Here is a 53,644-nt window from a genome sequence, read left to right as displayed (position 1 = left end):
GCGTTCAAGAGGAACAGGGTGGAAACGCCGGACATGGCTTTGCGCAGTGAATCGACATCGAGAAAGTCGCCTTGCACGACCGATACGCCTGCCGGGAAGCTGGCTTTCGACGGATCGCGGACGAGGGCACGGACGTCGGCGCCGCGCTTGACGAGGTGTTCTACGACTTGGCGGCCAACATTGCCTGTGGCGCCGGTAACGAGGATGGTCATGGAATTTCTCCTGTTGGGTTGCTTGACAGGCCCAATATGTGTGGCTCACAAACAGTCAAACAGGCCGAAATTTTAGACGCACCGTCTCACTGGTGGAACACTCATGGATCTTCTGGCGCTCACCGATTTTAACCTCGTTGCCCGCCATGGTGGTTTCGGCAAAGCGGCAAGGGCCACCGGCCGGCCCAAGGCAACGCTGTCGCGGCGCGTTGGAGACTTGGAGAGCAGCCTTGATCTGCGCCTGTTTGAACGGGGTGCGCGTGACCTGAAGCTGACCGAAGAAGGACGGGCGCTCTTCGAGCGGACGGCGGCGTTGCTTGCCGAACTGGACGAAACGGCCGCGGCGATCGCCTCGGGCGGTCAAAGACCCAAGGGGAGACTGCGGATCAGCGCACCCATGCTTTTTTCTCAGACCGCGATGGGGAGGATCGCCGCGGGGTTTGCCCTCGAATATCCGGAGGTGAGGCTTGAGGTGACGACGGAGGACCGGCATGTGGACATGATCGAGGAAGGCTACGATCTGGTCATCCGGGTCAATCCGGATCCCGACGAAAGCCTGGTCGGACGGGCGTTTCTCCGTGACCGCCTGGTCGTTGTGGCGAGCCCCCGCCTTCCGCGCACGACCGGTGGATCCGGCGTTCCTGGCGTGGCGCGCGGCGCAGGCGAACGGCAAATATGGCACGTGAAGACAGAGGATGGCCGGTCGACAATCAAAATCGAGCCGGTCCTCTCCTTGTCGACGCTCATCATGGTCCGGGATGCCGTGCGAGCCGGGGTCGGTGCAGCACGCCTTCCCATTTCGTTGGTGGCCCACGACCTGGCTGACGGCACGCTGGTAAATTGGGGGGATATCGACGGCCCAGAGATCGCTCTATGGACGCTCTACCCATCTCGGCGGCTGCTCAGCCCGCGCGTTTCGGCGTTCCTGGATTTTCTGAAACAGGCCTTCCCAAACGGGACGCCGGAGGAACTGGCCGCCTATATTGGCAGGTGACGCCCCGGCCGCTTTCGCCGGCAAGGGTCCCCTTATTTTTAGGCGGAACGATTTTTCCGCTGGAACAAGTTGGGCTGACGGATATTGTCTTGTCGCCCCGCAAGAGGAGGACGTCGTGAAAGACTTGCGCAGTCTCCTTGCCGAACTGTCATCCACCTGGCTCAAGCGCCGCAAGGCGCAAGCGCCCACGACCGTGAACACGGTCAAGACCGCACCCCGCCCTGCCGTACAAGCGACAAGGCAGTGTGCGGCACACAAGCCCAAACCACCGCCCACCCGCGACGTCGCCTCGAACATGTGAGTGCCCGTCTCGAAATCGGCGCGCCCTCGAAACACGCAGGTTCGGCAGCCGGGGTCTCGGCCATCGGCTCCGGCTGCATGGGCGTTCTTTCTGCTGGACACGGTACAAATCGCCGGCACTCGTAACCACACAAGCAACATCGGTAGCGCTTTGAATTTTTTGTCACAAAACTGTCATAAAACAGTTCACTTCGGAGTACTTTCGGAACACCATGCGGAACTTATTTCGGGGCACTCGATCTCCCCCAACTGAAGAAAATCTATAAGGATTCCGCTGCTGAATGCGAGCACGACGCGAGAACCGTGCGCTTTCCGGGAAGCGAATTAGCTTCCGCAATGGCAAAGTTGAGTTGAAAGTTGTCGTTCCGGCCTGAAGGTCATCGTTCAATGGACGGTCCAACCTGGCCCCGTCAGGTGCGCACGCTCACTAGCCCACAAACCAAGTCAGGCCCAGAAGCAACAACCCGAACGAGACGACGCAGTTCAATATCGTTACCTGCCTAACACCGATCAAAGCCAACGCGCTACCAAGGAGCCCGCCGATCGTCCCCGTGAGGATTAACTCAGTCATGCTGCCTCCGACATGCGAACCATAGCACATTGCCCGTAGCGTGCCCAGCAAACTAGAAGATATGGAGCGAGCGATGAGGATGCGGCGTCGAACATGCGCAGGTCTGCAACGGGTTCGACGCCGGCCATTCGGGACAGTTCAGTGGAACATAATATCTACGGCTGAAATGCGCGGATTAATGTAGCACAACGTCAACGAGTACAGTCCACCAGACATTAGAGAGTTCTAGAGGGCTGCAATTGGTGGGAAGGAGACGATCCGGTTTGTTCAGGATTTTCAAGAAAGCTGACACAGGACGATGATCTTGGCTGTCGCGAAAGTCATTGGCGGAATGCCGAGTTTTGCGTCCGAATTTTGCGACGGAATTTCCCTGACGTTTCAGTGTCGGCGATCTGGTTACAAAATTTAGGAGTTCCGCGACCTTGAGGGAATTTCTGCCGGCTCGGTTTTGACCGCGATAGTGCCGGCAGGGTCTTTCCAAGTTAAGATCGAACACCGAGCGAGATTCGAGCCGAGCCAGTGAATACGATTCCAGAGGTTGTGACGCATAACTACGATCCGGAAGGCGTCTTCCTCTCGAATCTATGCGATTTGCCTCTGGCCGAAGCAGAGCAGATCCTGCAATGCATCCGGGATGCGGGCAAGCGGCCCATTAAGGCAAATTATCTCGGTAGACGGCTCAAAACAGAAGCATGGTTGATCAACGAGAGGCAACAACTCCTAGGGCAAACTCGACGGAATAGACCGATCTACTTCTTTCTCGGTGATTTCGCAGATGGCCAAGACCTCTCTCGGCCATGCTCCATGGTGATGCCGCTTGCCGAGTTTCCTTCAGACGTGCTCACTTTCACCTATCCCGATAGCATGGCCAGCCTGCCTATTGCGACCCATGACGACCATCGGCCTGAGCGGCAACCATACCACGGACAGGTGTTCACGTTGCATCAGATAAAGCGAGTAGTCCAAGATTTCGGAATGCCCGGCGAGCGTTGGAGGACAGATCACCTACGGCGTTATGATCGCTTCATTGAAGTCCAGGTCTGGGACGAAAGACCTATTTTGGAATTCTTGAGTAATGCAGGGACCGCAGCAAACTGTCCGGCCAGGGGGCAAACTGCCCCCACTGGCCGTTAGCTGCCCCTCAGAACACGTTGCGCCCGTCGCTCTTCGGATCACTGTTTACCTGATGAGGTGTATAGAGGTCGGAGCGAGCCGTTCGCATCCACGGCCGCGCAGGATGTTCCGGATCAGTTGATGTCCGCGACGGTAATAGCGGGTGTGCCGTCTGCCGTGTCGAAAAACTCCCTATTAAAACGACAGTTCTGCACCCGACCTCTGCGACAGATATGATCCATGACCTGCAAGGTCTGCTTTCAGAGACGTCACTTCCTGACATGAACGGCCGAGATGGGGTCGCGAGTTGCCGTTTCCGGCTAGAAGCTCGCCCGTTCAATGGACGGGCGAACATGCCGCAGTCGTGCATGGATTAATGTAGCACAACATCGACATGAGCCATCGCCAGGGCGGCCACAGGACCAACGATCAGCCGGGCGATGCGTCCGCCTCCGGCCTCTCACGCCAGATTGATTGGCAGCGATGAAACCTTGAGCCACCAATTGCGTTTACTGCTTCAGCCCAGTTCGAGGTGGTTCCGATGCAAACTGCATGGTTCTCCAGGCCCGTGACGGTGTCCGTCGGTGTCACCGGTTCCATCCATCATCTGTCCAATACACAGCAAGCTATTGAATTGCTCACGACACATTGGCGGGACGCCGGCAGCCCGAAACATCAATCGGCGTTGCGTGCCTGCCGACGGGCGACGACCGGCGATATTGCCCCCGACATCGCCAGGGCGGCGCTTGTCGAAGCCGCGCGTGAGGCGCATATCCTGATCGAGTAGGCTGGCCGCCGGCGCCTGTTCTTGACACGGAAACCTGTGCCTTACATATTTTCGATGGCCGCCGCTATCGTTGCCGGCCAGTTCAAAGCATCGTTCAAGCAATTGGAGGAAGTGATGAACGATAGGCGCTTCAACCATCCCGTTTTCGTCAAGGACGATCGTCCAGGAAATCACCTGCCTCGACGACGCCCTCGACTTTCTCGACGAATGGCCGATCCACCGCCGCGGCCCGATCTTCGATACCGCCCGGCGTGCCTGCCATCGTGCTTTTGACGGCTGCTGCCGCGGTCGGTTGCCCGAGAAGCCTTCGCCGCATGGGCAAGATCGGCGCGCATCCTGGAGGATGCGGAGGTTCTGCCCTGGATGACCGGACAGCGGTCCGGGCGCGGCGGTGTACCGGCCTGAGCGGCTGTCCTTACAATACGGCAGGGCTCACCGTTGGCCTGACAAGGGGCCAGCCCTGTGCCGCCGAATGTCCGTGAGAATGGAGCGGGCACCCTGTATAGTCGTGGCTCCACCGGAGGACATCCCAATGACTCTCGAAACACGCAAGCTCGGCAGCCAAGGACTGGAAGTCTCGGCCATCGGCCTCGGCTGCATGGGCATGAGCCAGTCCTACGGCCCGGCCGATGAGGCCGGATCCATCGCCACGCTGCACCGCGCCATCGAACTCGGCTGCACCTTCCTCGACACCGCCGAGGTCTATGGCCCCTACACCAACGAAGCTCTGCTCGGCCGGGCATTGAAGGGCAAGCGCGACCAGGTGACGATCGCCACCAAATTCGGCTTCCGCATCGAAAACGGCAAGCAGGTCGGAACCGACAGCCGGCCCGAGCACATTCGCGAGGTTGTGGAAGCCTCGCTCGTCCGGCTCGCCACCGACCATATCGACCTCCTCTACCAGCACCGCGTCGACCCGGAGGTGCCGATGGAGGACGTCGCGGGCGCCGTGGGCAGACTTGTCGCGCAAGGCAAGGTGCGGTTCTTCGGCCTGTCGGAGGCTGGTGCGGCCAACATCCGCCGGGCGCATGCCGTCCACCCGGTGTCGGCGGTGCAGAGCGAATATTCGCTGTGGGAGCGCAATCTGGAGCCGGAGATCATCCCGCTGCTCAGGCAACTCGGCATCGGCCTGGTGCCGTTCTCGCCGCTCGGCCGCGGTTTTCTCACCGGAGAGGTCAAGCGCGCGGAGGACTATCCCGACGGCGATTACCGCCGCAACGACCCGCGCTACCAGGGCGAAAACTACGACGCCAATGTCGAGGCGGCCGCCAAGGTGCGCGACGTCGCCGCTGCCCGCGGCGTCAAGCCCGGCCAGATCGCACTGGCCTGGCTGCTGGCGAAAGGCAACGGTTTTGGCGTCGACATCGTGCCGATCCCTGGCACCAAGCGGATCAGATATCTGGAAGAGAACGTCGCCGCCGCAGCGATCAAGCTCGACGCCGCCGAGATGGCCGCGCTCGACGAAGCGCTCGCGCCAGGCAAAATCTCCGGCCCGCGCTACACCGAGCGGGGCATGGCGATGGTCGATCGGTAGAGGCGGGCTCTGCTATCCCGCGACCCGGCGCGTATATTCAAATCCGGAGGAGCCCGCCGCTCGCGCGCCGGACCCCCACCCTTTTACCCGGTCACGCATGCGCGTGTGGATGACGGAAGTCCCAGACGGCCCAGCCTGATACGGCAACCACCAGCACGCCGAGAATGACGTGGGTGGCCATCGCGTACCCCATGAAGCCGAGCATCCAGGGCGAAGCGATCAGCCAGAGCCCGAGAACGACACTTACCCATTCCTCCCACTCGGCGAATGCGGCAAGCGTCGCCAGAGCCATGACGCCCAGCACGACGCCAACAACCCAGGCGTTCCATGCGGGAGCGGTTTCAGCAGCGAAGCCGATTATCCAAGGTGAGATGAACAGGCAGATGGCAAGGATCAGATTGAGCCAGTCCTGGCTCTTCTTTCCTTCCATGAGCATATTAGCCATGACAACCTCCATAGATGAAGCTTGACCAAAGCGTTAAATTCGCGTGCGATGCACGCTTAATCATTGATGTAACTACGCTTCACACGGCCTTCAAGGCCTGGCCAGTGACGGCCCCGGCTTGGCGCAGGCCGCCCCCTGTTGCCACTCCGCTCCCGAGGCGGCCGCCAAGGTGCGCGACATCGCCGCTGCCCGGGGCGTCAAGCCCGGCCAGATCGCACTGGCCTGGCTGCTGGCGAAGGGCAACGGTTTTGGCGTCGACATAGTGCCGATACCCGGCACCAAGCGGATCAGATATCTGGAAGAGAACGTCGCCGCCGCATCGCTGAAACTCGACGCCGCCGAAATGGCCGCGCTCGACGAAGCGCTCGCGCCAGGAAAGATCTCCGGCCCGCGCTACACCGAGCGAGACATGGCGATGGTCGATCGGTAGGCATCGCCCAATTGCCTCGGTGACGGTCAGACCCTTGGCATGCCTTTTGGCCGCAATGTCCGCTTCTGGGCGGCAATGCGGAACGCGGCATTGGCTGCCCCATAGCCTCGATAGCCGCGACGCTCGACGATCTCGAAGAAGAAACCTTCGCCGTAGGTCTGGCTGTAGAGCTGGAAATAGTCGCCGCCCTCGTCCCGGTCGAAGAGGATATTTCGATCCCGCAACCGCTTCGTGAATTCCGGCTCGAGCCCGAAGCGCGCTTCGAGATCATCGTAGTAGTTCGGCGAAATCTCCAACCCATCGAAGCCGAGCTCGGTCAGGCGGTCGGCGGTCTGGAAAATATCGCGGCTGGCGAAGGCCAGATGCTGCACGCCCGAGCCGAAGCTCTCAGCAATGAAGTGGCCGGCCAGCGTCCTGCGGTTCTCCGCGCCGTTCAAAGTGAGCCGAAGCGCGCCATCATCGCTCTCCACGACCTGGCTGCGAACGACGCCGGCCGGATCGATCACATCCACCATGGGCAATTTTCTGGTCCTGAAGATCGATGTGTAAAAAAGCAGCCAGGTCAGCATCTCCTCGTAGTTCATCGATTGGGCGAGGTGGTCGATTTCCAGGAGCCCGGCATCCGCGCCGGCGTTGTTGACCGGGTCGAATTCGATTTCCCAGACTTTTGCCAACTCGCTCTTGCCATCGATGAAATAGATCACGCCGCCTCCGACCCCGCGTATCGCCGGTATCGCCAGCTCATCGGGACCATGCCGCTGTTCAAAGAGCTCGGCGCCCAAGGCGCGCGCCCGGGCCACGGTTGCGGCCGCATCGTCGACCTTCAATCCGAACGCATAGGCAGACGTGCCGTGAACGAGGTACGAGGAATGCGCCAGCCCCTCCTTTTCGGTGTTGACGACGATGTTGATGGCGCCCTGCCGAAACAGCACCACATCCTTGTTCTTGTGGCGGCCGGCCAGCGAGAATCCCATGGCCCGCAACAGGTGCACCAACTCGTCGGCCTCGGTCTCATTCGCGGCGAACTCGACGAACTCGATGCCGCCGACCGCGACACGTTCCGGCAGGGCCGGCACGTCGATGGCGATGTCCGGCTCGGCGCGTGCCACCTGGTCCATAAGGTAGACCAGCGACCTGTGGCCATCGATCGCGATCGATCTGGGCGAGCCGCCACGGAACTGGTCGTTGAATATTTCTAGCGACAACGGCCCGTCGTAACCGGTTGCCGCGACCGCTCGCATGAAGTCGACCACCGGCAGGTCACCTTGGCCGGGCATGTTCCGGAAATGGCGGCTCCAGTACAACAGGTCCATGTCGATCAGCGGAGCGTCGGCAAGCTGGACGATAAAGATGCGATCGCCGGGGATGGCGCGGATCGTCTCCAGATCCACCCGTCGGGCCAGGCTATGGAAGGCGTCGAGAATCAGTCCGACGTTGGGATGGTTCGCCCGCCTGACAACCTCCCATGCGTCGCGATGGTCGTTGATATGCCTTCCCCAGGCCAGCGCCTCGTAGCCGACGCGAAGGCCGCGCCGTCCCGCCCGTTCGCCGAGTTGGCGGAAATCGTCGGCGGCACGGTCGATGCCGCCCAGCGCCAGCGGCGAGACGTTGGAACACACCAGCATCAGGTCGGTGCCGAGTTCTTGCATCAGGTCGAACTTGCGCTCCGCCCGGTCGAAGGCGCGCGCACGTTGCTGTTCGGGCATTCCTTCGAAATCGCGGAAAGGCTGGAATAGCGTGACCTCCAGGCCATGATCCCTGATCATCCGCCCGACTTCGGATGGGCTGCCGTCGAAGGCAAGAAAGTCGTTCTCGAATATTTCCACGCCGTCGAAGCCGGCCGCGGCGATGGCCGCGAGCTTCTCGCGAAGATCTCCGCTGATCGACACGGTGGCGATGGAGGTCTTCAAGGTCATGGCACCTTCGATGCCGCCGCAAGCAGGTCTGCGATCGCCCGAACCGCGACAGGATAGCCGCGCGGGCCTAGCCCTGCGATGACCGCCGTCGCGACCTTCGACACGTAGGAATGGTGATAGTGGGCCTCGCGCCTGTGAATGTTAGAGATGTGGAGCTCGACGATCGGGCCGGAAAACATCTTCAGCGCGTCGAGGATCGCGATCGAGGTGAAGGAGAAGCCGGCCGGGTTGATGACGATCCCGGCTGCCTCGTCGATCGCTTCGTGGATCCAGTCGACTATTTGGCCTTCGCTGTTCGACTGATGGAAGCGGACGGGCGTGTCGCCGGCCGCTTCGCGGCAGAAAGCCTCGATCTCAGCCAGCGTCGTCGTGCCGTAGATTTCCGGCTCGCGCTTGCCGAGCCGGTTCAGGTTCGGGCCGTTGATCACGTAGATAGATTTCACCATGACGGCTCCTTTGTCTTCGATCAGCCCTGGTAGCCCAGCAGCCGGGGCAGCCAGAGCACGAACTCCGGAAAAAAAGTGATGAGGGCCAGCGAAGCGATCATCGCCCACAGGAACGGCAGCACGTCGCGGACGATGTCCTTCAGCGGCACCTCGGCGATCCTCGTCATGATGAACAGCAGCAGACCGTATGGCGGCGTCACCAGGCCGAGCATGATGTTGACCACCACCATCACGCCGAAATGCACCATGTCGATGCCGAGTGCGCGCGCCGTCGGGATGAGCACGGGCACGATCACGAGGAGGATCGTGGTGCCTTCGAGCACGCAGCCAAGCAGCAGGAGCAGGATATTGACGAGGACCAGGAAGCCGGTGGGCGACAGATCCCAGCTTGTGAGAATGGCCTTGATCGATACCGGGATGTTCTCGACGGTCACCACATAATTGAAGACCAGGGCGCCGGCGATCAGCATGCCGATCGAGGCCGAGGTGCGCGCGCTGCCCAGCACGGAACGGTAGAGATCGGCGAAGCTGACACTGCGGTAGAGCACGACGGAGATGATCAGGGCATAGGCCGCGGCGACGGCCGCCGCTTCGGTCGGGGTGGTGACGCCGGTGTAGATGCCGCCGAGCAGCACGACCGGCATCATCAGCGAGGGGAAGGCGCGCCAGGCAATGCCCGGAAGTTCGCGCAGCGGTGTCGGCGCCTCGACAGGAAAATTGTTGCGCCGCGCCTGATAGGCGACGATCCCCATTTGCGCCGCGGCCATCAGCAGGCCGGGAATGACGCCGCCGAGGAACAGGTAGCCGATCGAGGCATCGGAGACGAGCGCATAGATGACCATGGGGATCGACGGCGGGATGATCGGCCCGATGACTGCGGTCACGGCCGTCAGCGCCGCCGCGTAGCCCGGCGTGTATTTGCCGTCCTTGGTCATCATCATCTGCATCATCTTGCCGGTGCCTGCGGCATCGGCGATGGCCGATCCCGACATGCCCGCGAAGATGATGCTCTGGACGATGTTGACGTGGGCGAGCCCGCCCCGGAACCGGCCGACCACGGCGTCGCAGAAGCGCAGCAGGCGTTCGGTCATCGAGCCGATGTTCATCAGTTCCGCGGCCAGGATGAAGAGCGGCACGGCGAGGATGATGTAGTTGTTGTACATTCCGTTCAGCAGCTGCTCGGCCGCCGTTCCCATATCGAGCCCTGCCAGCAGCAGATAGAGGATCGAGCCGGCGATCATGGAGTGCCCGATCGGCAGCCCGAGAAAGGCAAGCGCGGTGATCGCGACGACCGAGATCGAGAACGGGCTGGCGAGGTTCATACGCCCGACCCCGCCTTGGTGGGATCGAACTCCTTTGGCGCCTTGCCGAACACGGCCTGCCAGGACAGCCAGAGATAGCGGACAAGGATAGCCACGACGAAGAGGATGTAGATCGAGAACAGCCAGTCGAAGCGGATCTTCAGATAGGCGGTCTTCTCGACCTTCATGAACGTCACATAGTCGAGCACGGCGGGAAACGAAATCGCATAAAGCGCGATCAGCGATGCCGCCGCGACGAGGATCATGATGCGGCGAACACGCGGCGGGGCCGAGGCGTAGAAGAGGTCGAAGCGGATTTCCTCCTCCTCGCGGACAACGAAGGCCGCACCCCACAGCACGAGCCAGATCCACAGGATCACGCTGATTTCGTTGGTCCAGCCGATCGGCATGTCGAGCAGGTAGCGAAAGACGATCTGCAGCAGGAAGGCAACGAACATTGCCGCCAGCATGGCGGCGAGGACGTTCTCGGCACGCCGATATAGCCAACGGCCAAGGTTTCGGATCGAAGGGTTCACGCGGGCTTCTCCGCCTGTGAGAGCCGTTTCTGGAATGAGAGGTGCGGGGGAAGCAATGCCCGCCGCACCTCCGGCCTAGAGCGCGTTGATCTTGTCGACCATGCCGGCCGGCCAATCCTTGGCGAGATCCGACGACAGGTATTTCTCCTGAGCGTATTTTCGGAACGCGGCGATGTCGGGCTCGTAGAGCTTCAGACCCTTGCCCTTGAACAGCTCGACCAGATCCTTTTCGCGCGCAAGATGCTTTTGCGTGCTGAATTCGATGGCTGCGTCAGCGGCGGCCTGGAACCTGGCCTGCTTGTCGGCGCCCATCTCATCCCACACCTTCTTCGACACGGTCAGCAGATCGAAGCCGACCAGGTGCGAGGTCAGCACGATCTGCGACATGACCTCATAGAACTTCATGTTCTCGACGTTCGGCAGCGGATTGTCCTGGCCGTCGATCGCGCCGGTCTGCAGACCGGTATAGACCTCGGCGTAGGCCATGGCGACGGGATTGGCCCCGAGCGCGGCGCCGAGAAACTGCCAGGCGTCGCCGCCCGGCATGCGCAGTTTGATACCCGCCATGTCGGCCGGCGTGGTGATCTTCTTGTCCGGTTTGAGGCCGATCTGCCGGGCGCCGAAATATGTCGGCCCGAGCACGCGTATGCCAAGCTGGTCCTCGGTCATCTTCTTCATCTGCGCGCCGAGATCGCCGGCGAAGAAGGTTTTGAGATGCGCGGCGTCGCGGAACAGATAGGCGGCGGTGACGATCGACCATGCCGGGATCTGCTTGGAGATATCCTGCGGTGCGATGTTGCCCATCTCGAGATTGCCGCGCTGCAGGGCGACGAGTTCGGTACCCTGCTTGAACAGATTGCCGCCGTAATAGCCCTCGAAGACGAAGTCGTCCTTGATCGACCCGGCGAACATTTTCATCATGTCGGCGCGGATGTCCTGCTCGGAGAACACGGCCGAGAAGCGCAGCTTCGGCTTGTCCTGGGCGAGCACCGGAAAGGCTGCCGTGGCGGCGAGCACGCCCGCCCCGACCAGGAGTTCCCGGCGTGTGGCATTGAAACTCATGTTCTTTCCTCCCTGTTGGCTATTGTCCCAGCCCTGTGTCCGCTGGGTCACGGACTCTCCCAAAGGCGGCAAACGCCGCCTTCATCCGTTCAACATCGGGCGCAAGCCCGGTGAAGAGTTCAAAGGCCCGCACGGCCTGGAACACGGCCATTCCCTCGCCGCTCAGCGTGCGGCAGCCGCGTTGCCGTGCCTCCCTGAGCAGTTCCGTTTCGAGCGGCAGGTAGACGATGTCGGCGACCCAGCACTCCGGTCGCAACAGATCGGCGGCGATCGGCATGCCGGGCACCTTGGCCATGCCGACCGGCGTCGCGTTGACGATGCCGTCCGCGCGAGCCGAAGCCGCGGCGAGGTCCGAAACGACCTCGACCTTTTGCGTGCCGCCGGCCGGCCTGAGCCGGGACGCCAGCGCTTCGGCCCGATCGGCCTGCAAGTCGGTCACCAGCAGCGTCTCGACGCCGCTTTCCAGCAAGGCGTGGGCCACCGCGACGCCAGCGCCGCCGGCGCCCAGCAGCAGCACCCTCCGACACTTCTGCCCGGCCAGCCCCTGGCGAAAACTCTCCTTGAACCCCCATCTGTCGGTGTTGTGACCGATGCGCCGGCCGCCGCGCAACACAACGGTATTGACGGAGCCCAGAATCTCGGCAGCCTCGGAAAGCTTGTCGAGCAGCGGGATGATTTCTTGTTTGTAGGGGAACGTGACATTGAAGCCGGTGAAGCCGAAGTGCCCGGCAAGAGTGATAAGATCGCCCAAAGGAGGGGCAGCCTCGCCCATCGTTTCGGTATCGAGCAGCGTATAGACGTAGGAGAGTCCCTGGGCGCGTCCTTCGGCCTCGTGCATGGCGGGCGTCCGGGAAAGCTGAATTCCACGTCCGAGCAAGCCGACCAATATGCGGCGCGAACTGGGAGACGCCTGCCAATTCTCTGCGGTGGTGGCGGCCAGCAGGGCCAAACGATCCTCCCAAATCGAACTGGGCGCAACTTTGTACCATTCAGTTAATTGCGTCAACAGCTTTGTACTATCCGGTTAATTTGTTAGACTCCAGACCGATGCCAGATTGCGAAGAGCGGACATGAGTAACGAGATGCTGAACGAGAAGATGGCGGCGGGCCGCAGCGGGTGGAAGCAGGATCCCGCCGGCGTTCAAAAGAACATACTCGCGGTGGCGATGACGGAGTTTGCCGCAAATGGCCTGTCGGGCGCGCGCATCGACGAGATCGCGGCAAAGACACACACCTCAAAGCGGATGATCTACTACTATTTCGGCGACAAGGAACGGCTCTATGGCCGGGTGCTCGAGGAAGCCTACCGGCAGGTGCGAACCGGCGAGCAGGAGCTGGAGCTGGATCACCTGTCGCCGGTCGAGGCACTCAAGCAGCTAGCCGAGTTCACCTTCGATCATCACAGCCGCCATCCGGATTTCATCAGGATCGTGATGATCGAGAACATTCATCACGGCGTGTATCTCGAACAGTCCGAGCTGATCAGGCAGTTGAATGCCGGGGCCATTCAAAAGCTTGAGGCGATTTGCCGGCGCGGACGCGCCGATGGGCTTTTCCGTGAAGACGTATCGCCCCTCGAACTGCACTGGCACATCAGCGCATCGAGCTTCTTCAACGTCTCCAACCAGGCCACCTTCTCGCGCATTTTTGGCGGCACGCTTTACACCTTGGACGGGCAGCGATCGCTGCGAGATCATTTGGTGGAAATGATCGTCGGCCTTGCGCTGAAACCCGAACGCCCGAAAGAGCGCGCAGTGCGCCCCTGACCGTCCCTGCGACACAACTCGACTGGCAATGAGGAACGGAATTCAGGCTCGCCTGGCCCCGATCGGATCAGCGCTCCGCATACCTGGCCAGCGCGTGCTCGATCAGCACGTCGATGGTCTGGCTGTAGCCGATGCCCGAGGCGGCCAGCGCCTTGGCGTACATCGAGATGTCTGTGAAGCCTGGGATGGTGTTGACCTCGTTGACCAGCAGGCTGCCGTCGGCGCGCAGGAAGAAATCGACGCGCGCCATGGCTTCGCAGCCGAGCGCCTGAAAAGCCTGCCGCGCCATCTCCCTCGCTTTGTCGGCAACCGCGGCTGGGACATCGGCGGGCACCTTGACCAGCGCGCCGTCGGCATCGAGATATTTCGCCTCATAGGTGTAGAAGCCGTGCTTGCCGGCCGGGATGATCTCGCCGGGCAATGAGACCGTCAGCGTGCCGTCGGCCCGCTCCAGCACCGAGAACTCGATCTCGCGGCCTTCGACGAACTCTTCCACCAAAACCTTGCTGTCATGATGGAAAGCCGCCTCGACGGCAGCCGTGAAGCCGGCGCTGTCGGTTGCCTTGCTGACCCCGAAGGACGAGCCCTGGCGCGCCGGCTTGACGAACACCGGCAGGCCGAGCCTCGCCGCGACGTCCTCGAAGGATACGTGCTCACCACGCCGCAAGGTCAGCGAGCGGGCAACCGCCAGCCCGGCCTCGCGCATCAGCCGTTTGGCAATCTCCTTGTCCATGGCCGCGGCCGAGGCAAGGATGCCGCAGCCGACATAGGCGACATCGGCAACCTCCGCATAGCCTTGCACCGAGCCGTCCTCGCCGAACGGCCCATGCAGCACCGGGAACACGACGTCGACCGGCGACAGGTCAGGCTGCGGTCCATCCCGCGACACGGCGACCAGCCTGCCCTTGCCGCCGGGCAAAAGCGCAACCTCCAGGCCGTCTTCGGATGCCGGCGCCCCTTCATCGAGTTGCTGCAGCAGCCACCTGCCGCTTTTGGAAATGGCGATCGGCACGATGTCGTAGCGCGCCCGGTTGATCGCCTTCAGCACATTGGCGGCCGAAAGACGCGACACGTCATGCTCGGCCGAACGTCCGCCATAGAGGATGGCCACTCTTGTCTTACCGGTCATCGAAGTCCCTCGACTGAAAAAATCAAATAGCGACGGCGATGCCGCGATTGGCAAAGAAGCGGTCGAAATCGGCCGGCGCCAACACTGCGTTTGCCTGTGTGGCGCTGTTATGGCCGGACGGATTGTGAAAGCGGAAACCCTCGTTCGACGCTGCGGTGATCAGCACCAGATGGCCGCCCTTCGATGGCGGCTCGCGCTCGGGCCAGCGAATGGAGCTGCTGACCGACGCGATGAAGAAGCGCGACCTCTGCATGATCGCCGGTATGTCCGATGTCGCGACATTGGTCATCACTTCGGCGCGGAGACCGAAGGCCTCCTTCACGAAGGTGACGAAGGGCGCATAGATCAGCCCCTTGATCGATCCCTCGTTGACGACATAGCCGCCATAGCCGGTACAGCGCCTGGCAAGTTCTATGGTCGGCACGATCTCGCCGCGGCTCGCCAGGATCATCTTCAGGCACGCCATGCCGCAGATGTTGGCGGCCCAGATTGCATATTCGTCGAGTGTTTCCGCCCCCGATCCCCGCCACAGCGGATCGCGCCGCAGCGCGGTTTCGGCACCGTCGGCGAGCACGTCCAGCGTCATGTCAGGCGTTTCCCACTGGCTGAAAAACGGCACGGTTTCAGGCAGTGGACTCAATGCGGACTCCTTGGGCAACGGCTTCATCTCGTATACGAGGATACGAGATGAATGAAAAGCCGCTTAGAGGCTGCTTCGAAATTCGCTCTGCAAGAGGATGTCGTCCTCTGTTTCGGTCGACCCTCACTGACATACGGGATTGGCAGAAGCCTCCCCGCCTTCGTCATCCTCGGGCGGAGCAGGAGCGAAGCTCCGTCGCGGAGACCCGAGGATGACGAAGTGATGAATGCCGCGCGGCGTCTACTCGGCCTTCGTCCAGCCGAAAACCAGCCAGGCATATTTCGATTTTTCGTCGGGTTCGGCGGTGTAGGTCATCTGCATGTCGCCGTCCTTGGCGTAGATATCCAGCCGGGGCGTCGTTTCCAGTTTGAGCCATAGCGAACTCTTGCTGAACGACCACGTTCCACACCAGACGCAGGTTCCCGACGTCGGGTCACCGGGCTGATGAAAGTTGTAGCGACCGTCCGCTGTGATCTCCAGATAGTCGAACGCGCCGTAAAACGCGGTCACCGTCTGCTGGAACTCAGTGGCGGCCGCTTCCTGTTCCGGCGTGGGCGCATCCGTCGTGTCGCGGGGCGGCCGGATGGCTCCGCCGTTCAGTTTCCATTTGCCGACAAAATCCTTCTCGGTCGGAAGATACTCCTCCTGAGCCTGCGCCGACGAGATATAAGCAACGGATAATATATTTCCCGGACCCATAGTGCCGGGCGCAAACAAAAGTGCGGCAGCGCAGGCCACCTTGGTTAGGTTTTGCATAAAAAGTGTTTCTCCGATGAGATAAGGCGAGTTTTTATTGAGAGATTCGCGGCGCACGTTGCTTCGATACCGATTCCCGCCTGCCATTTGCACGGTTAGCACCGGGGCCATCAATCTGGCAACGCAAAGCCGCATCTCACAGCATCGCCCATGATGCCGCGGTCGGCACTCGGGTGAGCACCGAAGCGCACAAGCCGTCATTCGCAGATTGGCTGACTATCGGTAGAAGCTTAGAAGGTGATCTTCACCGAAGCGGCACTGCGCGTGTGCGGACCGTGATGAACGGCCTCGATGTTGTTGCCGTCCGGATCGAGCAGGAAGGCGGCGTAGTAGCCGGGATGATAGAGCCGTTCGCCCGGCGCGCCATTGTCCGTCCCGCCGGCCGCGAGCCCCGCCCTGTAGAAGGCGTCGACCATGGCGTGGTCCTTGGCCTGAAAGGCCAGGTGATGGCGGCCGGTGAGTTTTCCCTGTGCGGCTGGGCTGTCGGCAGTGGAGACGAACAGTTCGTCGGCCCAGAAAAAGTCGCCGCCGGTACCGCCGATCGGGACGTCGAGCGCCTGCAAAACCGCCTCGTAGAAACGCCGGCTGGCGGGGAGATCCCTGACCACCAGCTGGATATGGTCGATGAGCCGGCCGCGATGCAGTTCCTGGGTTTCCATCGAAATTCCTCCTCGTGAAGCTTTCGAATTTAGGTTCGGGCAGGACGCCGTCAATGCGAGCAGCGCCACCTTCGGCTACTGGCCCAGCCCGACCTCCGACCCGCGACTACCCCTTCAACAGCGCAGCTAGCCTTGGAATGCCCTCGCTCACCGCGCGCCGGTCGGCGAGCGTGAACGACAGCCGCAGTGTGTTGCGCCCGGTGCCGTCGGCATAGAACGCGCTGCCGGGCACGAAGGCGACACGCGCCTCCTTGACCGCCCGCGCCAGAAGTTCGGTGGCATCTGACCCTTCCGGCAGTGTCACCCAGACGAACATACCGCCTTCCGGGCGGCTCCAGGTCACGCCTTGCGGCATGTGGGCTTCCAGTGCCGCGAGCAGCCCGTCGCGGCGCTCGCGATAGGCCCCGATGAGTTTTTCCACCTGGCCGTCGAACACGGCCTCGGCGACGCGGTGCATCACCACCTGGTTGATCGACGGGCTGTGCAGGTCGGAAGCCTGCTTCATCAGCACAAGCTTCTCGACGATGTGGCGCGGCGCGCACACCCAGCCGACACGCATGCCCGGCGACAGGATTTTCGAGAACGAGCCGCAATAGAGCGTGCGCGCCTTGTCGATGCCGCCGGACCTGATGCAATCGAGCGCCAGGATCGGCGGCACGCCTTCGCCGTCATAGCGCAGCGCGCGATAGGCAGCGTCCTCGATAATGGCGACGTCGAGTTCGCCGGCAAGATCGAGCACCGCTTCGCGCTGCTTTCGGTCCAGCGTGTTGCCGGTCGGGTTGGCGAAATCCGGCACCAGATAGGCAAACTTGACCTTGCCGCTATTTGCAGCCGCCGCCGCGCGATAGGCATCGGGCGTCATGTTGCCGCCGGCCGGGGTTAACCGATCATAGCGCGGCTCATAGGCGTTGAAGGCCTGCAGCGCGCCGAGATAGGTCGGCCATGTCACCAGCGCGGTGTCGCCCGGCGACAGGAACAGTTTGCCCAGATAATCCAGCGCCTGCTGCGAGCCGGAGGTGATGAAGATGTTGGCCTCGTCGCAGGCAACGCCGAGCTTGCCCATTTGCCCGGCCAGCCAGCGCCGCAGCGGCAAAAAGCCTTCCGAGACCTGGTACTGCAGCGCCGCGCCCGCCTCCGCGCCGCCCAGCACCGAGGCATAGGCGTCGCGGATGGCCTCGGCCGGAAACAGCGCCGGATCGGGAATGCCGCCGGCAAACGAGATGATGTCGGGCTGGTCGAGCAGCTTCAGGAGCTCGCGGATTTCGGACGCTTTCATGCGCGACGAGCGCGAAGCCAACAGGTTCATCAAGGTCACGACACGCCTCCCGGACGCTGCAATATAGGTCAACTTAGCTGACCTATATCCGCTCTTGCCCTCGAAATGAATAGTGCCTGGAAGATTTCCCGCATGCGCCAGCGCCGGCAATCCGCGCCGAGCATCACTAGCCGCAGCCCCTCTCCTAGGGCGAAGCAGGAGCGAAGCTCCGTCGCGGAGACCCTAGGATGATGGGTGGACGGCCCCTTGCGGCATCGAATGTGCCAAACTGGTCGTGTTGAACCCAGCGGAAGGAGACCGTCCGTCATGCAAGTTATCAGATTTGGAATCGATTTGGCCAAGAATGTGTTCCAGGTGCACGGGGTGGATGCGACCGAGCGAGTGGTCGTGCAGCGCCAATTGCGCCGCGCGCAGGTGGTGAAGTTTTTTGCCGCGCAGCCGCCGGCGCTGATCGGCATGGAGGCCTGCGGTTCGGCCCATCATTGGGGCCGCACGCTCAGCGCGCTCGGCCATCAGGTCAAGCTGATGCCGCCGACCTATGTGAAGCCCTACGTCAAGCGCAACAAGAACGATACCCGCGATGCGCAAGCCTGTTGCGAGGCGGTGAGCCGGCCCGACATGCGCTTCGTGCCGATCAAGACGGTCGAACAGCAATATGCCCGCGCGCTGCATCGTGCGCGTGACCTTCTGGTACGCCAACGCACGCAGCTGGCCAATGCCATTCGCGGCCATCTCTACGAAATGGGTCTCGCGAACGCCAAGGGGGCGGCGGGCATCGAGGGCCTGCTGCAGCTCATCGAAACGGCCGATGAAGCCATCCCCGCGGCGTTGTTGATCTGCCTGCTGCCGCTGGCCGGGCAATGGCGGGCGCTGGATGGCGAGATCGGCAAGCTGGACAAGCAGATCCTGGCTCAGGTCAGGCAGCAGCGGGCGGCCTTGCGGCTGATGACGATCCCGAGCGTCGGCCCGATCATCGCGCATGCGACGATCGCCGCCATCGGCGATGGCCGCCAGTTCGCCTCGGCCAGGGACTTCGCCGCCTGGGTCGGCCTGACCCGCAAGAACCACGACACCGGCGGCAAGCACAGATTGACAGGCCATATCAGCCGCGCCGGCGATGGCGGCTTGCGAAGGCTGCTCATTCTCGGCGCCAGTTCCTGGTTGCGGCAGGTCAGGGCCAAGCCCGACAGAGGCTCGCCCTGGATACGCGGCCTGCTGGCCAGGCGGCCGGTCAAGGTCGCCGTCGTCGCCCAGGCAGCCAAGACCGCCCGCATCATCTGGGCAATGCTGAACTCGGGACAGGAATACAGGGCACCGGCTGCGGCATAAACCGCAAAGCAAGGCCCTTAACAGCGTAAGGAGCAAAAGGCAGCACGGCAAAATGGTCAGGACCTGGGTCGGGACACTCCGCCTTCGTCATCGCGATACAAGAGCGCGTGTGGATGATTGGAACCCGATCCGCGTAACCCTTGAGGGCCAGCGGTCCAAATTCGACCGCATCAAAAGGCCGAATACATGACCGCTCCAGACTATCTGCCGAATATGCCAATTGCACCTTGCCAACAGGGGGCCGTCCATACATGACGAAGGCGCGGATGGTTCAGCCACAATCACGGCAGTTGGAGCCACTGTATTGCCGCTCAACCAATCAATCCCCATCCGCCGGCCCGGCCTTGCCGCATTGCGCCAGCACTTTGCCGATGGCGGCACTCGAGCCCTTCAGCGGAAAGCTGGTCTCGCCGTATTTGGCTGAACTGACCGACACATCGCCCTTCCCGCGCAACAGGTCGAGCAGCGGATCGGCTTTCGCCAGATTGACCACGAAATAGTTGTACATAGCCTCCAGCTGCAGCGTCTTGGCCACCGTCTTGCCGTCGGCCTTGAACGCGAACGAACCGCTGATGCCAGGCTCCAGCTGCTGACCGTTGGCGCCGAGATCGTAGCTCAGCACCGGCGCGTCGAAGCAGGTCAGCATCAGATACGCGTCGCCTTTCGGCCCGCCGCAGACCGAGGCGGTCAGCACGCTGCCGCCCTCGTCCTCCTCCATCTTGGCGCTCCAGCCACCGCACGACGCGGCAAACGCCGGCTGCGCGGCCTGCAGGACCGCTACCGCACCGGCGACGACGAGATATCCAGCTCTCATGACTTCCCCCCAAATTGACTCCCCGTAGGGCATTTGCAGCACCCGCCGGCAGCATATAGGAAAAGCTGTCCTGTGGCATTGCTCGTCGCGGCGATGTCGCCCGGTCCTGTTTTCGCGGAGAGTTGTGTTGAGAGCCTGTGTTCGTCTCTGTCTTCTGACGGTGGCCTTGCTTGCCACCCCGCTCACCGCCCATGCCGAGTGGAAGCCGGTCGAGAAGATCGAGCCATACGCTGTTTCGGGCCAGAGCGGCGCCGAACTCTACCGCTCGATCGGCGAGAAAGGGCCAAAGCTCGGCATCGCCCGCGCCATCGCCTACACCAATTTCAAACTGACCTGGGGGGTCAGGAACTACAAGCCCGGGGCCAAGGACTGCGTGCTGACGGCGGGGCGGCCGAAACTGATCATCACCTACGCCTTGCCAAAACCCTCCGGCCCCTTGCCGCCAGCCGTCCAGAAGAGCTGGGACACCTTCATCGCCGGCGTCAGCACCCATGAGAAGGTGCATGGCGAAAGCATGGTCCAGATGGTCCACGACATCGAAGCGGCGACGGACGGCCTGACCCTTGCCGACGATCCCAAATGCAGCAAGACCAGGGCCGAGGTGGTCCGCCGCCTCGGCGCGATATCGAAGGCGCGGGTACAGGCAAGCCGCGATTTCGACCGCGTCGAATTCGGCAATGGCGGCAATTTGCAGAAACTGGTTTTTTCCCTCGTCACCGGCCCCTGACCGCCCTCATCGCGGTTCCGTCGGAATCTGGGGCCTCAACCTCGGAAACAAAACCGTTGAGCAGATCGAGACCTTCCTGCCAGTCGCCCAGACCGCTCTCGGCATTGATATGGCCGGCAGGGCCGATGACGACGAAGCGGCTGCCCCATTGCTTCGCCCTCGCTTCGGCATACTCCGCCGAGCCGTAGGGATCGTTGGTGCTGGCCACCACCAGCGAGGCAAAGCGCAACCGGCCCACGGGAATTCCGGCGAAGGGCATCCCATAGCCAGGAAAGACCGCCGACTTCGGGTCGGGAACGCCGGCCAGCAAAGCTGCCCTTACCGGCCTCTGCGAAATCTTCTGCCAATGGGCGATCAGCAGGCAGGACAGGCTGTGCGCGACCAGCACCGGCGGCTCGGGCGCCTGGATGACGGCGGCCTCCAATGCCGCCAGCCAGTCGGTGAAATCGGGCAGATCCCAGCTCGACGGCTGGAACCGCCGCATCGCCGGGTTGGCGCTTTCCCAGCGCGATTGCCAATGTGCCGGGCCTGAACCGCCGCTGCCGGGCAGGATGATGAAATGCGTCATATCGCCTTGCTCCTATCGATCGAAGGCGCATATTGGCGCCTTGCGGCTTAGCAGAAAATGGGAAATCATCGGAGAAGTCGCGGCATTTCCGATGAATTCAAAGTGATGAAGAATAGCGACGGGCGCGCGCCGCTCGATCCGACCGACATTGCCATCGTCGAAGCCATGCAGGAGAACGGCCGCATCGGCATGTCCGAGCTTGGCCGACGGGTCGGCCTCTCGCAGCCCGCGACCTCCGAGCGGGTGAAACGGCTGGAAGAGCGCGGCGTCATCGCCGGCTACACCGCGGTGATCGATCCGACGGTCTTAGGCCTCGGCATGATGGCCATCATCCGGGTGCGTACCACGCATGAGCACATCCGCCCCTGCCTGAAGCAGTTCGCCGAAATGCCCGAGATCACCGAGGTGCACCGGCTTACCGGCGAGGACTGCTTCATTCTGAAGGTCCTCGTTCCCTCGCCTGCCCACCTTGAAACCATCGTCGACGCGGTGGCGCGCCACGGCTCCGTCACCACGGCGCTGGTCTTGCGCAGCGAGACGCCGAAGCTGGTCGGCCGCGAGTTGATCAGGAGGGCAGGTCGTTAACGCTGCCCTCACCGCGTCTCGGCACTCGCCCTCAGCTCCGCCCGCTTCTCGTCCGAGACGACAGCCAGATCCAGCACCTTCTGCAATTCGGCCGCATGGCGGAAGGATGGTTCGGCTTGCACGCCGGTTCGCACCGCATCGGCGAAACGCTGGTAGTTGGTCGGCACCGTGCCGGCGTCGAGCTCTTCCCATATAGCGTTCTCGACATTCTCCCCCACGCATGCCCTGAGCGCCGAGCCATCGAGATTGTACACCACTTCGACGCCGCCCTTGTCGCCATAGATGCGCAGCCGCAGTTCGTTGAGATGGCCTGATGCCCAGCGGCTGGCATGCACCACGCCGAAGGCGCCGTTGGAAAAATCCAGCGTCATGGCGAAGCTGTCATTGGCGTCGAGCCCATAGTCGCCGATGCGGTTGCCCGGCGCCTTGTCGAAGGTGCGCAGCCGGCAGAAGACATGGTCGATGTCGAGCGCGGCGCCGTAGCTGGCGAAATCGAGGATGTGGATGCCGACATCGCCGAGCACACCATTCGAGCCGTGGCCGCGCGACAGGCGCCAGAGCCATTTCGGATCGGTGCGCCAGTCGCCCCAGAATTTCGACACCAGCCAGCTTTGTAGGTAGGACGCCTCGACATGCCTGACGGTGCCGATCTCGCCCGCCTGCACCATCTGGCGGGCCTTCTGCAATGCCGCGACATTGCGATAGGTGAGGTTCACCATGTTGATGATGCCGGCGGCTTCGGCGGCGTCCGCCATCTCGGTGGCCTTGCCGAAATCTTCGGCCAGCGGCTTTTCGCACAGCACCGGCTTGCCGGCGGCGATCAGCATCATGGTGGTCGGGTGATGGATGCGGTCCGGCGTGACATTGGCCACCGCGTCGAAGTCACCCCATGTCAGCGCTTCCTCCAGCGAGGTGAAGCGGTTGGGAATACCAAAACTGTCGGCGAATTCGCCGACACGCGCGGCATCGACATCGACGGCGCCGATGATGTCGACGCTCTCGATGGCGCTGAAGCGACGGGCATGTTCCTGCGCCATCCAGCCGGTGCCGAGTATCAAAAGCCGCATGTTTTGCTCCTTGGGTGAGATGCCGGTATCCCCCTCCCGGTCGACGCCTCAGATAGCGCGGATGATGCCGCCGTCGACACGGATGTTCTGGCCGGTGATGTAGCCTGCGCCTTCGGACGCCAGGAAGGCGATGGTGGCGGCGACTTCTTCCGACGTGCCGTAGCGCTGCATCGGCACGCTGTCGCGGCGCTCCTCGGTCTTCGGCAGGCTGTCGATCCAGCCTGGCAGCACATTGTTCATGCGCACATTGTCCGCTGCATAGGTGTTGGCGAAGATCTTGGTGTAGGCGGCGAGCCCGGCGCGGAACACGGCGGAAGTCGGGAACATCGGGCTTGGCTCGACCACCCACGCCGTCGAGATGTTGATGATGGAACCGCCCTTCTGCTTGACCATCTGCGGCGCCACGATGCGCACCGGCCGGACGACGTTCATCAGGTAGACGTCCATGCCGGTGTGCCACTGCTCGTCCGTGATCTCCAGGATCGGCGCGCGCGGTCCGTGGCCGCCGCTGTTGACCAGCACGTCGATGCGGCCATAGCGCTCGAGCGTCAGGTCGGCGAGGCGCTGCAAATCGTCATTGGATTGATTGGAGCCGGTGACCCCGAGCCCGCCAAGCTCCTTGGCCAGCGCCTCGCCCTTGCCGGAGGAGGAAAGAATGGCGACCTTGAAGCCGTCCGCCGCCAGCCGCTTGGCCGCCGCCGCGCCCATGCCGCTGCCGCCGGCCACGACCACAGCCACTTTTTCTGAACTCATCGGATCTTCCTTCTCGGGGTTGGCGGAGCAAAAGCTTTGGTGATTGCAGCGGACATATAGCCGGTTTCATCAGCCAGTTCGAACCAGAAAGGCTGAACCAAGATGCAGAAAAACGCGAATGCGCCGCTGCGAATTCAGGGATCGACAGGCAGCAAGGCGTCGGGCTTCACATTGGCGATCGAGGCGTAGGTGTGTGTCTCCCGAACCCCGGGCAGCGGCAGAATGACCTGCTGCAGGAAATCCTGGAACATCGTCATGTCGGCGATGCGCGCCTTGACCAGATAGTCGAAGCCGCCGACCACCATGTGGCACTCGATGATCTCGGGCGCCCGCAACACAGCCTCGGCGAAGCGGTCGAAGACATGCGGCGCCGTGTGGTCGAGCCGCACTTCGACAAAGACGAGTTGCGCCTGTCCGATTTTGGCCGGATCGAGCACGGCCCGCACCGCGCGGATGAACCCTTCGGCGAACAGCCGTTTGACGCGCTGCGCCGCTCCGGTCGGCGACAGGCCGACCCGCCGCGCCAGATCGAGCGTCGTGCGGCGGCCGTCCTCCTGCAACAAACGCAGCAGCGAGCGGTCGATACGGTCGAGATCGTCCATTTCAGGATTCACACTTCTTGAGCCGAGCAAGCGTGATAATCACGCTAAAATAGCAAAAACAGTATATTTCATCACGCTCACGGATCGCAATACCGTTGTCCTGCAACCGACAACGAGAGCGTATCCCATGACATCAGCCCAATCGATTATCCGTAGCGCCCAGGCCAAGGGCGAAACACCGGTCCTCATCCTGAGCGAGGCCGAGGTGAAAACCTGCATCGACCTGCGCCAGCTTCTCAACGCGCTCGCCGGCGGCTTCAAGGCGCTGTCCGGCGGCAAAGTCGTCAGCCCGCCGCGCCCGCAGCTCGACATTCCGCGGGCCGGCTATTCGCTGGCGATGCCGGCATGGATGACGGGCATGCACCTGACGGTGAAGATCGTCAACGTCTTCGAGGGCAACATCGCTAAGGGCATCCCCAGCCACCTCGCCACCATCCATCTGTTCGACCCGGATACGGGCATGCCGGTCTGCGTCATGGACGGCACCTATATCACCGCCGTGCGCACCTCGGGCTCGGCCGTGCTTTCGGTACGCGAGCTGGCCCGCCGCGACGCCAAGGTCGCGACGGTGGTCGGCGCCGGCGTGCAGGCCGGCCAGCACTTGCATCTTCTGCCGCTGGTGCGCGACTTCGCCGAGATTCGCGTCGTCTCTAAGGAGTTTGCTGATGCGCAAGCACTTGCCGCTGAGCATCCGGGTGTCGTTGCCGTCGCCGATATCGAGGCTGCGGTGCGCTCGTCTGACGTCGTCTGCCTGGCCACGCATTCCTACCAACCAGTGATCTCGACCGACTGGGTGCGGCCAGGCACCCATGTCTCGTCGGTCGGCGTCGCCCCGCCCGGCGGCGAGTTGCCGGCCGAGCTTGTCGGGCAGGCCAGCCTGTTCGTCGAGACCAGGGACGCCTTTGCCCCGACCCCGGTCGGCTCCTGCGAACTGGCCGGTCTCGATCCGCGGACCGGAACCGAGCTCGGCGAAATGCTGCTCGGACTGCGGCCGGGGCGGGTCAGCGCCGACCAGGTCACCGTCTACAAAGCCATGGGTGTGGCCATGGAGGACATGGTTGCCGCCGACCTCGCCTATCGCGAGGCGGTTCGCCGGGGATTGGGACGTGTTGTTTCGATTTAGAGAGTTCGCTTCATTGTTGAAGTCAGCGCCGCCCCTCATTGCCCTGCCAAGGCATTTCTCCCCCCATCACCTGAATATCAACGCACCTTGGGCAAGCCGGGCAGCATCTGGCTCAGCACGCGATCGCGAAGGATGACGTGATGGAAGATGGCCGCGGCGGCGTGCAGGCCGGCAAGCCATAGGATGATATCGCCAAGCGTGCCGTGGATCTCCGCCAGCGGTGCACCCCAGGTGCCGGAAAACGGTCCGATCGCTCCCAGGCCGTAGACCGTCACCGGGTGTCCGCCGAACCATGCGCCGAGCATGGCAGTCGCCGGAACCGCGAACAGCAGCGCATAGAGCGCCCAATGTGTCACCTTCGAGGCGACATCCATCCAGGCGGGCATGGGCGGTGCATCGGGAATGCGGTCGAACAGGCGCCAGATCAGACGAATGACCAGCAGCCAGAAGACGGTGAAACCGAGCGACTCGTGAAGCAGCAGCGTCGAGGCGCGAGCCTCGGAATAGACCCGCGTCGGCGGGCCACCTTCGGAGACCAGGAAGGCGATGAGCACAAGCAGCGCCGTGAGCCAGTGAAATGCCTGGGCAAGGCTTCCGTAGCGAGTTGTCGTACCGGACAGCGACATGCAAAAGCTCCGAGACACAGGTTGGACACAATCCCCGCATCGTTGTCTGAGCGTGCCCTTGTTTCAGTCGCTCCTCAAGTGACATCCGAGGTTTTGCCGGACGGGGAAACCCAGCAACCCCTCAGTCTTCATCCGTCCAGATCAGCCGCAGCAGGCGCAGCAGCATTGCCCGTTCCTTTTTCGTCAACCGGCGCAGGAACCGGTCTTCGTGCCGGCGAACCTGTTGCCGCCATCCGGGCATGGCTTCCCTGGCCGCCTGCGTCAGGGCGAGCATCTGCACGCGCCCGTCTTCGGCATGGTCGTCACGCTCGACCAGCCCGCGCTCCTCGAGCTCGGCGAGCAACGGCGCCATGTTGGCGCTTTTCATGCCGAGCAGGCGGCACAGTTCCGCGGCGCGGATGCCGGGCTTCTCGTCGATCAGCGCCAGCATGGCATAGGTGACCGGGCGCAGCACCGCGTCGGTCATCTCGACGGCGAAATCGTTGAGCGCGAGTGCCGAGGCTCGCCTCAGATTGTAGCCGATCTGCGCGTCGAGCGCGTCCTCGGGACTGATGCGGAGCGGCGCCTTTTCCATGCTTCAATCGATCGCCGCGAATATCCTCTCTTGTCAAGCAAAAAAGACTATGCAACATAGCAAAGGTGATAGCTATGCCACATAGCGATTTGCCAAGCGGAACGGGAGGACACCGACCATGACCGAAGAGACTGTTGCCTTCGATGTCGAGAACGGCATCGCCTGGGTGCGCTTCAACCGACCGGACAAACGCAATTGCATGAACCCGGCGCTCAACCGGCGCATGATGGAAGTTCTCGACGAGCTCGAATTCCGCGACGATGTCGGCGTGCTGGTGCTGTCCGGCGAAGGCAGCGCCTGGTCGGCGGGCATGGACCTCAAGGAATATTTCCGCGAGACCGAAGCCAAGGGGCTCGGCGCCATCCGCAAGGCGCAGTCCGAAGCGTATGGCTGGTGGCGGCGCCTGCGCTGGTACGGCAAGCCGACCATTGCCATGGTCAATGGCTGGTGTTTTGGTGGCGGCTACGGCCCGCTCTTCGCCTGCGACCTGGCTTTCGCCGCCGATGAGGCGCAGTTCGCCCTGTCCGAGATCAATTGGGGCATCCTGCCCGGCGGCGGCGCCACCAAGGTTGTGGTCGACCTCCTGTCGATGCGCGACGCCATGTACCACGCGCTGACCGGCGAACTCATCGACGGCCGCAAGGCCGCCGCCTGGAAGCTGGTCAATGAAAGCCTGCCGCTGGCGGATCTCAAGGCGCGCGTCACCGAGGTCGCCAACATCTTGCTGAAGAAGAACCCGATTGCCCTCAAGGCGACCAAGGACGCCATCCGCCGCGTCGCCGAGATGACCTACGACAATGCCGAGGACTATCTGGTCCGCGCGCAGGAAGCGGCGAACTCGCACGACAATGAGGGCCGTAAGGAAGGCATCCGCCAGTTCATCGACGAAAAGAGCTACAAGCCCGGCCTCGCCGCCTACGACAAGGCCAAATGACGCGATAAACCGCTGACGCAATCTGGGAGGAGATGCGAATGCCGGCCTGGATGACAGCAGATCCCGTGACCCTGCACGCCGGGACGCAGCCCGATCGAATTGCCTGTGTCGATCTGGCAACCGGGCGGCGCTGGACTTATGCGGCGCTCGACGAGGCCATCCAGCGCGCCATCGGCGTCCTCGAAAGCGCCTACGGTATCGAACAGGGGCAACGTATCGCCACGCTTGCCCGCAACAGCGCCGATCTTTTGATCCTGCAGCAGGCGGCCATGCGGCTTGGTGCCATCTTCGTGCCGCTCAACTGGCGGCTCGCCGGTATTGAGCAGCAGGCAATCCTCGCCGATTGCGATCCGGTTCTCTTGCTGCACGACGCCGCCCTTGCGACGACGCTGTCCAAGAGCTGCATGCCTGTCGACGTCGCGGCTTTTGCGAAAGCGGTCGAGGCGCAGGAGCCAGCGCCGCGCCGCCCGCTGCCGGACAGCGATGCACCGTCGATCATCCTCTACACGTCAGGCACATCAGGCCGGCCGAAAGGGGTCGTCGTCACCGAGGCCAATGCCTTCGCCACCGCTGTCAATTTCGGTGTGCTCGGGCGGGTCGGCAATGCCAGCGTCTTCCTCTGCGACGCGCCGATGTTCCATGTCATCGGCCTCGTCACCAGCCTACGTCCGCCGCTGCTGCAGGGCGGCACGGTGCTGATCTCGCCCGGCTTCGACGCCGGCGACACCAACCGCCGCCTCGCCGATCCCGCACTTGGCGTCACCCACTATTTCTGCGTGCCGCAGATGGCCAGGATGCTGCGCGACCATCCGGATTTCGCGCCCGCGAATTGGACCGCGCTGACCGCCATCTTCACCGGCGGCGCGCCCAATCCTGCTGCCGACATCCTCTGGTGGCTGGCACAAAATGTGCGCATGGTCGATGGCTTCGGCATGACCGAGGCCGGCACCGTGCTCGGCATGCCTGTCGAGGCCGGCCGCATCACAGGCAAGGCGGGCTCGGCTGGCCTGCCGGCGCCGATGATCGGCCTGCGCATCGTCGACGACGCCGGTCGCGATGTCGCCGCCGGCGAGCCCGGCGAACTATGGCTGTCGGGACCAAGCATCACGCCAGGCTACTGGAACCGTCCAGAAGAAACGGTCCGCGCCTTCACCGCCGATGGCTGGTTCCGCACCGGCGACATCGGGCGGCGGGACGAGGAAGGCTTCGTCACCCTCGTCGACCGCCGCAAGGACATGTTCATTTCCGGTGGCGAGAACGTCTATCCGGCCGAAATCGAGATGGTGCTGCTCGACCATCCTGATATCGCCGAGGTGGCGGTGATCGGCATCGCCGACGCACGCTGGGGCGAAGTCGGTCGCGCCTTTGTCGTGGTGAAGTCAGGCCGCGTTCTCGATCCGGCCGACCTGGCAAGCCACTGCGGCGCCCGCATCGCCCGCTACAAGGTGCCGAAGGAGTTTTTGCTCACCGATACGCTGCCGCGCACCGCATCCGGCAAGATCCAGAAACACATTTTGCGCGGCTGGACAGCACCGGCCTGGGGACAGACCTGAGGCGCCGTTCAGCCCGCAGGCGCACCGCGAAAAATAGCCACGGCCGCAGCCACGATTTCCGCATTGTCCTCCGCCGTCCTCCCATCGGCGAGCGTCTTGCCGTCTTCCAGTCCAACCCGCGTCGACCAGCGTTTTTGATGCGCAAGCGCGACGAAGGGCCAGACCGTGATATCGACGCCATGCAGAAGGATCGGCCGCCGCACCCCGGCGCGTTCGAGCACAGCGGCGATGCCGTGCGCCTCGTCAAGTGCTGCCGACAGGTCTGGGATGTCGATCTCGATCAGGATGCGCAGGATCCGGTCGTGATCGGAAAGCGCGACGAAGCGCTCGGCATCGGCAACGGTGGCAAGCCCTGCCTCGATGCCGACACCGCGCTGGCGCAACAGTTCCATCACGGCGGGCGCGTCGGCCTCCGACAGATTGGCCGAGGCATAGTCGGGCAGCTCCCGCCAGCCGGCGATCGCCGCACGGGTCCGCTCGACATCGTTCTCGATCCAGGCGCCCGTCGACACGCCTATAAGCGTGCCCGGACAAGCCCGGCGCACCGCCAGCACGGTGGTGTCGACGGCCGCCAGGCTTTCTCGCCCATCCGCGCCGCGCGGGTGGATGTGCAGTTCGGCCGCACCGGCGGCGACGCAGGCGGCGGCATCGCTGGCCATCGCCTCGGCAGTCAGCGGCAGCCTTGGGTGGAAATCGCGCGGACGCGCGCCGTTGATGCAGGCCTGGACGATCATCGATGTCACCTCGGACAGGGAAGTCGCAGTGTAGCCACGCGGTGGTGAAACTGCCAATCTCCCCCCTCGTGGGGGAGATGCCCGGCAGGGCAGAGGGGGGCGTGACAGATCGCCAGCCTCTCTGATCTCCGCTTCATCAACTATTGCGGACTGCCAGACAGGTCGAAAATCTGATTGTTCGGGTCGGCGGGACAGCGCCCCCCTCTGTCCTGCCGGACATCTCCCCCACAACTTTCGCCGGCATTTGAATAAAAGCCGCCTGTGGATATTTACCCGGCGTTCCCTCGCCTCCGGCAAGCTATTTTAGGGCGGGATCATGGAGGGACCATTGACCAGCGATTTTTCAGCCGCCCGCATCCACCTCGAACGCGCCTATCACTATCTGCAGGGCAATGACGAGACGAGCCGCACAGTCTGTGACGCCCTCGATCTGTTGATCGAAGCGGTCGCGGAAGCGCAGCACAGGCGACCCGAGGCTGGTGTGGTGGAGTTTCCGCAATCGACGGCGCGGCGAACCGCATAGGCCGAACCGGAGACGAGCGCCAGCGCGCCGAAGCAGATCCTCGGTGCAGAAGTTTTGACGGGTCGCTTGCGTTGGCGATTGGCGGAAAACACCCGTCGCTTCGTCATCCACGCGCGGAGCAAGGGGCGTAGCGACGCGGCGCAGACCCCTGGAGCTGCTCCGCAGCCCAAGGGATCCATGCCGCGACTTCAGAGCGCTGCAACGGTGCAGAATTCTGTTCCGCTGCATTCCTCGATAGCTGTCACGGAATGGATCCCAGGGTCTCCGCGACGGAGCTTCGCTCCTGCTTCGCCCTGGGATGACGAAGGTGGGTGACATCACGACACCTTGCGGGCCACGACCTCCGTTGCGCGCGAAACAATCTGCTCCAGCGGTTCCGGCCGGTGCAGCAAAAATCCCTGGCCGTAGGCGACGCCCATGTCGCTCAGCATCGCCAGCGTGTCCTGCCGTTCGATCTTCTCGCCGACCACGTCGCAGCCGAGGCTGCGGGCGATGCTGGTGATGGCCAGCACGATCTCGCGGTCGAAGCGGCTTTGCGTGATGTGCTCGATGAAGGAACCGTCGATCTTGATCGTGTCGACGGGGAAACGCCTGAGATATTCGAACGAGCTCATGCCGGCGCCGAAATCGTCGAGGCTGACCCGGCAGTGCCGTTCGCGCGCCTTGCGCACGAATTGTTCGGCGGCGTCGAAATTCGTGACCGCGGCGGTCTCGGTGATCTCGAACCCGATGCCCGAATGCGGCGCCCCGGTCTCTTCGATGACGCTGTCGACGAACGCCCACAGCTGCGGATCGCTCAGCGTCTGCGCCGACAGGTTGAAGCCCAGCGTCAGCGCCCCCGAGCGCAAGGCGGCACCATGCCGCGACAGCGCGGTGCGGATGATCCAGCGGTCGAGCCTGGACGCGATGCCGAAGCGCTCGGCCACCGGAATGAATTCTCCGGGCGGCACCAGCCGGCCATTGCGCGCGGCGAGCCGGGCCAACACTTCGACATGGCGGCTTTCCTGCCATGGCTTGCCCAGCAGGTGGATTTCCTGGCCGAACAGTTTCAGCCGTCCGTCTTCCATGGCATCGACGGTGTCGGCGGCGACACGCGCGGCATTCAACCCGCCCGATCCCGCTTCCGCTGCCGCGGAGAACACCGCGAAGCGATTGCGGCCGGCGGCCTTGGCCGCGTAGCAGGCGTCGTCGGCGCAGGCTAGCGCATCGGCGACCGTGGTGCTGGCGTCGTCGACGAAAGCGATGCCGATCGAGGCCGCCAGCTTGCGGGTCGACGCGGCCACGCCGAGATCGGCCTCGCGCACCGCGCCGAGCACGGCAGCGGCGATCCGCTCGGCCTGTGCGGCATCGCAATGCGGCACCAGCAGCGCGAATTCGTCGCCGCCCAGCCGCGCCGCGTGTGCCGCCGGCGGCAGGCAGCCGCGAATGCCGGCGGCAACGCTTTTCAGCGCCAGGTCGCCGGCGGCGTGGCCGGCAAAATCGTTGAGCGCCTTGAAGTAATCGAGATCGACATAGAACACCGCCAGCGGCGCACCCGCCGCGATATGGTTGGCGAGCAGGCGGTCGAAGGCGGAGCGGTTCCACAAGCCCGTCAGCGCATCGTGGCGGGCGGCATAGGCGAGTTCCTGCTCGCGAAGCTTGTCCTCGGTGATGTCGCGCACCGTGCCGAGGATCTGGCCGGCGGCCCCCGCGGCGGTGATGAAGCGCACCAGCGATTCGACGTGGCGGATGACGCCGTCGCGCTTGATGATGCGGTACTGCGAGGCGGTAACCGCGTCCGATCCGGGTGCCGGCAAATGCGCCTGCTCGGTGGCTTCCCGATCGTCGGGATGCAGGAAAGTATGCCAGAGGCCGGCGGTCACCTCGTCGGTATCGGCGACGAGGCCGAATATGTCCCTGGTGCGGGCGTCCCAATAGCTCTTGTTGGTGGCGATGTCGTAGTGCCAGATGCCGGTGCCGCTGGCGGCGAGCGCCAGGCGGAAGCGCACATTGACCTGTTCGAGCTCGGCCTCAGCGGCCTTCTGCTTGGTGATGTCGGTCTGTACGCCCATCAGCCTGAGCGGCTTTCCCATCGCGTCGCGCTCGACGATGCCGCCGCGATCGAGCACCCACACCCAGTGGCCTTGCTTGTGCTTCAGCCTCAGTTCGGTCTCGATCGACGGAGTCAGGCCGGCAATGTGGGCATCGCCACTGGCCAGCGCCTGCTCGCGGTCGTCGGGATGTGTCAGCTTCAGCCAGAGATCAGCCGTGTCGGCAAGCTCGCCCTCCGCATAACCGAGCATGCGCCACCATGTCGGCGAATAGAAGCAGCTGCCGTTTGCAATATCCCAATCCCAGACGCCCAGATGAGCGCGCTCGAGCGCCAGCGCCCAGAACTCTCCATTGCGACTTTTCTTGTCCTGACGCGCCATAGTCTGTTTCGTCCGCCCTACCCGCGCGCAATCTGCGTCAGAACCAGAGAAGAAAGCGTTACCGGCCCGGCCCAGCAGGATCGTAGCGGCAGCCGTCATGCGCGGCGGCCTTGCCGAGCCACACATCATCATTCTCGGCCTTAACGAGCGATCTTCAACTTCCGATCTGTTTGGCCTACTATTCCGATCCCAAAGGTTAAAGACAGAGTAGTCCAGAAAGGAATGGCGCGGCGGCAGGAACTCATCACCATCGCGTCGCTACGGTCCTTCGATCGGACGAGCGGGCGCATCGGTCAGCAATTCACGCAGGCACTTCGGGATGCGATTGCCAAGGGCGAATTGAAGCCGGGGCAACGCCTGCCCTCGACCAGGGCGCTGTCCGCCGCCCTTGGCATGGCCCGGGGCACCGTTGTTGAAGCCTTCGACCAGCTCTATGCGGAAGGGTATATTCATGCCCGGGCAAGAAGCTGTACGGTTGTCGCGAGTGTCCATGAGGCCGCCCCGGAAGCGCTTTCGCGAGAGTTGACGCTTGACACACTGGCCGGGGATTTGCCCTTGCCGACAAATGTTGCCCGTCTCGCTGCCGTTTCAAAGGCACTGGCCCCGCAGGGAGCCCAACCTTTCGCAATCGCACATCCAGCCGGCGATGTTGCGCCGGACGACAAATGGCGGCGTTTGGGCAACCGGGTGCGGGCAACCCACCCCGCGGCACCTTCGGGATATATCGATCCAAGAGGATTGCCGGAACTGCGCTCGACAATAGCCGAGTATGTCCGCAAGGCGCGAGCAGTGAAGTGCAGCGCAGAACAGGTCATCATCACTGCGGGAACGCAACAGGGTCTGTTCCTTGCGGCAACAGTGCTGCTGACGAGCGGCGATGCAGTCTGGGCCGAGGATCCGGCCTATCCGGGGATCGAGGCCGTGCTCGGCAACTTTAGCATCGCGGCCTGTCGGATCCCCGTCGATGGCCAAGGCATCGACGTCAAGGAAGCGATTCTTCGATGTCCGGGCGCCCGCGCCGCCTTCGTAACGCCGTCGCACCAATATCCCCTCGGAATGCCGATGAGCATGCCAAGACGCACATCACTGCTTTCATGGGCACGCAACAACAATGCCTGGGTGGTGGAAGATGATTATGACAGCGAACTTAGATACGCGGGGTATCCATTCCCCTCCTTGCAAGGGCTCGACCCGTCCCGAGTCGTCTATCTGGGCACGATGAGCAAGATGCTGTTCTCATCGCTGCGCCTCGGCTATGCGATCGTGCCGGTGCCCCTGATCGATGCTTTCGCGGGAGCTCGCGCAATGATCGACCGCCATTCCCCCACGCCCGATCAACATGTCCTGGCGAGTTACATGCGAGAGGGTTTTTTCGAGGCGCATGTGCGCCGGATTCGCGGCGTGTACGCAGAGAGGCGGGCAGCCCTGATCGAGGCGATCGAACAGGAGCTTCCCTCTTGGGCGACACTGCAGCCGTCGGATCAAGGCATGCATCTCGTGCTTTGGCTGCCCCTCGGTATCGATGATGTGAAAATTGCCGAAAAGGCAGGCAGGGCCGGCCTGGTCGTCAGGCCGATTTCGCCAATGTTTGCCAATCCCCCTGCCCCGTCTGGCCTGATGCTGGGATTTGGTGGCTTCACCCCTGTCGAGCTCCGTGCAGCGGTGCGGCGGCTCAAGGATGTTCTCGCTGGAGCGATACGTGGTCCGCTTGCCAAAGCCGACATCTTCGGCTGAGACCTGACGCAATCCCGCATCGGCGACAGATTGCCATGACGGCTGAGGTGGTTCAGCGAAAATGACGGATACTGGCCCTGTGAAATGGACCAATCTGAATAGAGGATGCGCCGGAAATCGAGCGAGCCCGCTTGCGGTTCCGAGAAGTGGAGCATCCTATGAGCGACAGAACCAGTCAGACGTTTGAAAAATCCGTCAACGAAAACGCGCCCTTCAAGACGTGGCTCTGCGCCCTGTGCGGTCTCGTCTACAACGAGCGAGAGGGCTGGCCCGACGACGGCATACCGCCCGGAACGCGCTGGGAAGATGTGCCGGAGGACTGGGGCTGCCCAGACTGCGGTGCCTCCAAAGACGATTTCCAGATGGCCGAGATCTGAACACGCCCTCGCCATAAGATCCGCCACAGCAAGGCACCGAGATACTTGCCGCCAGGAGTTCACATGTACCTGCCCCCACACTTTGCCGAAAACCGCCCAGAGGTTCTTTTCGATCTGATCGAGAAGAACCCGCTCGGCATCCTCGTAACCAACGGCCAGTCCGGTCTCGATGCCAACCACCTTCCGTTCGAGACGAACAGGGCCGAGGGGGAAAATGGGATTCTTCATTGCCATGTGGCGCGCGCCAACCCTGTCTGGCAAGACGTGTCGACCGGCGACGAGGTGCTCGTGGTGTTCCGCGCCGCCGACGCCTACATTTCTCCCAACTGGTATCCGAGCAAGCGCGAGTTCAAGAAGCAGGTTCCCACATGGAACTACCTTGTGGTCCATGCGCATGGCCGGGCTACGATCCGGGATGACGAGCGATATGTGCGGGGCCTGGTCGCCCGCCTCACCCGCACGCATGAGGCGACGCAAGCGGCCCCGTGGAAAATGACCGATAGTCCCAAGGACTATATCGACAAGATGCTAAAGGCGATCGTCGGCATAGAAATCGAGATCACCCGCCTGACGGGCAAGTTCAAGCTGAGCCAGAACCGCGAGGCGCGCGATATCCTGGAGGCGGGGCAGATGCTGCGGAAGCAGGGAGACGAAGTGATCGGTGGCAGCATGACTGCCTTTGGCACGCGAAAGGCACGTCAATCCTGAGGTTCGATTGGGAACAAGGTGCTGAAAAGTAGCGTGATGGGCAAATAGTCGACAAGGGGGAATGCCCGCGCCGGCCAATTACCTCCGTCTTCGATTGGCAGGCAAGAACCGGAGTTTTGCGCGCTGCCTATCGTCCTAGTGATTGCTTCGGTCGCCTGTCAATTCGGCGCACCTTGGCAAACACAAAAGGACCCCTCCCAATGACCAAGCAAGAAGACAACAAGGCCGTCGTCGTCAGATGGTTCACCGACTTCTGGGGTGAAACCTGCAACCTGTCCGTCGTCGACGACATCGCGGCACCCGACATGTTGCTGAAATACTCGCTGCACGAGCCGCGTCGCGGCCGCGACGACATCAAGGCCTTCATGACTGGCTTCCGCGCCGCCTTCCCGGACCTGAACTTCTGGGCCACGGCCGACCTGATTGCCGAGGGCGACTATGTCGTCGGCCAGTGGGAGGGCGGCGGCACGCATACCGGCCCGGCCTTCAGCGATTTCCTAGTCGGCTCGCTGCCGGCCGCCACCGGCCGCACCATGCGCTTCACCGGTACCACCGTGCTGAAGGTGGTCGGCGGCCGGATCGTCGAGGAGATCGGCCTCGATAACGGCGTCGCCGCCCTCACCCAGCTCGGCCTGATCAAGGCCGCCTGAGGCGTCACGCGCGACGATCGTTTTCGGGCCAGGCGGCGTTAGTGCCGCCTGGCCTCATTGCTTACTGGCTCGGCACCGTTGCGTGCTCGCACGACACTTTCGGGTTCATGTCGGCGAACGTGCCGGTCGGATTGCCCTTCCAGGCCCAGACATGCAGTTCGTAGAATTCACCCAGGCCATAGCGGTTGGGGGCGCTGTTGAAGTTGAACAGCTGGCCGTCCAATGATGCCGGCCCCTTCGAGGCGATGTATTCGACCGCCACCAGCTTCAGCGTGCCATCGGCCATCGGCTCGTACATCACGGCTTCGGGATGGGCGATGTCGATTTTGTCGTCCTTCAGATACTGGCCGTTGACATAGTGGATGCCCATGGCGCCACCGGTGATGCCGCTGGCGCAGGGAATGGGCGCATAGCCCTCCGATACCGCCGCCTTGACGTCGAGAAATCGGCTGTTGGCAGCCCGTACCTTGTCGGCCAGCGGATTGGGGGCGGACGCAGGCGCTTCCTGATGCGCCTGCGCGAAGCTGGTGCAGACAGCCAGCATGGCCCCCGCGATGAGAAGTCCGCTGCGAAAGTTTGATGTCATTTCCATTCCATTCTTCTTGAAAAAGCACAGCTGGCCGGCCGCCGAAAATACGGAGGCCCGGCAGGCAAGCGCTGTGGCTGTTGTTGCTTGGAGATCCCGAAAACGATGTGTCGAATGCCGGGCAGGGTCATCCCTTCGGCAGATACGGGATCGTACCGGCCAGATCGGTGTTGTCGATCATCTGGAAACGGCTGTCGCTGCCGCCCTGACGGGCCGAAACGAAGGGCGCATAGGCAGGATCGGTGGTGAAGGCACGCGCCGCCGCTTCCGACGGGAACGCCATCAGCGCGATCAGCGTGGTGTCGAGCGGCTTGCCCTCAAGCGTCTTCACATTGCCGCTGCGCGACAGGTATCGGCCGCCATGCTTGTGGACGAGGTCGTGCACCGAGGCGGCATAGGCCGGCACCCATTGCGGGTCGTTTATCTTGATGTCTGCGATAACGTATGCGGTCATGGATGGTCTCCTGGTTGCGGCGCACAGGGATATCCCGTGCAACCGGCCAAAGGGCTCGCATGGCAGGCCCCTCGCCAACCAGTCCGCGATCTGTACTGGGGCAGTACAGTTTCCGTACTGGCCGCCTCATTCATGAAGGCCTAATATTCGGTCAGGTTTGAGGGAGAGGCACCAATCATGACCCAGCACGGATATAAACAATTCTGCCCGCTATCGATGGCCGCCGAGGTGCTGTGCACCCGCTGGACGATGGTGCTGATGCGCGAACTGGTGGCGGGTTCGACCCGTTTTAACGACCTGCGCCGCGGCGTCCCCAAAATGTCGCCGACCCTTCTGTCGCAACGGCTGAAGGAACTTGAACTGGCCGGGATCGTCGAGCGCAAGGAAGTGCCGGGCGAAAAAGGCATATTCGAATATCGGCTGACGGAAGCCGGCCGGGATTTGCGCCCGGTCGTCGAGGCGATGGGCTTCTGGGGGCAGAAATGGGTCGAGTCCCGGCTGTCGCTGAAGAACCTCGATCCGTCGTTGCTGATGTGGGACATGCGGCGCAATCTGAACCCCTCGCCGCTGCCTGAAGGACGCACGGTGATACAATTCCTGTACCAGGACCTGCCGGCGTCCAAACGCTCGTGGTGGCTGATCGTCGAGAAGCACGGCGAGGTCGATCTGTGCTGGTACGATCCGGGCTTCGATGTCGACCTCTACGTCTCGACCGACCTGCACACGATGACGGCGATCTGGATGGGAGTGCTGACCGTCGAGAAGGCCGGCGCCAAAGTTGCCCTGACCGGCGACCAGGCCATCGGCAAGAAGATGCAGACCTGGCTCGGCCTCAGCCCGTTCGCGGTGGAGCCCAAGCGCGCGGCGTAGCAACGGGGATTGGAGGGCGGCGATCAGGCACCGCTAGCGGCGGCCTTCCCGTCCGCCTCAGGCGCGCTTATCCTCATAAGCCTCGATCAGAGTTGCGAGAACGTCGAAGCGGTCACCATCGGGAGAGCCGACCTCCGGCTCATTCTCGAAATATCTGGTGATTTCGGCAATCGCCCAATCGTAATCGGCTTCGGTCTCAATGGGTCGAATGTTTTCCATCACACCCTTCTCCGGATTGTTTCTGTCATACTCTTTGTGCGTCCCGACGAACAGGTGCACCTCCTGACACTTGTCAGGAAACGGGTGGCGAGGCCGCGCTCGGTCGGCTTCAATGCGGCCATGTTCATCGCCCTGGCCAAGAATCTGAAAGCCATGCCGCTGCAGGTTGCCGACGATCCGCGCTGGGCGCGTATCGTCGCGCGCGACAAGTCGGCCGACGGCGCATTCTGGTATTCGGTGGCGACGACCGGCGTCTATTGCCGTCCTTCCTGCCCGTCGCGGCGCGCCAACCCGAAAAATGTGCAGTTGCACGACACGCTGGATCAGGCCAGAGCGACCGGCTTTCGCCCGTGCCGGCGCTGCAACCCGGATGGCCCGTCGCTCGAGGCCGGCAAGGCGGCGATGGTCGCCAATGCCTGCCGCAGGATCGAGCAGAGCGAGGAAGAGCCGTCGCTCGCCGAACTGGCGGATGCCGCCGGCCGCAGCGCCGGCTATTTCCACCGCACCTTCAAGGCTGTCACCGGGCTGACACCAAAGGACTATGCCGCCGCGCACCGCGCCGCTAGGGTTCGTCAGGGCCTGCAGGACGGCGCCAACGTGACCACCGCGATCTACGACGCCGGCTTCAATTCGAGCGGGCGTTTTTACGAGAAATCGACCGGTATGCTCGGCATGACGCCGACGCGCTATCGCGCCGGCGGCGCCCATGAAGAGATCCGCTTTGCCGTCGGCCAATCCTCGCTCGGCACCATCCTTGTCGCGTCCAGCCAAAAGGGCGTCGCCTCTATCCTGCTCGGCGACGATCCCGACGCGCTGGTGCGCGACCTGCAGGATCGTTTCCCCAAGGCACGGCTGATCGGTGGCGACCGCGACTACGAGGCACTGGTCGCCCGCGTCGTCGGCTTTGTCGAAGTGCCGGCACTCGGCCTCGACCTGCCGCTCGACGTGCGCGGCACCGCGTTCCAGCAGCGCGTCTGGCAAGCCTTGCAAGACATTCCCCTCGGCCACACGGTTTCCTATGCCGAGATCGCGCAGCGCATCGGCGCGCCAAAGGCAACCCGCGCCATCGCCGCCGCCTGCGCCGCCAACAACCTTGCCGTCGCCATTCCCTGCCATCGCGTGATCCGCAAAGACGGCGCCCTGTCCGGCTACGCCTGGGGCGCGGAGCGCAAGCGCGCGCTGCTGGATCGGGAGGTCGACAATGCCAACCGGTCAATGCGGGCCTGACGAGGACCGGCAATGCGCGCGATGGCAAGGTCTCCCACCACCGATGCGACCAGCCAGACCCAAGCTGCCGGCAGCCGGAGTGCCGAAGGCTCGAAGTTACTGGTGATGACCGCCATCGGCGAGATGGTCGATCACGGCAGAGCCGAATGGAGCCGCACCGTGACCGGCGAGATTGAGCTGCGGTTGTTGACGGGTGAGGTGTTTTTGCTCGGAGAGGTTTCCGTCACGCGTGTCGCGTAAACGTCGAAGTGTGAATGGTTCAAAATTAGCGCTCTACGGCGCCCCCCTCTGTCCTGCCGGACATCTCCCCCTCAAGGGGGGAGATTGGCTGTCGCCGCGACCTCTGCCTACTCTAGCGTTGCAAGAAGGGAGCCGGCGCCAAAACTGCTAATCTCCCCCCTTGAGGGGGAGATGTCCGGCAGGACAGAGGGGGGCGCCGTAGAACACCTACCTTCGCCATCCATCTTCAAATCTGAGATTTGAATTTGAAAGCAAGCACCGGAGTGAGCACCAACCAGCACGCGCCTAGGGTTCAGGCACAAACACAGGAGTAAACGCAATGAACCTTATGCAAACCAATAGTCCGGCGACAACCTCCAACGCCGCCGCCCTCGACGCCATCACCTACGCGATCGGCGAATCCGCGATCGGCAAAATCCTGGTGGCGCGCAGCGATATCGGCGTCTGCGCCATCCTGATCGGCTCGCACGCCGATACGCTGGAACAAGACCTTGGCGATCGCTTCCCCGGCAAGATGCTGGTCGAAGACGAGATCACCTTGCGCGGCGATCTCGCGGCAATCGCGCGCTTCATCGAAACGCCGGACGTCGGCCTCGATCTACCGCTCGACATGCGCCGCGGCACGCTGTTCCAGCAGCGCGTCTGGGAGGAGCTGCGCACCATCCAGTGCGGCACCACCGTCACCTACACCGCACTGGCCCGCCGCCTCGGCCAGCCGACCAGCGCCCGCGCCGTGGCGACCGCCTGCGCCGCCAATGCGATAGCGCTCGGCATTCCCTGCCACCGTGTCGTCCGCACCGACCGCACGCTGGCCGGCTACCGCTGGGGTGTCGAACGCAAACGTGCTCTGCTCGACAAGGAGGCTACGATATGAACGCCCATGCCAAAATTGCCACATCGGTGGTCCAAGCTGCCGAGACACGCATCGCCGGTTACGACTGGCCGGCGCTTGCCGCCGAACTCGACGGATTCGGCTGTGCGGTGATCGAGAAGTTGCTGTCGCCGCAGGAGTGCCGGCAGATCGCCGGCCTCTACTCGGATGAGAAGCATTTCCGTAGCCACATCCATATGGCAAGGCACGGCTTCGGCAAAGGCGAGTACCGCTATTTCCGCTATCCCTTGCCCAACCTCCTGGGCGGCCTGCGCAGCGCGCTCTATCCCAGGCTGGCCGAGGTCGCCAACCGGTGGAACGAGCGCATGGGCCAGGCCATGCGCTATCCTCCAACGCATGCCGAATTCCTCGAAGAATGCCATGCCGCCGGCCAGACGCGGCCGACACCGCTGTTGCTGCAATATGTGCCCGGCGACTTCAACTGCCTGCACCGGGACCTCTATGGCGACCTCGCCTTCCCGCTGCAGGTGGCGATCCTGCTCTCCGAACCGGGTCGGGATTTCACCGGCGGCGAGTTCGCGCTGACCGAGCAGCGGCCGCGCATGCAGAGCCGGGTCGAGGTGGTGCCGTTGCGCCAGGGCGATGCCGTGGTCTTCGCCGTCCACAACCGGCCGGTGCAGGGAACCAAAGGCAATTACCGCGTCAATCTGCGCCATGGCGTCAGCCGCCTGCGCTCAGGCATGCGGCACACGGTCGGCATTATTTTTCACGACGCGAAGTGAAAGTGACGAGGATATCTCAAGGTCGCGGGTGTGACGGATCGCCAACCCTCGCCATTAGCTGATTGGCGCGTAGCGGTTGACCACCATGCCGCAGGCATAGGCCTTCGAGCCTAGCAGCCGCAGCGTTTGAAATCCGCCCTGATCGAAAATCCGGCGGCCGGCACCCAGCACCGCCGGGTTGATGAACAGGTGGAACTCGTCGACCAACCCGGCCGCGATCAGCGCCGACGCGAAGCCGGCGCCGCCGAACACGGCCATGTTGCCGCCCTCGCCCGCCTTCAGCGCTTTGACCTCGCGCGGCAGGTCGCCGCTGGCGACCGTCGTCCGCTCCCAGGCCGATTGCTTGAGCTTGTCGCTCAGCACCACCTTCCGGGCGTCGACGACGCGTTGCGCGAAAGCGTAGAACGGATCGCGCGGAAATTTCTTCGCCGCGTTGCCCCAATGGGTGAGATAGCCCTCCTGCGCCATCTTGCGGCTGAGCAATATGGTGTCGATGCCAGCGAAGATAGCGTTGAAATCCTGCTTCAGCGCCTCGTCCCAGGCGCTGTCGTCACCCCATTCCCAGAGCTGCCAGGGATGATCCTCCTTGGCGCCGACAAAGCCGTCGACCGACATCTGCATCTGAAGGATCAGCTTTTTCATCGTCGTTCTCCTCGGTTCATCGCGGCCAATGCAAACGGTTTACATTTGGAACCATTGACGCAATGCCAAAATGGTGTCAATTGCAAAGTGATTTAAAAACGGAACCATAAATGTCGACGCGCGAAAAATCCGGCTGTCCGATCAACCTGTCGCTCGAACTCGTCGGCGACCGCTGGACGCTGCTCATCATTCGCGATCTGGTCTTCGCCGGGAAAAGGCATTTTCGCGAATTCCTGCAATCCGACGAAGGCATCTCCTCGCGCACGCTGGCCGAGCGGCTGCAGACCCTCCAGGACGAAGGCATCCTCACCCGCAGCGACGACCCGACGCATGGCTTGAGAACGGTCTATCGGCTGACCGAGGCCGGCATCGACCTCTTGCCGGTGCTGGCGACGCTCGGCGTCTGGGGCAGCAAGCACCGCAAGGCTGACGATAAGCTGGCGCGGATCGCCGAAGAACTGGCGGCGGGTGGCGAGGCTGCGCTGGAACAGACGAAAGCGGCGCTGCGGAGGGAGCATCTGGCTGCCAGCCGAAGCCCGTCAGACAAGCGCTGAGGCCGAACCCATGCAGGGCGTCGCTACTACGCGGCGCCCCGCCGCAATAGTCATCGAGCATCATACTCATCATGAAGACGCACCCAATCGCCCAGCGTATGGGAGGGTCCATTTTCATTGCGGCCCATCGGGGTCAGGTCGAGATAGCTGTATGTACCGATCAGGTTCTCGCCGCCACGTCCTCGTACCTGGAAAGTACAAAAAATCTCGCCATCGCCGTCTTTGTAGAAAACGGTGGCACCGCCGCGATCTCTCCCTGTCATCGCGACCTCTTCGAAATTGAACAGCACCCTTCCCGAGGCGATCTGGTCCTCCGTGAACGATACCTGGAAGTCAAAATTGAAGTCACTCCCGAATGACGACACCCAATCGAACTGCCAATTCATCCGCGCCTTGAAGTCCAGCAGTTCAGCAAGCGGAGCGCGCGAGCACACGACGAGGGAGACATCGTGATGCATCAGATGCAGATTGGCGGCGTCGATGTGATCTGAGAGGAAGGAACAGCCGGTGCAGCGATAATCTGCATTGGGCGGAAACATGAAGTGATAGACGATCAACTGGCTACGGCCCTCAAAGAGGTCAGAGAGCGATCTCCTCCCTTGCGTCGTATCGAATTCGTAGGGCTTTGCGATTCGCAGCCAAGGTAGTGCTCGCCGGTCTGCCGCAAGCTGTTGACGCTGGTGCGTGAAAGCCTTCTCTTTCTTGAGATGCGCCTTGTGGACTTCAAACCAGTCCCGGTAAGGCGAGATGATGTGGTCTGTCATGTCGTTCTCCTTCTCACGCTAACGCCTGCATGAAAGACGTTGTCGAAAGGAACAATCCGACAACAGCCGTCCGATTTCCAAGGAAAAGGGTGGGTGTGTGAGAACGCCGATGCGTGGTCTCCTTGACAATCACCCCCTTTTGTTCTCTATTTGTTCACATCTATCAGCAGCTGCGGATGTGCGGTCGGATGGAAACGACAGCCACCATCCTGCATGCCGATCTCGACGCCTTCTATGCCTCGGTCGAGCAGTTGCTCGACCCGTCGCTGCGCGGCAAGCCGATCGCGGTGGGCGGCGGCGTCGTGCTCGCCGCCTCCTATGAAGCGCGCGCTTTCGGCGTGCGTGGCGGCATGCCGGGGCGCAAGGCGCGCGAACTCTGCCCGCAGCTGATCTTCGTCGGCGGCAATTTCAGCCACTACCAGCGGCTGGGCGACGCGGCGATCAAGGTGCTCGACGATTTTACCCCGCTGGTCGAGCGCATCTCCATCGACGAGGCCTTTGCCGACGTCGCCGGCTGCACGCATCTGTTCGGCTCGCCGCAAGAGATCGCAACGACCATCCGCCGCCGCGTGCGGGCTGAACTCGGCCTGCCGATCTCGATCGGCGTGGCGCGCACAAAGCACCTGGCCAAGATCGCCTCGCAGGTCGCCAAGCCCGACGGGCTGGTGGTGGTCGAACCCGGCAGCGAGACCGCCTTCCTGCACGATTTGCCGGTCGGGCTGATGTGGGGCGTCGGCCCGGCGACTAGGGCGCGGCTGGCCGAAATCGGCATCGAGACGATTGGAGAACTGGCCAGGACGCATCGTGGTGCGCTGACGCGGCTGCTCGGTCCTGCCGCCGGTGAAAAGCTGTCGGCGCTGTCGTGGAACCGCGACCCGCGAAAACTGGAGACCAAGCGCCGCGCGCATTCGGCCGGTGCGCAATCGGCGCTCGGCCAGAAACCCGCCGTGGCGCGGGTCATCGTACCCACTCTGCTGCATCTGGCCGACCGCGTCGCCAGCCGGCTGCGCGCCAAGGCAAGGCCCGGCCGCACGGTGACGGTGCGCGTGCGCTTTGCCGATCTCCGCGCCGTCACCCGTTCGATCACGCTCGACCAGCCGATCTCGGCAACCACGATGCTGGCCGAGATCGCCGGCGATCTGGTGCGCGGCGTGCTTGCCGACCACCGCCAGGAGAAAACGATCTCGCTGCTGGCAATCTCGGTGTCGCATCTCGAGGAAAGCCTCGAGCTGCAGCTTGAACTGCCGCTCGGCCTCGCCGACGAGAAACGCCGGCCCGGCACGAAAAAAGGTCTCGCACGCTTCGGCGCCGACCGCGCCATCGACAAGATCCGCGAACGTTTCGGCAAACAGGCCGTCGGCTACGGCACGGTGGCACTGGAGGCCGCGCGCTCGGTGCCCGACGAATTCAGGGAGTTGGCGGAGAAGGAGCTGTGACGGCGTGGCCGACTTTCGTTTGGCTTCTAACCGAATTCGTTCTCGCTGTTCTCAAGAACGACGAGGCGACAATATCGTAAAAAAAACAATTAGAACAATGCTTTGCGCAGCAAAACAGACTATTGAGACGAAAGGCTTCGTAGAAGCTCGGCGGTCGCTTTGTCACCGGCCTTCTGTGCTACTTGCAACATTCGACGCATAACCTCCGACCGATTAGCTCCTAGCCGTTCCGCAACGCTGTCAAGAAATGTGCGTACACCTTCGTCAGCCCGGAAGTGCATGCTTTCGATTTTCTTATCCACAGACAAGCCCCTTCACATCACGGCTGGCAAAGGCTCGCGTGCTGCTCCGCGGTTTCGCCATATCAAAAGCTGAACGGGGCGATCCTCGCGATATGCATTCCATGCCTTGATGCTGATCGCGACACGTTCCGCCTCCGCGAGGCGCACGCGGTGCGATGCGCGCGTGCGGATAAGCCGCTCGCGCAGATGGCGTACCGGACTTTGCTCGGCGAGTTGAACGCCATCAATCAGGCGCGCAAAAAACTCATCGGCGCGTGCTGCGTCGCGCCCTGCAAAGGTGCAATGGAGTGCGGCTGCAATACCGCTCCCCATGATTTCTCGAATAGCGGCGACATGCTTGAGGCTTGTGCGAATACTAGGGTTGAGTTCGAGTAATTCTAACAGTTCACCGTTGGTGGGTGATGAGTTTGCAGCGAGTACGACGCCGTTTCGGATCATCCAAAGCCAGCGCAGGGCAGAAGCCAGGATGATGGTGTGATTTTCACCCCGTTCTCGTAGAATATCGCTTGTCGAGCGGCGCCGCCCAATGTCAAGGGAACTGAATGTGTCTTCGGCCAGTCCCTCGACGATAATAGCCGGAAACGGATGCTTGGCCTTCTTGGCCGCCTCGAGGCGATGCTGGCCGTCGAGCAACCGACCGTCCCTTGCAACCTTGATGGTTTGCCCATTAAGGCGCCAGCGATCTGCCATCATGTCACGGGCGTATTTGTTGATGACCGACGCAGACACGTGGCGGTTTGGGCCACGATCAGCAAGCATCACTTCTGCCATTTCCGGCGTCACCATTACGGCACGCACTTTAAGCGCGTGCGCTTTTGCCCCCTGATTGACCGGGCCGCTCTTGCTAATAATGCGGCTAAGCGGCCCCCAATCTGGCTCTGCCTCAAAACGAGGGAAAGACTCTCGCTCGGCTCCGTATTTAAGGTGCTTGATTGGCCTGCCTCGATAAAAGGCATTCCAAGCTTTGATGGCTATGGCGAGGATATAGGATTGCTTGCGGGTACCACCCTGTCCGCGCAGAGTACTTAGTGCCGCGCGAAGCTGGAGAATGGGACTGTTGGGATTCGTTGTCACCGGCTCACCGACCTGAGCGACGAACTGATCGGCTTTGTCGGCGTTGACCTTGCTAGCGAGATGATGAAGGGCGATCGCACAGCCGTGAGGAAGAAGCGGCATCGACCTTAGCGCCGGAAGAACGCTATCTCGAATCTCTGGAGCCTGTTCAAGCACCGCGAGCAGAACTGTAGGTGCTGGAGATTTGCCCGATCCTGGCGTTCCTCCGGATTGGTAGCTCCAGATGATGCGGAGTGCCGAGGCGAGAGCGCGACCGTGAATTTCGTTCCGAATCGATAGAACATCTGCAAGGGTGCGTTTACGGACTGAATCGATGGTTTCAAAGGTATCTGGCTGAACACCGCGGACTAATAAGGTCTCGAAAGAGCTGGCGGAACGCACGCAGGCATGAAGTCTTGCGCGACCATCCAGAACTCGTCCATCTGTTGCAAGCACGATCGGCGAGCCATTTAGCACCCAGCGTCCTTCTCGCATGTCGCGTTCGAAGGCTTGCAGTATCGCCTGATCGATGCGGCCATTCCCAATTACGCGCTGAAGCATGCCTGCGGCAATTTCAGGCGTAATGCGTTCGACGCTCGAAATAATGCCAGAGAGCTTGTCCATGATGGGCCTCCTACAGCCCATTTTAAGCCAATGATTGATACGCGATAAGCCGAGATCGTGCCGAACATTATTAGGAAATTTATCACGCGTCTTCCACGTAAGGAACCAGTAGGTCGAGTCCGCGAATTTGTGTTCGGAAGCAGTGACTCACGGGGTTTCTTGGGCGGGTTCAACACATGCGAGGCTCCTCCACATATGGCGGGATAGGTTGGCTCGACATTGAGTTTTGTAGAACAAGTCGAGTGACATCCATCGTTCACATACGCTCGATTTAGCTGGAAGCGACCGAATCCTTGTCGACTGATCGATCTTAGAGCACAGCAGCAGGCAACCGCTTTCAGACGCCCGTTTGGCACGCTTCGGCGCCGACCGCGCCATCGACAAGATCCGCGAGCGCTTCGGCAAACAGGCCGTCGGCTACGGCACGGTAGCGCTGGAAGCGGCTCGCTCGGTGCCCGACGAGTTCAGGGAACTGGCGGAGAAGGAGCTGTGAGCGCTATTTGCCGGTGCGCCAATAGCGATGCACCTTGACGCCGCTGGCACTTCCCCCATGCCAAGGCTCGCAGGCGATGCCGTCCTTGTCGGCATCATGCGTCGGCCAATAGCCGGGCTCCCCCCTGTGCGCGGAGGCAAGCCCGACAGCACGGGCGGCAGTGCAGTTCGGGAACGCCGCAAGGTGCCTCAGCACCGAAAGAGGCGTATCAAATCGAATGCCGACGAAGCCATAGATGATATAGCCCGACAACAGAATGAACGGCGCGAACAAAGCCACCCATCCCAGCCTGCCAAGGCGGCGACGGTGATAGGGTGAAGGCCATCGCAAGAATGGCAGGAGCATTCCCCGCCAACTCCCCAGTTGGAGTGCCCGAACCAGACTAGCTCTACCCAGATACAGTAGCAATAACGCCCATCTCCGAACGGTTTCCGGCGTTCAGAGCGCGGCTATCGGTAGCGGATAGTGAACTTCAGTCCTATGCCTCGCCGTCCCAGTACCGCCTCACCGTTCCCATGTCGAAAATGCCGTCGCGCCGGCGCAGGGCGTCGACCGCCATCTTGTTGGAATCAGGATAGACGCAGACCTCATTGAGGTTGTGCTCGCCGATCATCAGATAGCGACATGGCCCCGTGCCGCTGTTGAGGAAGGAATGCCCGACAGCCAGGCCGGCTGGAAAGCAGACATAGTCGCCGGCTCTCATTTCGTAGCGCTCCTCGCCAAGCAGCAGCGTCACCTGCCCTTCAAGGATCAGCGCGTGCTCCTCCTCCAGCATGTGGTAGTGCCGGGGCGCCAGGCGCATGCCGGGGGCCGGCGCTTCGATCAGCATGCCGACATGATAGTCGGACCGTCCCAGCGCGGCATAAGTCAGGTGCCTGGACCGGCCGCCGAACCGCGGACCTTCGCCCTCGACCTTCCATTCGACGGCATCGCTGGCGATCGGCGGGATCGGCGCGGCGGCCGCCTTGGTGACGCCGGCCGTCACATCCGACGGCAACGGATCGCCAGCGGCGAGGCCGGTGTTCTCACCGTCCCAATAAGTTCGGGTTGCCGCGAGATCGAAGATCGCGCGGCGGCCCAGGGCGCGCACCAGCACCTTGTTGGAGGCGGTGTAGACGACCACTTCGTTCGGGTTGCGCTCGCCGACGATGACATAGCGGCACGGTGCGTCGCTGGTGTTGATCAGGCAATGCCCCGCCGCGGCACCCGCGGGAAAGCAGATGTAGTCGCCGGCCTTCATGGCATAGGCCGCGTCGCCGACATAAGCGGTAAGCGTCCCTTCGAGGATGAAGACATGCTCTTCCTCGAAAATATGGTAATGCGCCGGCGAGGTCTGCTTGCCCGCCGGCAGTTCCTCGATCGCCACGCCGACACGGTGGTTTTCGCCAAGGGCGGCCAGCGACAAATGCCGGTAGCGCAGGCCAAAGCGCGGCACATCGGACCATTCCGTCCACGGCAGGTCATCCGATGCGAAGGGCAGAGGCGGTTTAGCTTCGTCCACCATTGGGGCCTCCTGGTTCTGTCGCCCCGCCCTCGTCGCATGTTGCTAGAGGGTCCACGACAGAACAAAGCTGCCAGCTTCCGGATAAACCGCCAAGCGGTGTTCGCGACGCTCCTGACAAAGCCGGACAGAAGTCGCTCGCTTCAGTTCCTGATCGCCTTGCCGGCTTGCTGCAGCAATTCGAACGCCGCGAAGCGCTTGGCATGCCAGCCGGCCAGCGTAGCATCGGGATGATAGACCTCGCCGAGTTCCGACATGCCGGCCATCGCCGCCGTCACATCGGGATAGGTCCCGGCGGCGACAGCGCCCAGCATCGCCGAGCCGAGCAGTACCGGCTCCGGCGACGTCGAGGCCACCACCACCATGCCTGTCGTGTCGGCAAGCAGTTGGCGCACCAGCGGGCTTTGGCCCGCGCCGCCGCTGACGACGATGGTGTCGACGGCAATGCCCTTGTCATGCTCGGCTCGCACGATCTGGCGGGCGCCATAGCCCAGTCCGCAGACCCCGGCGACATAGAGCGCGACCAGGCTGTCGAGGCTGGTGTCGAGATCGAGCCCGGCAATCAGCGCGCGCGCGTCCGGGTCGGCGAAAGGCGCGCGGTTGCCGAGGAATTCCGGCACCACATGGATGCCGCCGACCAGGGCCGGCGTGGCCGCTGCCCCGTTGCGGCTTTGCGCCTGCAGCGACAGCCAGGCGCTTAGGCTGAGCCCCTCGGCCTGTGCTTTGGCGCTTGCTTCGCCGGCCGCCGGATGCATGCGCACCAGATGATCGATGGCAGCACCGGCCGCCGATTGGCCGCCCTCGTTCAGCCACAGGCCCGGTACCATGGCCGAGAAATACGGACCCCAGACGCCATCGACAAAGGCCGGCTCGGCGGTCGACGACATGGTGCAGGCCGAGGTGCCGAAGACATAGGCCATGCGCGACAGAACGCTGCCGAACTCGCCGCGCGCGCCGACGGTGCCGACGCCACCAGCATGCGCATCGATCAGCCCGGCCGCCACCGCGGTGGCGGGGTTGAGACCAAGGTCCGCTGCCGCTTGCGCGGTCAGACCGCCGCCAAGTGCGGCACCCGCCGGCGCGATCTCGGTGCCGATGCGCGCGAATGCCTCGTCGGCCAGCGCGCCGAGGCCTATCTTGCGGAAATAGGTCTCGTCCCAGCGGCTTTCATGCGCCAGATAGGTCCATTTGCAGGTCACCGTGCAGACCGAGCGCGCAAGGCTGCCGGTCGCCCGCCATGTAAGGAAGTCGGCGAGGTCCATGAACTGCCAGGCGGCATCGAAAGTGGCGGGCAGGTTTTCGGCCAACCACAGAAGCTTCGGCGTTTCCATTTCCGGCGAGATGACGCCGCCGACATAATTCAGCACCGCCTCGCCGCTGCGATTGATGCGACGCGTCTGCTCGACCGCGCGATGATCCATCCAGACGATGATGTTGCGTTCGGGATTGCCGGACGGGCCAACCGCCAGGGGCACGCCGCCCTCGCCCAGCACCACCAGCGAACAGGTGGCGTCGAAACCGATGCCGGCGATCGCCTCTGGCGCCACGCCCGATTGAGCGATCGCTTCCCGCGTGGCCGCGCACACCGCCCGCCAGATGTCGTTGCTCGACTGCTCGACGATGTCGCCAGCCTCGCGCCAGACCTCGATGTCCCGCTTGGCCGAGGCAAGCAGGTTTCCCGTGCGGTCGAACACCCCAGCCCGCGCGCTGCCGGTGCCGACGTCGATGCCGAGGAAATTGGGCATGGGGAACCTCCGGTTCAGGGAGTAGGGAGTAGGGAGTAGGGAGTAGGAGATTGGCGAGCTGAAATGGGGAACAGGAAGCGTTTTCGACAGCAAGGTCGTGCCTACATCTTCCCCTACTGCCTACTGCCTACTGCCTATTCCCTACTGCCTATTCCCTACTCCCTCACAAATCATTGCTCTGCGGCAAAATCACCAGATCCCGGATCGTCACGTTGCGCGGCCGGGTCAGCATGAACATCACGGCTTCAGCCACCTCGCGCGGCTGCATCAGGCCGCCGGCGGCGAGTTCCTCTTCGAGCTTGGCCTTCGGCCAGTCGTCGACCAACGCCGTCACCACCGGCCCCGGTGCCACGGCACCGACGCGTAGGCCGTGCTTGGCGACCTGCCGGCGCACCGTGTGGACGAAGGCTTGCACCGCGTGCTTGGAAGCCGTGTAGATCGGCTCCCACACCACCGGCACCAGCCCGGCGATCGAACTGGTGACGATGATGTCGCCGGTCTTGCGTTCGATCATGTGCGGCAGCACCGCTTGGATCGATCGGAAGCAGGCATTGATGTTGAGGTTGAGCATCCGATCCCAGACGTCGGGATCGCCGTTCGCCACCTCGCCGCCGACATAGGCGCCGGCATTGGCATGAAAGATGTCGAGCTGGCCGGCCTTCTCCAGGATCTGCGGCATCATGGTGGCGACGCTTGCCGGCTGCATCAGGTCGATCACCAGCGGGATCGCCTTCGGACCGAGCTCCGCGCACAGTTTGTTCAGCGTCGCCTCGGCGCGGTCGACCAGCACCACGGTGGCGCCGGCCGCCAGCATATGCCTGGCGCACTCGAGGCCGATGCCTGACGCCGCGCCGGTGACGGCGGCAACTTTTCCGGACAGTTCTTCGCTCATGTCTTGCTTCCTGTTGATGGGTTCAGGCCCGGCCATGCGAGACACGCGAGCGGCGTGCCAGCGAGTCGACGATGACCGCGATGGCGAGCACGGCGCCGGTGATCATGTACCGAAGCGACGAGGACAGATCGAGCAGCGTCAGGCCGCTGGCGATCGACTGGATGACGATAATGCCGAGCAGTGCCGAATAGGCGCTGCCCCTGCCGCCGAACAGGCTGGTGCCGCCGATGACGGCCGCCGCGATGGCGTTGAGGTTGACGTCGCCGGTGCCGGCCTGTTGGCTGGCGGAAGCAAGGCGAGCCGCCGATAGCACGCCGCCGAAAGCAGCCAGCATCGAACACAGCACGAAGGCGCTGGAATAGATCAGCCGCACATTGATGCCGGCACGCCTTGCCGCCTCGCGGTTGCCGCCGACCGCCGACATCGAGCGGCCCCATTTCGTCCGCGTCAGCGCGTAGTGCATTGATATGACCAGGCCGACGAACAGGCCGAACATCCACGGAATGCCGCGCGCCTGGTTGAGGTAGAAGACGATTAGTTCGAGCACCACCGTGATCACCACCGTCCGTGTAACGATACCGCCGATCGACGGCGCCGACAGATTGGCGGCGCGGCGGCGCGCGACGGTGCGCAGGCCGGTGACCAGCATGACGATGCCGGGCACCACCGCCAGAGCGAACGAGACGAATTTCGGCATCATCAGCAGCTGGCCGAAATTCACCAGGTTCGAACCGTAAGGCAGGTTGATCGAGCCGGTCGAGCCGAGGATGTAGAGTTGCAGGCCGAGCACCGCCAGCAGGCCAGCCAGCGTCGAGACGAAGCTCGGCATGCCCAGCCGATTGAACAGCAGCGCATAGAGCGCGCCGATGAAGCCGCCGACGGCGACGGCGGCGACGATGGCGAGCGCCACCGGCCAGCCCTGGTTGACCCACAGCGTGCCGACCATCGCCGAGGCAAAGCCGCTGATCGAGCCGACCGACAGGTCGATCTCGCCGACCATCAAAACGCAGACGATGCCGAGCGCGATGACGCCGACGGTGGAGCAATCGAACAGCAGATTGACCAGGTTGCTGCTCGACAGGAAGATCGGGTTGATGCTGGCGAACACCGTCCAGATGATGACCAGCCCGACGATGACCGGCAGCGAGCCGAGATCGCCGGAGCGGACCCGATCGAAGAACCTGCGGATGGCGCCGCCGATCCCGGCCTCATGCTTGACGCGCACATCGGCGCGGTCGAGCTGCGGCGGCACGGGGGCGGCCTGTTGCACGTCGCGGCTCATGGGCGTGGCTCCTGGGTTTGCCGGCGCTCGGCGCGGCGCGACACCGAATTGTTCGACGCGCCGGTGATGGCGCTGACCAGCTCCTGGTTCGACGCGTCGGGCGTAAAGATGCCGTTGTTGCGGCCAAGCCGCAGCACGACGATGCGGTCGGCGACGGCGCGCACGTCTTCCATGTTGTGGCTGATGATGACAACGCCGAGGCCGCGATCGCGCACGCGCTCGATCAGGTTGAGCACTTCCGCCGTCTGCGCCACGCCGAGCGCCGCCGTCGGCTCGTCGAGCAGGATGAGCTTGGGTTCGAGCAGCAGCGAGCGGGCGATCGCCACCGTCTGGCGCTGGCCGCCCGACAACGACGCGACCACTTCGCGCACGCTTGGGATGCGCGCCGACAGCTCGTTGAGCAGCGTCCAGGCGCGCACTTCCATCGCCACCTCGTCCAGCCGCAGCGGGCTAAGCTCGCGGCCGAGGAAGATGTTAGCGACGATGTCGAGGTTTTCGCACAGTGCCAGATCCTGGAACACGGTAGCGATACCGAGCGTCAGCGCGGCACTCGGGTCGGCAAGCGTCACCTGCTTGCCGCGATAATTAATGGTGCCCGAACTCGGCTGATGCACGCCGGCCAGGATCTTGACCAGCGTCGACTTGCCGGCGCCATTGTCGCCGACCAGCGCCACCACCTCGCCGGCGTGGACATCGAGATCGATGTCGGTCAGCGCCGAGACGGCGCCGAAATGCTTCGAAATGCCCCGCAGGCTGAGCACCAGCTCGCCTGCCGGAACCGGTTCGTCCGGGATATCGATCATGCCTGGAGCACCTTTCAAAGACCGGTTCAAAAGCAGTAAGCGCTGTCTGGCCGCCGAGCGGGTGGCCAGACAGCGGAG

General features: G+C 63.0%; 60 protein-coding genes and 1 pseudogene (1 of these 61 running past the window's edge). 26 read left to right on the top strand and 35 right to left on the bottom strand.

Annotated elements, in window-relative coordinates; translation table 11 throughout:
- On the bottom strand, positions 1–212 hold the 5' portion of the coding sequence (locus ACSQ3L_RS14765) for an SDR family oxidoreductase (protein WP_436160619.1). 658 nt of this gene lie to the left of the window's left edge; only the first 212 of its 870 coding nucleotides appear in the window; it begins with the start codon at positions 210–212; its stop codon lies off the left edge, out of view.
- A gap of 103 nt (positions 213–315) precedes the next feature.
- Here ACSQ3L_RS14765 and ACSQ3L_RS14760 point away from each other — a divergent pair, with 103 nt between their 5' ends.
- On the top strand, positions 316–1,206 hold the full coding sequence (locus tag ACSQ3L_RS14760; RefSeq protein ID WP_436160618.1) for a LysR family transcriptional regulator: 891 nt from the start codon (positions 316–318) through the stop codon (positions 1,204–1,206).
- Between the two features lie 1,390 nt (positions 1,207–2,596).
- Positions 2,597–3,211 (top strand): hypothetical protein, encoded by a 615-nt coding sequence (locus tag ACSQ3L_RS14755; protein WP_436160617.1) that lies wholly within the window; start codon positions 2,597–2,599, stop codon positions 3,209–3,211.
- Between the two features lie 7 nt (positions 3,212–3,218).
- Here ACSQ3L_RS14755 and ACSQ3L_RS14750 read toward each other — a convergent pair.
- A pseudogene (locus tag ACSQ3L_RS14750) lies at positions 3,219–3,363 on the bottom strand (carbon-nitrogen hydrolase family protein); the annotation flags it as partial.
- A gap of 368 nt (positions 3,364–3,731) precedes the next feature.
- On the opposite strand from ACSQ3L_RS14750, the gene ACSQ3L_RS14745 reads away from it, so the two are divergent.
- The 3 genes from ACSQ3L_RS14745 to ACSQ3L_RS14735 all read left to right on the top strand — a co-directional run bounded on the left by ACSQ3L_RS14745 (position 3,732) and on the right by ACSQ3L_RS14735 (position 5,511).
- On the top strand, positions 3,732–3,977 hold the full coding sequence (locus ACSQ3L_RS14745) for a DUF982 domain-containing protein (protein WP_436160616.1): 246 nt from the start codon (positions 3,732–3,734) through the stop codon (positions 3,975–3,977).
- A 121-nt stretch (positions 3,978–4,098) separates the two neighbouring features.
- Positions 4,099–4,344 carry a DUF982 domain-containing protein gene (locus ACSQ3L_RS14740; protein ID WP_436163446.1) on the top strand — a complete coding sequence of 82 codons (246 nt, stop codon included), beginning with the start codon at positions 4,099–4,101 and terminating at the stop codon, positions 4,342–4,344.
- A gap of 165 nt (positions 4,345–4,509) precedes the next feature.
- The gene (locus ACSQ3L_RS14735; RefSeq protein WP_436160615.1) at positions 4,510–5,511 is read left to right on the top strand and encodes an aldo/keto reductase; all 1,002 of its coding nucleotides are present in this window, start codon (positions 4,510–4,512) and stop codon (positions 5,509–5,511) included.
- Between the two features lie 91 nt (positions 5,512–5,602).
- Here the strand turns inward: ACSQ3L_RS14735 and ACSQ3L_RS14730 are convergent, their stop codons facing one another.
- On the bottom strand, positions 5,603–5,956 hold the full coding sequence (locus tag ACSQ3L_RS14730; RefSeq protein ID WP_436160614.1) for an SPW repeat protein: 354 nt from the start codon (positions 5,954–5,956) through the stop codon (positions 5,603–5,605).
- A 97-nt stretch (positions 5,957–6,053) separates the two neighbouring features.
- Here ACSQ3L_RS14730 and ACSQ3L_RS14725 point away from each other — a divergent pair, with 97 nt between their 5' ends.
- Positions 6,054–6,386 (top strand): aldo/keto reductase, encoded by a 333-nt coding sequence (locus ACSQ3L_RS14725; RefSeq protein WP_436163445.1) that lies wholly within the window; start codon positions 6,054–6,056, stop codon positions 6,384–6,386.
- Between the two features lie 26 nt (positions 6,387–6,412).
- On the opposite strand, the gene ACSQ3L_RS14720 is transcribed toward ACSQ3L_RS14725, so the two are convergent.
- The 6 genes from ACSQ3L_RS14720 to ACSQ3L_RS14695 form a co-directional block, all read right to left on the bottom strand.
- Positions 6,413–8,296 (bottom strand): bifunctional sugar phosphate isomerase/epimerase/4-hydroxyphenylpyruvate dioxygenase family protein, encoded by a 1,884-nt coding sequence (locus tag ACSQ3L_RS14720; protein ID WP_436163444.1) that lies wholly within the window; start codon positions 8,294–8,296, stop codon positions 6,413–6,415.
- A gap of 2 nt (positions 8,297–8,298) precedes the next feature.
- Complete coding sequence (gene aroQ, locus ACSQ3L_RS14715) at positions 8,299–8,748, bottom strand: type II 3-dehydroquinate dehydratase (protein WP_436160613.1); 450 nt, start codon at positions 8,746–8,748, stop codon at positions 8,299–8,301.
- 20 nt (positions 8,749–8,768) lie between these two features.
- Positions 8,769–10,070, bottom strand: coding sequence for a TRAP transporter large permease (locus ACSQ3L_RS14710; RefSeq protein ID WP_436160612.1), 1,302 nt, complete (start codon positions 10,068–10,070; stop codon positions 8,769–8,771).
- On the bottom strand, positions 10,067–10,585 hold the full coding sequence (locus tag ACSQ3L_RS14705; protein ID WP_436160611.1) for a TRAP transporter small permease: 519 nt from the start codon (positions 10,583–10,585) through the stop codon (positions 10,067–10,069). The genes ACSQ3L_RS14710 and ACSQ3L_RS14705 overlap by 4 nt, the downstream gene beginning before the upstream one ends.
- Before the next feature lie 75 nt (positions 10,586–10,660).
- Complete coding sequence (dctP, locus tag ACSQ3L_RS14700) at positions 10,661–11,647, bottom strand: TRAP transporter substrate-binding protein DctP (protein ID WP_436160610.1); 987 nt, start codon at positions 11,645–11,647, stop codon at positions 10,661–10,663.
- 19 nt (positions 11,648–11,666) lie between these two features.
- Complete coding sequence (locus ACSQ3L_RS14695; protein ID WP_436163443.1) at positions 11,667–12,587, bottom strand: shikimate dehydrogenase; 921 nt, start codon at positions 12,585–12,587, stop codon at positions 11,667–11,669.
- Positions 12,588–12,729: 142 nt separating this feature from the next.
- On the opposite strand from ACSQ3L_RS14695, the gene ACSQ3L_RS14690 reads away from it, so the two are divergent.
- Positions 12,730–13,413: a TetR/AcrR family transcriptional regulator gene (locus tag ACSQ3L_RS14690; RefSeq protein WP_436160609.1), complete on the top strand. Its 684-nt coding sequence runs from the start codon at positions 12,730–12,732 to the stop codon at positions 13,411–13,413.
- A 67-nt stretch (positions 13,414–13,480) separates the two neighbouring features.
- On the opposite strand, the gene ACSQ3L_RS14685 is transcribed toward ACSQ3L_RS14690, so the two are convergent.
- The 5 genes from ACSQ3L_RS14685 to ACSQ3L_RS14665 form a co-directional block, all read right to left on the bottom strand.
- Entirely contained in the window at positions 13,481–14,542 is a 1,062-nt protein-coding gene (locus tag ACSQ3L_RS14685) for a D-alanine--D-alanine ligase family protein (protein ID WP_436160608.1), read from the bottom strand.
- 22 nt (positions 14,543–14,564) lie between these two features.
- Positions 14,565–15,209, bottom strand: coding sequence for a C39 family peptidase (locus ACSQ3L_RS14680; protein ID WP_436160607.1), 645 nt, complete (start codon positions 15,207–15,209; stop codon positions 14,565–14,567).
- 213 nt (positions 15,210–15,422) lie between these two features.
- Positions 15,423–15,938 (bottom strand): hypothetical protein, encoded by a 516-nt coding sequence (locus tag ACSQ3L_RS14675; protein WP_436160606.1) that lies wholly within the window; start codon positions 15,936–15,938, stop codon positions 15,423–15,425.
- Positions 15,939–16,168: 230 nt separating this feature from the next.
- Positions 16,169–16,597: a VOC family protein gene (locus ACSQ3L_RS14670; protein WP_436160605.1), complete on the bottom strand. Its 429-nt coding sequence runs from the start codon at positions 16,595–16,597 to the stop codon at positions 16,169–16,171.
- 106 nt (positions 16,598–16,703) lie between these two features.
- Positions 16,704–17,903 carry a PLP-dependent aminotransferase family protein gene (locus tag ACSQ3L_RS14665; protein ID WP_436163442.1) on the bottom strand — a complete coding sequence of 400 codons (1,200 nt, stop codon included), beginning with the start codon at positions 17,901–17,903 and terminating at the stop codon, positions 16,704–16,706.
- A gap of 276 nt (positions 17,904–18,179) precedes the next feature.
- Here ACSQ3L_RS14665 and ACSQ3L_RS14660 point away from each other — a divergent pair, with 276 nt between their 5' ends.
- Complete coding sequence (locus ACSQ3L_RS14660) at positions 18,180–19,202, top strand: IS110 family transposase (protein ID WP_436158213.1); 1,023 nt, start codon at positions 18,180–18,182, stop codon at positions 19,200–19,202.
- A gap of 319 nt (positions 19,203–19,521) precedes the next feature.
- Here ACSQ3L_RS14660 and ACSQ3L_RS14655 read toward each other — a convergent pair whose 3' ends face one another.
- Positions 19,522–20,016, bottom strand: coding sequence for a hypothetical protein (locus tag ACSQ3L_RS14655; RefSeq protein WP_436160604.1), 495 nt, complete (start codon positions 20,014–20,016; stop codon positions 19,522–19,524).
- Positions 20,017–20,143: 127 nt separating this feature from the next.
- Between ACSQ3L_RS14655 and ACSQ3L_RS14650 the strand changes: the two genes are divergently transcribed.
- Positions 20,144–20,743, top strand: coding sequence for a DUF922 domain-containing Zn-dependent protease (locus ACSQ3L_RS14650; RefSeq protein ID WP_436160603.1), 600 nt, complete (start codon positions 20,144–20,146; stop codon positions 20,741–20,743).
- Here ACSQ3L_RS14650 and ACSQ3L_RS14645 read toward each other — a convergent pair.
- On the bottom strand, positions 20,730–21,311 hold the full coding sequence (locus tag ACSQ3L_RS14645) for an RBBP9/YdeN family alpha/beta hydrolase (RefSeq protein WP_436160602.1): 582 nt from the start codon (positions 21,309–21,311) through the stop codon (positions 20,730–20,732). The two genes, ACSQ3L_RS14650 and ACSQ3L_RS14645, sit on opposite strands and share 14 nt — an antisense overlap.
- Positions 21,312–21,416: 105 nt before the next feature.
- Between ACSQ3L_RS14645 and ACSQ3L_RS14640 the strand changes: the two genes are divergently transcribed.
- Positions 21,417–21,896: an Lrp/AsnC family transcriptional regulator gene (locus ACSQ3L_RS14640; protein ID WP_436160601.1), complete on the top strand. Its 480-nt coding sequence runs from the start codon at positions 21,417–21,419 to the stop codon at positions 21,894–21,896.
- Positions 21,897–21,904: 8 nt separating this feature from the next.
- Here ACSQ3L_RS14640 and ACSQ3L_RS14635 read toward each other — a convergent pair whose 3' ends face one another.
- From ACSQ3L_RS14635 to ACSQ3L_RS14625, 3 genes are all read right to left on the bottom strand, one after another.
- Positions 21,905–22,963 (bottom strand): Gfo/Idh/MocA family protein, encoded by a 1,059-nt coding sequence (locus ACSQ3L_RS14635; RefSeq protein ID WP_436160600.1) that lies wholly within the window; start codon positions 22,961–22,963, stop codon positions 21,905–21,907.
- Between the two features lie 48 nt (positions 22,964–23,011).
- Positions 23,012–23,716 (bottom strand): SDR family oxidoreductase, encoded by a 705-nt coding sequence (locus tag ACSQ3L_RS14630; RefSeq protein WP_436160599.1) that lies wholly within the window; start codon positions 23,714–23,716, stop codon positions 23,012–23,014.
- Positions 23,717–23,850: 134 nt separating this feature from the next.
- Complete coding sequence (locus ACSQ3L_RS14625; protein ID WP_436160598.1) at positions 23,851–24,318, bottom strand: Lrp/AsnC ligand binding domain-containing protein; 468 nt, start codon at positions 24,316–24,318, stop codon at positions 23,851–23,853.
- Positions 24,319–24,445: 127 nt separating this feature from the next.
- Between ACSQ3L_RS14625 and ACSQ3L_RS14620 the strand changes: the two genes are divergently transcribed.
- Positions 24,446–25,441 carry an ornithine cyclodeaminase family protein gene (locus ACSQ3L_RS14620; RefSeq protein WP_436160597.1) on the top strand — a complete coding sequence of 332 codons (996 nt, stop codon included), beginning with the start codon at positions 24,446–24,448 and terminating at the stop codon, positions 25,439–25,441.
- Positions 25,442–25,518: 77 nt separating this feature from the next.
- Here ACSQ3L_RS14620 and ACSQ3L_RS14615 read toward each other — a convergent pair whose 3' ends face one another.
- Together ACSQ3L_RS14615 and ACSQ3L_RS14610 are read right to left on the bottom strand one after the other, a co-directional pair.
- Positions 25,519–26,067 (bottom strand): cytochrome b, encoded by a 549-nt coding sequence (locus ACSQ3L_RS14615; protein ID WP_436160596.1) that lies wholly within the window; start codon positions 26,065–26,067, stop codon positions 25,519–25,521.
- 121 nt (positions 26,068–26,188) lie between these two features.
- Positions 26,189–26,641: a MarR family winged helix-turn-helix transcriptional regulator gene (locus ACSQ3L_RS14610; RefSeq protein ID WP_436160595.1), complete on the bottom strand. Its 453-nt coding sequence runs from the start codon at positions 26,639–26,641 to the stop codon at positions 26,189–26,191.
- Positions 26,642–26,759: 118 nt separating this feature from the next.
- Here ACSQ3L_RS14610 and ACSQ3L_RS14605 point away from each other — a divergent pair, with 118 nt between their 5' ends.
- Together ACSQ3L_RS14605 and ACSQ3L_RS14600 are read left to right on the top strand one after the other, a co-directional pair.
- Positions 26,760–27,575 (top strand): p-hydroxycinnamoyl CoA hydratase/lyase, encoded by an 816-nt coding sequence (locus tag ACSQ3L_RS14605; protein WP_436160594.1) that lies wholly within the window; start codon positions 26,760–26,762, stop codon positions 27,573–27,575.
- Between the two features lie 32 nt (positions 27,576–27,607).
- Complete coding sequence (locus ACSQ3L_RS14600; protein ID WP_436160593.1) at positions 27,608–29,128, top strand: AMP-binding protein; 1,521 nt, start codon at positions 27,608–27,610, stop codon at positions 29,126–29,128.
- A gap of 8 nt (positions 29,129–29,136) precedes the next feature.
- Here the strand turns inward: ACSQ3L_RS14600 and ACSQ3L_RS14595 are convergent, their stop codons facing one another.
- Positions 29,137–29,862 carry a 3-keto-5-aminohexanoate cleavage protein gene (locus ACSQ3L_RS14595; protein ID WP_436163441.1) on the bottom strand — a complete coding sequence of 242 codons (726 nt, stop codon included), beginning with the start codon at positions 29,860–29,862 and terminating at the stop codon, positions 29,137–29,139.
- A 328-nt stretch (positions 29,863–30,190) separates the two neighbouring features.
- Here ACSQ3L_RS14595 and ACSQ3L_RS14590 point away from each other — a divergent pair, with 328 nt between their 5' ends.
- Positions 30,191–30,385, top strand: a complete 195-nt coding sequence (locus ACSQ3L_RS14590; protein WP_436160592.1) for a hypothetical protein — start codon at positions 30,191–30,193, stop codon at positions 30,383–30,385.
- A gap of 317 nt (positions 30,386–30,702) precedes the next feature.
- On the opposite strand, the gene ACSQ3L_RS14585 is transcribed toward ACSQ3L_RS14590, so the two are convergent.
- Positions 30,703–32,796 (bottom strand): EAL domain-containing protein, encoded by a 2,094-nt coding sequence (locus ACSQ3L_RS14585; protein WP_436160591.1) that lies wholly within the window; start codon positions 32,794–32,796, stop codon positions 30,703–30,705.
- Between the two features lie 222 nt (positions 32,797–33,018).
- Here ACSQ3L_RS14585 and ACSQ3L_RS14580 point away from each other — a divergent pair, with 222 nt between their 5' ends.
- The 4 genes from ACSQ3L_RS14580 (at position 33,019) to ACSQ3L_RS14565 (ending at position 36,265) form a co-directional block, all read left to right on the top strand.
- A complete protein-coding gene (locus ACSQ3L_RS14580; protein WP_436160590.1) occupies positions 33,019–34,530 on the top strand; it encodes a PLP-dependent aminotransferase family protein in 1,512 nt (503 codons plus the stop codon).
- Positions 34,531–34,688: 158 nt separating this feature from the next.
- A complete protein-coding gene (locus tag ACSQ3L_RS14575; protein ID WP_436160589.1) occupies positions 34,689–34,907 on the top strand; it encodes a rubredoxin in 219 nt (72 codons plus the stop codon).
- Positions 34,908–34,952: 45 nt separating this feature from the next.
- Positions 34,953–35,615 (top strand): FMN-binding negative transcriptional regulator, encoded by a 663-nt coding sequence (locus tag ACSQ3L_RS14570; RefSeq protein ID WP_436160588.1) that lies wholly within the window; start codon positions 34,953–34,955, stop codon positions 35,613–35,615.
- Between the two features lie 200 nt (positions 35,616–35,815).
- A complete protein-coding gene (locus ACSQ3L_RS14565; RefSeq protein ID WP_436160587.1) occupies positions 35,816–36,265 on the top strand; it encodes an ester cyclase in 450 nt (149 codons plus the stop codon).
- A gap of 61 nt (positions 36,266–36,326) precedes the next feature.
- On the opposite strand, the gene ACSQ3L_RS14560 is transcribed toward ACSQ3L_RS14565, so the two are convergent.
- Together ACSQ3L_RS14560 and ACSQ3L_RS14555 are read right to left on the bottom strand one after the other, a co-directional pair.
- Positions 36,327–36,857, bottom strand: a complete 531-nt coding sequence (locus ACSQ3L_RS14560; RefSeq protein WP_436160586.1) for a hypothetical protein — start codon at positions 36,855–36,857, stop codon at positions 36,327–36,329.
- Positions 36,858–36,978: 121 nt separating this feature from the next.
- On the bottom strand, positions 36,979–37,305 hold the full coding sequence (locus tag ACSQ3L_RS14555; protein WP_127383465.1) for a DUF1330 domain-containing protein: 327 nt from the start codon (positions 37,303–37,305) through the stop codon (positions 36,979–36,981).
- A gap of 177 nt (positions 37,306–37,482) precedes the next feature.
- Here ACSQ3L_RS14555 and ACSQ3L_RS14550 point away from each other — a divergent pair, with 177 nt between their 5' ends.
- Positions 37,483–38,175, top strand: coding sequence for a winged helix-turn-helix transcriptional regulator (locus ACSQ3L_RS14550; protein WP_436160585.1), 693 nt, complete (start codon positions 37,483–37,485; stop codon positions 38,173–38,175).
- A 57-nt stretch (positions 38,176–38,232) separates the two neighbouring features.
- On the opposite strand, the gene ACSQ3L_RS14545 is transcribed toward ACSQ3L_RS14550, so the two are convergent.
- Positions 38,233–38,454, bottom strand: a complete 222-nt coding sequence (locus ACSQ3L_RS14545) for a transcriptional regulator (protein WP_436160584.1) — start codon at positions 38,452–38,454, stop codon at positions 38,233–38,235.
- A 60-nt stretch (positions 38,455–38,514) separates the two neighbouring features.
- On the opposite strand from ACSQ3L_RS14545, the gene ada reads away from it, so the two are divergent.
- The 4 genes from ada to ACSQ3L_RS14525 all read left to right on the top strand — a co-directional run bounded on the left by ada (position 38,515) and on the right by ACSQ3L_RS14525 (position 41,475).
- Positions 38,515–39,621 (top strand): bifunctional DNA-binding transcriptional regulator/O6-methylguanine-DNA methyltransferase Ada, encoded by a 1,107-nt coding sequence (ada, locus tag ACSQ3L_RS14540; RefSeq protein ID WP_436163440.1) that lies wholly within the window; start codon positions 38,515–38,517, stop codon positions 39,619–39,621.
- A gap of 12 nt (positions 39,622–39,633) precedes the next feature.
- Positions 39,634–39,861: a hypothetical protein gene (locus ACSQ3L_RS14535; RefSeq protein ID WP_436160583.1), complete on the top strand. Its 228-nt coding sequence runs from the start codon at positions 39,634–39,636 to the stop codon at positions 39,859–39,861.
- Between the two features lie 319 nt (positions 39,862–40,180).
- The gene (locus ACSQ3L_RS14530) at positions 40,181–40,735 is read left to right on the top strand and encodes a methylated-DNA--[protein]-cysteine S-methyltransferase (protein ID WP_436160582.1); all 555 of its coding nucleotides are present in this window, start codon (positions 40,181–40,183) and stop codon (positions 40,733–40,735) included.
- Positions 40,732–41,475 carry a 2OG-Fe(II) oxygenase gene (locus tag ACSQ3L_RS14525; protein ID WP_436160581.1) on the top strand — a complete coding sequence of 248 codons (744 nt, stop codon included), beginning with the start codon at positions 40,732–40,734 and terminating at the stop codon, positions 41,473–41,475. The genes ACSQ3L_RS14530 and ACSQ3L_RS14525 overlap by 4 nt, the downstream gene beginning before the upstream one ends.
- 54 nt (positions 41,476–41,529) lie before the next feature.
- On the opposite strand, the gene ACSQ3L_RS14520 is transcribed toward ACSQ3L_RS14525, so the two are convergent.
- Complete coding sequence (locus tag ACSQ3L_RS14520) at positions 41,530–42,117, bottom strand: dihydrofolate reductase family protein (protein ID WP_436160580.1); 588 nt, start codon at positions 42,115–42,117, stop codon at positions 41,530–41,532.
- A 110-nt stretch (positions 42,118–42,227) separates the two neighbouring features.
- Here ACSQ3L_RS14520 and ACSQ3L_RS14515 point away from each other — a divergent pair, with 110 nt between their 5' ends.
- The gene (locus ACSQ3L_RS14515; protein WP_436160579.1) at positions 42,228–42,671 is read left to right on the top strand and encodes a winged helix-turn-helix transcriptional regulator; all 444 of its coding nucleotides are present in this window, start codon (positions 42,228–42,230) and stop codon (positions 42,669–42,671) included.
- 50 nt (positions 42,672–42,721) lie between these two features.
- Here the strand turns inward: ACSQ3L_RS14515 and ACSQ3L_RS14510 are convergent, their stop codons facing one another.
- Entirely contained in the window at positions 42,722–43,435 is a 714-nt protein-coding gene (locus ACSQ3L_RS14510) for a DUF899 domain-containing protein (RefSeq protein ID WP_436160578.1), read from the bottom strand.
- A gap of 188 nt (positions 43,436–43,623) precedes the next feature.
- Between ACSQ3L_RS14510 and dinB the strand changes: the two genes are divergently transcribed.
- On the top strand, positions 43,624–44,871 hold the full coding sequence (gene dinB / locus ACSQ3L_RS14505) for a DNA polymerase IV (RefSeq protein WP_436160577.1): 1,248 nt from the start codon (positions 43,624–43,626) through the stop codon (positions 44,869–44,871).
- 314 nt (positions 44,872–45,185) lie between these two features.
- Here the strand turns inward: dinB and ACSQ3L_RS14500 are convergent, their stop codons facing one another.
- Positions 45,186–46,850 (bottom strand): hypothetical protein, encoded by a 1,665-nt coding sequence (locus ACSQ3L_RS14500; RefSeq protein ID WP_436160576.1) that lies wholly within the window; start codon positions 46,848–46,850, stop codon positions 45,186–45,188.
- A 349-nt stretch (positions 46,851–47,199) separates the two neighbouring features.
- On the opposite strand from ACSQ3L_RS14500, the gene ACSQ3L_RS14495 reads away from it, so the two are divergent.
- Positions 47,200–47,343, top strand: a complete 144-nt coding sequence (locus ACSQ3L_RS14495) for a hypothetical protein (protein WP_436160575.1) — start codon at positions 47,200–47,202, stop codon at positions 47,341–47,343.
- 3 nt (positions 47,344–47,346) lie between these two features.
- On the opposite strand, the gene ACSQ3L_RS14490 is transcribed toward ACSQ3L_RS14495, so the two are convergent.
- The 6 genes from ACSQ3L_RS14490 to ACSQ3L_RS14465 all read right to left on the bottom strand — a co-directional run bounded on the left by ACSQ3L_RS14490 (position 47,347) and on the right by ACSQ3L_RS14465 (position 53,566).
- On the bottom strand, positions 47,347–47,622 hold the full coding sequence (locus tag ACSQ3L_RS14490) for an excalibur calcium-binding domain-containing protein (RefSeq protein WP_436160574.1): 276 nt from the start codon (positions 47,620–47,622) through the stop codon (positions 47,347–47,349).
- Positions 47,623–47,821: 199 nt separating this feature from the next.
- A complete protein-coding gene (locus ACSQ3L_RS14485) occupies positions 47,822–48,847 on the bottom strand; it encodes a cupin domain-containing protein (protein ID WP_436160573.1) in 1,026 nt (341 codons plus the stop codon).
- 140 nt (positions 48,848–48,987) lie between these two features.
- A complete protein-coding gene (locus tag ACSQ3L_RS14480; RefSeq protein WP_436160572.1) occupies positions 48,988–50,589 on the bottom strand; it encodes an FGGY-family carbohydrate kinase in 1,602 nt (533 codons plus the stop codon).
- Positions 50,590–50,752: 163 nt separating this feature from the next.
- Positions 50,753–51,481 (bottom strand): SDR family oxidoreductase, encoded by a 729-nt coding sequence (locus ACSQ3L_RS14475; RefSeq protein WP_436160571.1) that lies wholly within the window; start codon positions 51,479–51,481, stop codon positions 50,753–50,755.
- Positions 51,482–51,503: 22 nt separating this feature from the next.
- A complete protein-coding gene (locus ACSQ3L_RS14470; RefSeq protein ID WP_436160570.1) occupies positions 51,504–52,763 on the bottom strand; it encodes a sugar ABC transporter permease in 1,260 nt (419 codons plus the stop codon).
- Entirely contained in the window at positions 52,760–53,566 is an 807-nt protein-coding gene (locus ACSQ3L_RS14465) for an ATP-binding cassette domain-containing protein (RefSeq protein ID WP_436160569.1), read from the bottom strand. Before ACSQ3L_RS14465 ends, ACSQ3L_RS14470 begins: the two co-directional genes overlap by 4 nt.
- Positions 53,567–53,644: the final 78 nt, after the last annotated feature.

It is taken from the genome of Mesorhizobium sp. LjRoot246 (assembly GCF_964254115.1).
Classification (GTDB): Bacteria; Pseudomonadota; Alphaproteobacteria; order Rhizobiales; family Rhizobiaceae; genus Mesorhizobium.
Note: the sequence above shows the minus strand (reverse complement) of the source record. Positions and strands in the feature narration are given on the sequence as shown.

Coding starts and splice junctions, on each gene's coding strand:
- dctP (WP_436160610.1), bottom strand. CDS start 11,647: ATGAGTTTCAATGCCACACGCCGGGAACTCCTGGTCGGGGCGGGCGTG.
- ACSQ3L_RS14500 (WP_436160576.1), bottom strand. CDS start 46,850: ATGGACAAGCTCTCTGGCATTATTTCGAGCGTCGAACGCATTACGCCT.
- ACSQ3L_RS14670 (WP_436160605.1), bottom strand. CDS start 16,597: ATGGAAACCCAGGAACTGCATCGCGGCCGGCTCATCGACCATATCCAG.
- ACSQ3L_RS14620 (WP_436160597.1), top strand. CDS start 24,446: ATGACATCAGCCCAATCGATTATCCGTAGCGCCCAGGCCAAGGGCGAA.
- ACSQ3L_RS14690 (WP_436160609.1), top strand. CDS start 12,730: ATGCTGAACGAGAAGATGGCGGCGGGCCGCAGCGGGTGGAAGCAGGAT.
- ACSQ3L_RS14660 (WP_436158213.1), top strand. CDS start 18,180: ATGCAAGTTATCAGATTTGGAATCGATTTGGCCAAGAATGTGTTCCAG.
- ACSQ3L_RS14665 (WP_436163442.1), bottom strand. CDS start 17,903: ATGAACCTGTTGGCTTCGCGCTCGTCGCGCATGAAAGCGTCCGAAATC.
- ACSQ3L_RS14510 (WP_436160578.1), bottom strand. CDS start 43,435: ATGACAGACCACATCATCTCGCCTTACCGGGACTGGTTTGAAGTCCAC.
- ACSQ3L_RS14655 (WP_436160604.1), bottom strand. CDS start 20,016: ATGAGAGCTGGATATCTCGTCGTCGCCGGTGCGGTAGCGGTCCTGCAG.
- ACSQ3L_RS14575 (WP_436160589.1), top strand. CDS start 34,689: ATGAGCGACAGAACCAGTCAGACGTTTGAAAAATCCGTCAACGAAAAC.
- ACSQ3L_RS14515 (WP_436160579.1), top strand. CDS start 42,228: ATGTCGACGCGCGAAAAATCCGGCTGTCCGATCAACCTGTCGCTCGAA.
- ACSQ3L_RS14610 (WP_436160595.1), bottom strand. CDS start 26,641: ATGGAAAAGGCGCCGCTCCGCATCAGTCCCGAGGACGCGCTCGACGCG.
- ACSQ3L_RS14710 (WP_436160612.1), bottom strand. CDS start 10,070: ATGAACCTCGCCAGCCCGTTCTCGATCTCGGTCGTCGCGATCACCGCG.
- ACSQ3L_RS14585 (WP_436160591.1), bottom strand. CDS start 32,796: ATGGCGCGTCAGGACAAGAAAAGTCGCAATGGAGAGTTCTGGGCGCTG.
- ACSQ3L_RS14745 (WP_436160616.1), top strand. CDS start 3,732: ATGCAAACTGCATGGTTCTCCAGGCCCGTGACGGTGTCCGTCGGTGTC.
- ACSQ3L_RS14625 (WP_436160598.1), bottom strand. CDS start 24,318: ATGGACGATCTCGACCGTATCGACCGCTCGCTGCTGCGTTTGTTGCAG.
- ACSQ3L_RS14580 (WP_436160590.1), top strand. CDS start 33,019: ATGGCGCGGCGGCAGGAACTCATCACCATCGCGTCGCTACGGTCCTTC.
- ACSQ3L_RS14645 (WP_436160602.1), bottom strand. CDS start 21,311: ATGACGCATTTCATCATCCTGCCCGGCAGCGGCGGTTCAGGCCCGGCA.
- ACSQ3L_RS14640 (WP_436160601.1), top strand. CDS start 21,417: ATGAAGAATAGCGACGGGCGCGCGCCGCTCGATCCGACCGACATTGCC.
- ACSQ3L_RS14555 (WP_127383465.1), bottom strand. CDS start 37,305: ATGACCGCATACGTTATCGCAGACATCAAGATAAACGACCCGCAATGG.
- ACSQ3L_RS14675 (WP_436160606.1), bottom strand. CDS start 15,938: ATGCAAAACCTAACCAAGGTGGCCTGCGCTGCCGCACTTTTGTTTGCG.
- ACSQ3L_RS14615 (WP_436160596.1), bottom strand. CDS start 26,067: ATGTCGCTGTCCGGTACGACAACTCGCTACGGAAGCCTTGCCCAGGCA.
- ACSQ3L_RS14685 (WP_436160608.1), bottom strand. CDS start 14,542: ATGACCGGTAAGACAAGAGTGGCCATCCTCTATGGCGGACGTTCGGCC.
- ACSQ3L_RS14550 (WP_436160585.1), top strand. CDS start 37,483: ATGACCCAGCACGGATATAAACAATTCTGCCCGCTATCGATGGCCGCC.
- ACSQ3L_RS14535 (WP_436160583.1), top strand. CDS start 39,634: ATGCGCGCGATGGCAAGGTCTCCCACCACCGATGCGACCAGCCAGACC.
- ACSQ3L_RS14630 (WP_436160599.1), bottom strand. CDS start 23,716: ATGAGTTCAGAAAAAGTGGCTGTGGTCGTGGCCGGCGGCAGCGGCATG.
- aroQ (WP_436160613.1), bottom strand. CDS start 8,748: ATGGTGAAATCTATCTACGTGATCAACGGCCCGAACCTGAACCGGCTC.
- ACSQ3L_RS14635 (WP_436160600.1), bottom strand. CDS start 22,963: ATGCGGCTTTTGATACTCGGCACCGGCTGGATGGCGCAGGAACATGCC.
- ACSQ3L_RS14560 (WP_436160586.1), bottom strand. CDS start 36,857: ATGGAAATGACATCAAACTTTCGCAGCGGACTTCTCATCGCGGGGGCC.
- ACSQ3L_RS14520 (WP_436160580.1), bottom strand. CDS start 42,117: ATGAAAAAGCTGATCCTTCAGATGCAGATGTCGGTCGACGGCTTTGTC.
- dinB (WP_436160577.1), top strand. CDS start 43,624: ATGGAAACGACAGCCACCATCCTGCATGCCGATCTCGACGCCTTCTAT.
- ACSQ3L_RS14680 (WP_436160607.1), bottom strand. CDS start 15,209: ATGAAGCCGTTGCCCAAGGAGTCCGCATTGAGTCCACTGCCTGAAACC.
- ACSQ3L_RS14525 (WP_436160581.1), top strand. CDS start 40,732: ATGAACGCCCATGCCAAAATTGCCACATCGGTGGTCCAAGCTGCCGAG.
- ACSQ3L_RS14470 (WP_436160570.1), bottom strand. CDS start 52,763: ATGAGCCGCGACGTGCAACAGGCCGCCCCCGTGCCGCCGCAGCTCGAC.
- ACSQ3L_RS14595 (WP_436163441.1), bottom strand. CDS start 29,862: ATGATCGTCCAGGCCTGCATCAACGGCGCGCGTCCGCGCGATTTCCAC.
- ACSQ3L_RS14730 (WP_436160614.1), bottom strand. CDS start 5,956: ATGGCTAATATGCTCATGGAAGGAAAGAAGAGCCAGGACTGGCTCAAT.
- ACSQ3L_RS14600 (WP_436160593.1), top strand. CDS start 27,608: ATGCGAATGCCGGCCTGGATGACAGCAGATCCCGTGACCCTGCACGCC.
- ACSQ3L_RS14475 (WP_436160571.1), bottom strand. CDS start 51,481: ATGAGCGAAGAACTGTCCGGAAAAGTTGCCGCCGTCACCGGCGCGGCG.
- ACSQ3L_RS14465 (WP_436160569.1), bottom strand. CDS start 53,566: ATGATCGATATCCCGGACGAACCGGTTCCGGCAGGCGAGCTGGTGCTC.
- ACSQ3L_RS14530 (WP_436160582.1), top strand. CDS start 40,181: ATGAACCTTATGCAAACCAATAGTCCGGCGACAACCTCCAACGCCGCC.
- ACSQ3L_RS14485 (WP_436160573.1), bottom strand. CDS start 48,847: ATGGTGGACGAAGCTAAACCGCCTCTGCCCTTCGCATCGGATGACCTG.
- ACSQ3L_RS14735 (WP_436160615.1), top strand. CDS start 4,510: ATGACTCTCGAAACACGCAAGCTCGGCAGCCAAGGACTGGAAGTCTCG.
- ACSQ3L_RS14480 (WP_436160572.1), bottom strand. CDS start 50,589: ATGCCCAATTTCCTCGGCATCGACGTCGGCACCGGCAGCGCGCGGGCT.
- ada (WP_436163440.1), top strand. CDS start 38,515: ATGTTCATCGCCCTGGCCAAGAATCTGAAAGCCATGCCGCTGCAGGTT.
- ACSQ3L_RS14605 (WP_436160594.1), top strand. CDS start 26,760: ATGACCGAAGAGACTGTTGCCTTCGATGTCGAGAACGGCATCGCCTGG.
- ACSQ3L_RS14760 (WP_436160618.1), top strand. CDS start 316: ATGGATCTTCTGGCGCTCACCGATTTTAACCTCGTTGCCCGCCATGGT.
- ACSQ3L_RS14565 (WP_436160587.1), top strand. CDS start 35,816: ATGACCAAGCAAGAAGACAACAAGGCCGTCGTCGTCAGATGGTTCACC.